This is a genomic window from Streptomyces sp. NPDC001700, assembly GCF_053596435.1.
In genome coordinates, this window is record NZ_JBSFGE010000002.1 from 1 (window position 1) to 55,483 (window position 55,483).

Annotated in this window: 55 protein-coding genes, 1 pseudogene and 2 CRISPR repeat arrays (1 of these 58 cut by a window edge); of the genes and pseudogenes, 37 read left to right on the top strand and 19 right to left on the bottom strand. The window is 71.2% G+C overall.

What is annotated here, in order from left to right; genetic code table 11:
- Together ACWC5C_RS03415 and ACWC5C_RS03420 are read left to right on the top strand one after the other, a co-directional pair.
- Window positions 1-423: pseudogene (locus ACWC5C_RS03415) on the top strand (ABC transporter); the annotation flags it as partial.
- Window positions 420-1,211 (top strand): ABC transporter permease, encoded by a 792-nt coding sequence (locus ACWC5C_RS03420; protein WP_450873271.1) that lies wholly within the window; start codon window positions 420-422, stop codon window positions 1,209-1,211. The pseudogene ACWC5C_RS03415 and the gene ACWC5C_RS03420, both read left to right, overlap by 4 nt.
- Here ACWC5C_RS03420 and ACWC5C_RS03425 read toward each other — a convergent pair.
- Window positions 1,192-4,332: an AfsR/SARP family transcriptional regulator gene (locus ACWC5C_RS03425; RefSeq protein ID WP_450873273.1), complete on the bottom strand. Its 3,141-nt coding sequence runs from the start codon at window positions 4,330-4,332 to the stop codon at window positions 1,192-1,194. The genes ACWC5C_RS03420 and ACWC5C_RS03425 overlap by 20 nt on opposite strands.
- A gap of 330 nt (window positions 4,333-4,662) precedes the next feature.
- On the opposite strand from ACWC5C_RS03425, the gene ACWC5C_RS03430 reads away from it, so the two are divergent.
- Window positions 4,663-5,643 (top strand): phosphotransferase family protein, encoded by a 981-nt coding sequence (locus ACWC5C_RS03430; protein WP_450873275.1) that lies wholly within the window; start codon window positions 4,663-4,665, stop codon window positions 5,641-5,643.
- Window positions 5,644-5,761: 118 nt separating this feature from the next.
- Here ACWC5C_RS03430 and ACWC5C_RS03435 read toward each other — a convergent pair whose 3' ends face one another.
- Together ACWC5C_RS03435 and ACWC5C_RS03440 are read right to left on the bottom strand one after the other, a co-directional pair.
- On the bottom strand, window positions 5,762-6,121 hold the full coding sequence (locus ACWC5C_RS03435; protein WP_450873276.1) for a hypothetical protein: 360 nt from the start codon (window positions 6,119-6,121) through the stop codon (window positions 5,762-5,764).
- The gene (locus ACWC5C_RS03440; RefSeq protein WP_450873278.1) at window positions 6,118-6,597 is read right to left on the bottom strand and encodes a hypothetical protein; all 480 of its coding nucleotides are present in this window, start codon (window positions 6,595-6,597) and stop codon (window positions 6,118-6,120) included. Before ACWC5C_RS03440 ends, ACWC5C_RS03435 begins: the two co-directional genes overlap by 4 nt.
- A 221-nt stretch (window positions 6,598-6,818) precedes the next feature.
- On the opposite strand from ACWC5C_RS03440, the gene ACWC5C_RS03445 reads away from it, so the two are divergent.
- Window positions 6,819-7,013 (top strand): hypothetical protein, encoded by a 195-nt coding sequence (locus ACWC5C_RS03445; RefSeq protein WP_450873280.1) that lies wholly within the window; start codon window positions 6,819-6,821, stop codon window positions 7,011-7,013.
- Between the two features lie 97 nt (window positions 7,014-7,110).
- On the opposite strand, the gene ACWC5C_RS03450 is transcribed toward ACWC5C_RS03445, so the two are convergent.
- A complete protein-coding gene (locus ACWC5C_RS03450) occupies window positions 7,111-8,295 on the bottom strand; it encodes a helix-turn-helix domain-containing protein (RefSeq protein WP_450873282.1) in 1,185 nt (394 codons plus the stop codon).
- Window positions 8,296-8,799: 504 nt separating this feature from the next.
- Between ACWC5C_RS03450 and ACWC5C_RS03455 the strand changes: the two genes are divergently transcribed.
- Window positions 8,800-8,988, top strand: coding sequence for a hypothetical protein (locus ACWC5C_RS03455; RefSeq protein ID WP_450873284.1), 189 nt, complete (start codon window positions 8,800-8,802; stop codon window positions 8,986-8,988).
- Window positions 8,985-9,845: a radical SAM protein gene (locus tag ACWC5C_RS03460; RefSeq protein WP_450873285.1), complete on the top strand. Its 861-nt coding sequence runs from the start codon at window positions 8,985-8,987 to the stop codon at window positions 9,843-9,845. The genes ACWC5C_RS03455 and ACWC5C_RS03460 overlap by 4 nt, the downstream gene beginning before the upstream one ends.
- Before the next feature lie 264 nt (window positions 9,846-10,109).
- On the opposite strand, the gene ACWC5C_RS03465 is transcribed toward ACWC5C_RS03460, so the two are convergent.
- Window positions 10,110-11,009 (bottom strand): alpha/beta hydrolase family protein, encoded by a 900-nt coding sequence (locus ACWC5C_RS03465; protein ID WP_450873287.1) that lies wholly within the window; start codon window positions 11,007-11,009, stop codon window positions 10,110-10,112.
- A gap of 36 nt (window positions 11,010-11,045) precedes the next feature.
- On the opposite strand from ACWC5C_RS03465, the gene ACWC5C_RS03470 reads away from it, so the two are divergent.
- Window positions 11,046-11,627: a helix-turn-helix domain-containing protein gene (locus ACWC5C_RS03470; protein ID WP_450873289.1), complete on the top strand. Its 582-nt coding sequence runs from the start codon at window positions 11,046-11,048 to the stop codon at window positions 11,625-11,627.
- A gap of 22 nt (window positions 11,628-11,649) precedes the next feature.
- Here the strand turns inward: ACWC5C_RS03470 and ACWC5C_RS03475 are convergent, their stop codons facing one another.
- From ACWC5C_RS03475 to ACWC5C_RS03495, 5 genes are all read right to left on the bottom strand, one after another.
- On the bottom strand, window positions 11,650-12,123 hold the full coding sequence (locus tag ACWC5C_RS03475; RefSeq protein WP_450873291.1) for a hypothetical protein: 474 nt from the start codon (window positions 12,121-12,123) through the stop codon (window positions 11,650-11,652).
- A gap of 90 nt (window positions 12,124-12,213) precedes the next feature.
- Entirely contained in the window at window positions 12,214-13,068 is an 855-nt protein-coding gene (locus ACWC5C_RS03480) for an SMP-30/gluconolactonase/LRE family protein (RefSeq protein ID WP_450873293.1), read from the bottom strand.
- Entirely contained in the window at window positions 13,065-13,844 is a 780-nt protein-coding gene (locus ACWC5C_RS03485) for an IclR family transcriptional regulator (protein WP_450873295.1), read from the bottom strand. Before ACWC5C_RS03485 ends, ACWC5C_RS03480 begins: the two co-directional genes overlap by 4 nt.
- Window positions 13,845-14,009: 165 nt before the next feature.
- A complete protein-coding gene (locus ACWC5C_RS03490; protein WP_450873297.1) occupies window positions 14,010-15,248 on the bottom strand; it encodes a PucR family transcriptional regulator in 1,239 nt (412 codons plus the stop codon).
- A 7-nt stretch (window positions 15,249-15,255) separates the two neighbouring features.
- The gene (locus ACWC5C_RS03495) at window positions 15,256-15,441 is read right to left on the bottom strand and encodes a hypothetical protein (RefSeq protein WP_450873299.1); all 186 of its coding nucleotides are present in this window, start codon (window positions 15,439-15,441) and stop codon (window positions 15,256-15,258) included.
- 156 nt (window positions 15,442-15,597) lie between these two features.
- Between ACWC5C_RS03495 and ACWC5C_RS03500 the strand changes: the two genes are divergently transcribed.
- The 9 genes from ACWC5C_RS03500 (at window position 15,598) to ACWC5C_RS03540 (ending at window position 27,451) form a co-directional block, all read left to right on the top strand.
- Window positions 15,598-16,611 (top strand): DUF3068 domain-containing protein, encoded by a 1,014-nt coding sequence (locus ACWC5C_RS03500; protein ID WP_450873301.1) that lies wholly within the window; start codon window positions 15,598-15,600, stop codon window positions 16,609-16,611.
- 221 nt (window positions 16,612-16,832) lie between these two features.
- Entirely contained in the window at window positions 16,833-18,038 is a 1,206-nt protein-coding gene (locus ACWC5C_RS03505; protein ID WP_450873303.1) for a glycosyltransferase family 4 protein, read from the top strand.
- 5 nt (window positions 18,039-18,043) lie between these two features.
- Complete coding sequence (locus ACWC5C_RS03510) at window positions 18,044-18,772, top strand: class I SAM-dependent methyltransferase (RefSeq protein ID WP_450873978.1); 729 nt, start codon at window positions 18,044-18,046, stop codon at window positions 18,770-18,772.
- Complete coding sequence (locus ACWC5C_RS03515; protein WP_450873305.1) at window positions 18,769-23,607, top strand: alpha-(1->3)-arabinofuranosyltransferase domain-containing protein; 4,839 nt, start codon at window positions 18,769-18,771, stop codon at window positions 23,605-23,607. The genes ACWC5C_RS03510 and ACWC5C_RS03515 overlap by 4 nt, the downstream gene beginning before the upstream one ends.
- Complete coding sequence (locus ACWC5C_RS03520; protein ID WP_450873307.1) at window positions 23,604-24,980, top strand: condensation protein; 1,377 nt, start codon at window positions 23,604-23,606, stop codon at window positions 24,978-24,980. The genes ACWC5C_RS03515 and ACWC5C_RS03520 overlap by 4 nt, the downstream gene beginning before the upstream one ends.
- Window positions 24,977-25,720 carry a class I SAM-dependent methyltransferase gene (locus ACWC5C_RS03525; RefSeq protein WP_450873309.1) on the top strand — a complete coding sequence of 248 codons (744 nt, stop codon included), beginning with the start codon at window positions 24,977-24,979 and terminating at the stop codon, window positions 25,718-25,720. Before ACWC5C_RS03520 ends, ACWC5C_RS03525 begins: the two co-directional genes overlap by 4 nt.
- Complete coding sequence (locus tag ACWC5C_RS03530; protein WP_450873311.1) at window positions 25,705-26,616, top strand: DMT family transporter; 912 nt, start codon at window positions 25,705-25,707, stop codon at window positions 26,614-26,616. Before ACWC5C_RS03525 ends, ACWC5C_RS03530 begins: the two co-directional genes overlap by 16 nt.
- Window positions 26,613-26,822, top strand: a complete 210-nt coding sequence (locus ACWC5C_RS03535; RefSeq protein ID WP_385435793.1) for a Trm112 family protein — start codon at window positions 26,613-26,615, stop codon at window positions 26,820-26,822. Before ACWC5C_RS03530 ends, ACWC5C_RS03535 begins: the two co-directional genes overlap by 4 nt.
- 26 nt (window positions 26,823-26,848) lie before the next feature.
- A complete protein-coding gene (locus ACWC5C_RS03540; RefSeq protein ID WP_450873312.1) occupies window positions 26,849-27,451 on the top strand; it encodes a hypothetical protein in 603 nt (200 codons plus the stop codon).
- Here the strand turns inward: ACWC5C_RS03540 and ACWC5C_RS03545 are convergent.
- The 4 genes from ACWC5C_RS03545 to ACWC5C_RS03560 form a co-directional block, all read right to left on the bottom strand.
- Window positions 27,426-27,851, bottom strand: a complete 426-nt coding sequence (locus tag ACWC5C_RS03545; RefSeq protein WP_450873314.1) for an OsmC family protein — start codon at window positions 27,849-27,851, stop codon at window positions 27,426-27,428. The two genes, ACWC5C_RS03540 and ACWC5C_RS03545, sit on opposite strands and share 26 nt — an antisense overlap.
- 60 nt (window positions 27,852-27,911) lie before the next feature.
- Complete coding sequence (locus ACWC5C_RS03550; protein WP_450873315.1) at window positions 27,912-28,514, bottom strand: histidine phosphatase family protein; 603 nt, start codon at window positions 28,512-28,514, stop codon at window positions 27,912-27,914.
- The gene (gene trxA / locus ACWC5C_RS03555; RefSeq protein WP_450873316.1) at window positions 28,507-28,881 is read right to left on the bottom strand and encodes a thioredoxin; all 375 of its coding nucleotides are present in this window, start codon (window positions 28,879-28,881) and stop codon (window positions 28,507-28,509) included. Before trxA ends, ACWC5C_RS03550 begins: the two co-directional genes overlap by 8 nt.
- An 83-nt stretch (window positions 28,882-28,964) precedes the next feature.
- On the bottom strand, window positions 28,965-29,636 hold the full coding sequence (locus tag ACWC5C_RS03560; RefSeq protein ID WP_450873318.1) for an HAD family hydrolase: 672 nt from the start codon (window positions 29,634-29,636) through the stop codon (window positions 28,965-28,967).
- A gap of 162 nt (window positions 29,637-29,798) precedes the next feature.
- On the opposite strand from ACWC5C_RS03560, the gene ACWC5C_RS03565 reads away from it, so the two are divergent.
- The 3 genes from ACWC5C_RS03565 (at window position 29,799) to ACWC5C_RS03575 (ending at window position 31,707) form a co-directional block, all read left to right on the top strand.
- On the top strand, window positions 29,799-30,983 hold the full coding sequence (locus ACWC5C_RS03565; protein WP_450873320.1) for a helix-turn-helix domain-containing protein: 1,185 nt from the start codon (window positions 29,799-29,801) through the stop codon (window positions 30,981-30,983).
- A gap of 164 nt (window positions 30,984-31,147) precedes the next feature.
- A complete protein-coding gene (locus ACWC5C_RS03570) occupies window positions 31,148-31,510 on the top strand; it encodes a hypothetical protein (protein ID WP_450873322.1) in 363 nt (120 codons plus the stop codon).
- Window positions 31,510-31,707 carry a hypothetical protein gene (locus ACWC5C_RS03575; RefSeq protein WP_450873324.1) on the top strand — a complete coding sequence of 66 codons (198 nt, stop codon included), beginning with the start codon at window positions 31,510-31,512 and terminating at the stop codon, window positions 31,705-31,707. The genes ACWC5C_RS03570 and ACWC5C_RS03575 overlap by 1 nt, the downstream gene beginning before the upstream one ends.
- 213 nt (window positions 31,708-31,920) lie before the next feature.
- Here ACWC5C_RS03575 and ACWC5C_RS03580 read toward each other — a convergent pair whose 3' ends face one another.
- The gene (locus ACWC5C_RS03580) at window positions 31,921-32,286 is read right to left on the bottom strand and encodes a hypothetical protein (RefSeq protein ID WP_450873326.1); all 366 of its coding nucleotides are present in this window, start codon (window positions 32,284-32,286) and stop codon (window positions 31,921-31,923) included.
- A gap of 240 nt (window positions 32,287-32,526) precedes the next feature.
- Here ACWC5C_RS03580 and ACWC5C_RS03585 point away from each other — a divergent pair, with 240 nt between their 5' ends.
- From ACWC5C_RS03585 to ACWC5C_RS03610, 6 genes are all read left to right on the top strand, one after another.
- Window positions 32,527-33,654, top strand: coding sequence for a methyltransferase domain-containing protein (locus ACWC5C_RS03585; protein WP_450873327.1), 1,128 nt, complete (start codon window positions 32,527-32,529; stop codon window positions 33,652-33,654).
- Window positions 33,655-34,220: 566 nt separating this feature from the next.
- Complete coding sequence (locus ACWC5C_RS03590) at window positions 34,221-34,685, top strand: DinB family protein (RefSeq protein ID WP_450873329.1); 465 nt, start codon at window positions 34,221-34,223, stop codon at window positions 34,683-34,685.
- A 96-nt stretch (window positions 34,686-34,781) separates the two neighbouring features.
- Window positions 34,782-35,183 carry an SseB family protein gene (locus ACWC5C_RS03595; protein WP_450873331.1) on the top strand — a complete coding sequence of 134 codons (402 nt, stop codon included), beginning with the start codon at window positions 34,782-34,784 and terminating at the stop codon, window positions 35,181-35,183.
- A complete protein-coding gene (locus ACWC5C_RS03600) occupies window positions 35,180-35,845 on the top strand; it encodes a hypothetical protein (RefSeq protein ID WP_450873333.1) in 666 nt (221 codons plus the stop codon). The genes ACWC5C_RS03595 and ACWC5C_RS03600 overlap by 4 nt, the downstream gene beginning before the upstream one ends.
- Entirely contained in the window at window positions 35,845-40,626 is a 4,782-nt protein-coding gene (locus ACWC5C_RS03605) for a putative T7SS-secreted protein (RefSeq protein ID WP_450873335.1), read from the top strand. The genes ACWC5C_RS03600 and ACWC5C_RS03605 overlap by 1 nt, the downstream gene beginning before the upstream one ends.
- A 23-nt stretch (window positions 40,627-40,649) precedes the next feature.
- The gene (locus ACWC5C_RS03610) at window positions 40,650-41,066 is read left to right on the top strand and encodes a DUF7919 family protein (protein ID WP_450873337.1); all 417 of its coding nucleotides are present in this window, start codon (window positions 40,650-40,652) and stop codon (window positions 41,064-41,066) included.
- Here ACWC5C_RS03610 and ACWC5C_RS03615 read toward each other — a convergent pair.
- On the bottom strand, window positions 40,990-41,901 hold the full coding sequence (locus ACWC5C_RS03615) for a helix-turn-helix transcriptional regulator (protein WP_450873339.1): 912 nt from the start codon (window positions 41,899-41,901) through the stop codon (window positions 40,990-40,992). The two genes, ACWC5C_RS03610 and ACWC5C_RS03615, sit on opposite strands and share 77 nt — an antisense overlap.
- Before the next feature lie 116 nt (window positions 41,902-42,017).
- Between ACWC5C_RS03615 and ACWC5C_RS03620 the strand changes: the two genes are divergently transcribed.
- From ACWC5C_RS03620 to ACWC5C_RS03630, 3 genes are all read left to right on the top strand, one after another.
- On the top strand, window positions 42,018-42,791 hold the full coding sequence (locus tag ACWC5C_RS03620) for an SDR family oxidoreductase (RefSeq protein WP_450873341.1): 774 nt from the start codon (window positions 42,018-42,020) through the stop codon (window positions 42,789-42,791).
- A 42-nt stretch (window positions 42,792-42,833) separates the two neighbouring features.
- Window positions 42,834-43,289, top strand: coding sequence for a hypothetical protein (locus tag ACWC5C_RS03625; RefSeq protein WP_450873343.1), 456 nt, complete (start codon window positions 42,834-42,836; stop codon window positions 43,287-43,289).
- 69 nt (window positions 43,290-43,358) lie between these two features.
- Window positions 43,359-43,715, top strand: coding sequence for a hypothetical protein (locus ACWC5C_RS03630; RefSeq protein WP_450873344.1), 357 nt, complete (start codon window positions 43,359-43,361; stop codon window positions 43,713-43,715).
- 260 nt (window positions 43,716-43,975) lie between these two features.
- Window positions 43,976-44,616: a CRISPR direct-repeat array (repeat unit 29 nt; unit sequence GTGGTCCCCGCACACGCGGGGTTGGCCCC).
- Between the two features lie 112 nt (window positions 44,617-44,728).
- Here ACWC5C_RS03630 and ACWC5C_RS03635 read toward each other — a convergent pair.
- Window positions 44,729-45,394 carry a hypothetical protein gene (locus ACWC5C_RS03635; protein ID WP_450873346.1) on the bottom strand — a complete coding sequence of 222 codons (666 nt, stop codon included), beginning with the start codon at window positions 45,392-45,394 and terminating at the stop codon, window positions 44,729-44,731.
- A 550-nt stretch (window positions 45,395-45,944) separates the two neighbouring features.
- Window positions 45,945-46,461: a CRISPR direct-repeat array (repeat unit 29 nt).
- A gap of 437 nt (window positions 46,462-46,898) precedes the next feature.
- Between ACWC5C_RS03635 and ACWC5C_RS03640 the strand changes: the two genes are divergently transcribed.
- On the top strand, window positions 46,899-48,095 hold the full coding sequence (locus ACWC5C_RS03640) for a helix-turn-helix domain-containing protein (protein ID WP_450873348.1): 1,197 nt from the start codon (window positions 46,899-46,901) through the stop codon (window positions 48,093-48,095).
- 227 nt (window positions 48,096-48,322) lie between these two features.
- On the opposite strand, the gene ACWC5C_RS03645 is transcribed toward ACWC5C_RS03640, so the two are convergent.
- Window positions 48,323-49,102 (bottom strand): class I SAM-dependent methyltransferase, encoded by a 780-nt coding sequence (locus ACWC5C_RS03645; RefSeq protein WP_450873350.1) that lies wholly within the window; start codon window positions 49,100-49,102, stop codon window positions 48,323-48,325.
- A gap of 115 nt (window positions 49,103-49,217) precedes the next feature.
- Between ACWC5C_RS03645 and ACWC5C_RS03650 the strand changes: the two genes are divergently transcribed.
- The 8 genes from ACWC5C_RS03650 (at window position 49,218) to ACWC5C_RS03685 (ending at window position 54,747) form a co-directional block, all read left to right on the top strand.
- The gene (locus ACWC5C_RS03650; protein ID WP_450873352.1) at window positions 49,218-49,937 is read left to right on the top strand and encodes a GntR family transcriptional regulator; all 720 of its coding nucleotides are present in this window, start codon (window positions 49,218-49,220) and stop codon (window positions 49,935-49,937) included.
- A gap of 127 nt (window positions 49,938-50,064) precedes the next feature.
- Window positions 50,065-50,433: a hypothetical protein gene (locus ACWC5C_RS03655; protein ID WP_450873354.1), complete on the top strand. Its 369-nt coding sequence runs from the start codon at window positions 50,065-50,067 to the stop codon at window positions 50,431-50,433.
- On the top strand, window positions 50,430-50,618 hold the full coding sequence (locus ACWC5C_RS03660; RefSeq protein ID WP_450873356.1) for a hypothetical protein: 189 nt from the start codon (window positions 50,430-50,432) through the stop codon (window positions 50,616-50,618). Before ACWC5C_RS03655 ends, ACWC5C_RS03660 begins: the two co-directional genes overlap by 4 nt.
- A 1,053-nt stretch (window positions 50,619-51,671) precedes the next feature.
- Entirely contained in the window at window positions 51,672-52,880 is a 1,209-nt protein-coding gene (locus ACWC5C_RS03665) for a helix-turn-helix domain-containing protein (protein ID WP_450873358.1), read from the top strand.
- A 94-nt stretch (window positions 52,881-52,974) separates the two neighbouring features.
- Complete coding sequence (locus ACWC5C_RS03670; protein ID WP_450873360.1) at window positions 52,975-53,394, top strand: hypothetical protein; 420 nt, start codon at window positions 52,975-52,977, stop codon at window positions 53,392-53,394.
- On the top strand, window positions 53,394-53,591 hold the full coding sequence (locus ACWC5C_RS03675; RefSeq protein ID WP_450873324.1) for a hypothetical protein: 198 nt from the start codon (window positions 53,394-53,396) through the stop codon (window positions 53,589-53,591). Before ACWC5C_RS03670 ends, ACWC5C_RS03675 begins: the two co-directional genes overlap by 1 nt.
- Before the next feature lie 421 nt (window positions 53,592-54,012).
- On the top strand, window positions 54,013-54,489 hold the full coding sequence (locus tag ACWC5C_RS03680; RefSeq protein WP_450873362.1) for a glycine-rich domain-containing protein: 477 nt from the start codon (window positions 54,013-54,015) through the stop codon (window positions 54,487-54,489).
- Window positions 54,490-54,546: 57 nt separating this feature from the next.
- On the top strand, window positions 54,547-54,747 hold the full coding sequence (locus ACWC5C_RS03685) for a hypothetical protein (RefSeq protein ID WP_450873364.1): 201 nt from the start codon (window positions 54,547-54,549) through the stop codon (window positions 54,745-54,747).
- A gap of 377 nt (window positions 54,748-55,124) precedes the next feature.
- Here ACWC5C_RS03685 and ACWC5C_RS03690 read toward each other — a convergent pair whose 3' ends face one another.
- Window positions 55,125-55,483 carry the 3' portion of a hypothetical protein gene (locus ACWC5C_RS03690; RefSeq protein WP_450873366.1) on the bottom strand. 307 nt of this gene lie beyond the right edge of the window, so the window shows 359 of its 666 coding nt (coding positions 308-666); the start codon falls outside the window, past its right edge; the stop codon is at window positions 55,125-55,127.

Genomic DNA, 55,483 nt, shown 5'->3' on the forward strand with positions numbered 1-55,483 from the left:
CTCGTCACCGGCGGCGTCACCGTCTTCCTCACCACCCAATACCTCGAAGAAGCCGACCAACTCGCCGACCGCATCGCCGTACTCAACGACGGCAAGATCGCCGCCCACGGCACCGCCGACGAACTGAAACGGCTCATCCCCGGCGGACACATCCGCCTCCGCTTCACCGACCCGGCCACCTACCAGAGCGCCGCCGCAGCTCTGCGCGAGGCCACCCGGGACGACGAAGCCCTCGCCCTGCAGATCCCGAGCGACGGCAGCCAGCGCGAACTGCGCTCCCTCCTCGACTGGCTGGACTCCGCCGGAATCGAGGCCGACGAGCTGACCGTGCACACCCCCGACCTCGACGACGTCTTCTTCGCCCTCACCGGCGACAACACCATCCCCCACCAGCCCAACCAGCCCAAGGAGACCGTCCGATGAGCACTCTCCCCCTCGCCGTCCGCGACTCCGCCACCATGCTGCGCCGCAACCTCCTCCACGCCCGGCGCTACCCCTCCCTCACGCTGAACATCCTCCTGACGCCGATCGTCCTGCTGCTCCTCTTCGTCTACGTCTTCGGCGACGTGATGAGCGCGGGTATCGGGGGCGGCGGTGCCGATCGCTCCCAGTACATCGCCTACCTCGTCCCGGGCATCCTGGTGATGACCATCGGCGCCACCCCGGCGGGGACCGCGGTATCCGTCTCCATGGATATGACGGAGGGCATCATCGCCCGCTTCCGCACGATGGCGATCCACCGCGGCTCCGTGCTCATCGGACACGTCGTCGGCAGCGTGCTGCAGGCGGTCATCAGCGTGGTGCTCGTCGGCGCCGTCGCCGTGGCCATCGGCTTCCGGTCCACGGACGCCACCGCCCTGGAGTGGCTGGCGGCGTTTGGGCTGCTCGTCCTCTTCGCCACGGGGCTCACCTGGATGGCCGTCGGAATGGGCATGGCCAGCCCGAACGCCGAGGCCGCCAGCAACAACGCGATGCCGCTGATCATGCTCCCGTTCATCTCCAGCGCCTTCGTGCCCGTAGACGCGATGCCGGACTGGTTCCAGCCGGTCGCCGAGTACCAGCCGTTCACCCCCGCCATCGAGACCCTGCGCGGACTGCTGCTCGGCAGCGAGATCGGCCACAACGGGTGGATCACGATCGGCTGGTCCCTGGGTCTGACCGTGCTCGGCTACTTCTGGTCGAAGTCGCTGTTCAGGCGCGACCCGAAATGAGCGCGCGGGCGGCCTCCCGCAACGCGTCCCGCCCGAGGGCGGCGTACTCCGACACCGCGTCGGCGTACGCCGCCCCGGCAGCGTTCCCGTCGGCCTCCTCGACCGCCCGCCGGGCGCGGGCCGCCGACATCGTCGGCTGGAACTCGCGTAGCACCCGCAGCCGTTCGGCCAGCGCGATCATCCGTACGCCACGGGCGTCCCCGGACGCGATCCCCGCCATGCCGAGCGCGTGCAGCACCGTCCCGAGGACAGGCAGCTCCATGGGTGGGCAGGACGGACCGGACAGCAGCGTCCGCAGCCGTTCGGTCTGCTCCGCGACCAGCTCCGGGCGACCGGCGTGGGCGTGCGCCGTCACCGCCGCCGAGTGGATCTGCAGCGCCCACTGGTCGACCCAGGGGTCGCCGCCGTACGGCGAACCCGCCTCGAACATCCGCTCCACGGCGCCGCGCCACAGGCCGAGCCCGGCCTCCGTCAGCCCACGCGCGAGCGCGATCTCGGCGCGCACGCCGAGGTCGGGGCTGTAGAAGGCGTCCTGCTGCCGCGCGCTGTCCCCCTCCGCCTGCGACAGCCAGTACTCGGCCTCGTCGGGATCGCCGCGCTGCAGACAGGCGAGCGCGAGACCCCAGCGGATGCCGATGTAGTCGTGCTCGCCGCCGAGCCGCCGCAGCGTCTCCAGCGCGGTCCTGAGGTACCCGTACGCGGCCTCGCCCTCCCCCACCTTCAAGCACAGCTCGCTCAGCCGGGAGTGGGCCATGACCCCCAGGGACGGGTTGTCGCTCGCCGCCAGCGCGGCGATCATCCGCCGCGCCGAGGCCAGCGCGCCGTCGATGTCGTGCTCGTACTCCCAGACGTACGTGGCGACGCACTCGGCGATGCCGACGACCAGCGGCCGGTCGCTGTCGCAGAGCTTCCGCAGCACGTCGTAGCGGGGAGGCAGCATCTCCGGGACCGCGCTCAGCACCACCGCCGTGGCGCGCAGCAGCGTGTCCGGCGGGGCCGGGGGCAGCCGCCGGAGGGTGACGAGGTGGCGTACGACGTGCGGGCCGAAGTTCATGAACAGACCCGCCGTGCACAACACCGCCGCGGTGCGGGCGACTTCGACGTACCCGGGCTCGGGGTGGTAGTGCGACAGCGGCGGGCCGGTGTCCGCGGCGAGGGTGGCGAGGCGGGGGTAGTCGGAGTCGGTGGACCACAGGGCGGCGAGGACGGCGGTGAGGGCGGCGGTGGTGGGGCCGTCCGTACGGGCCAGGGCGTACCGCAGGGCCAGTACGAGGTTGTCCTGCTCGGGTCTGATCCGCTCCCCGGCCGCCAGGGGTTCCGGGCCGAAGAGCCAGTCGTGGTGCGCGACCCCGAAGTCCCGCGCCCAGGCGACGAACCGGCCGATGGCCGCCTCTTCCTCGCCCGCCTCCGCGCGCCGGGCCGCGCTGAACTCCCGTACGGTCTCCAGCATCCGGAACCGAACCCCGACCGGAGTGTCGGCGACGGTCAGCAGCGACTGACCGGCCAACTGCTCCAGCAGGGACAGCGCGTCCTCCCCCAGCACCTCTTCGCCCGCCTCGCCGGAGAAGCCACCAGGAAAGACGGACAGCGTGCGCAGCGCCGCCCTGGCGTCCTCCGCGAGCAGGTTCCAGCTCCACTCCACGACCGCGTGCAGCGTGCGGTGGCGCTCCGGGGTGTCCCGCGCGCCGCCGCGCAGCAGCGCGAACCGGTCGCCGAGGCGGCGGGCGATCTCCGGCACCGACAGCACCCGCACCCGCGCGGCGGCCAGCTCCACGGCCAGCGGCAGCCCGTCGAGGTGGCGGCACAGCTCGGCCACCGTGTCCGGCGGCAGCGCCACGCCGGGGCGCGCGGCCCGGGCCCGCTGCGTGAACAGCTCGGCCGAGGTGTCGGGCCCCAGCTCCGGCAGCGCGTACACCGCCTCCGACGTGAGGCCCAGCGGGGCCCGGCTGGTGGCGAGCACCCGCAGGTCCTTCGAGGCGGAGACGAGGGCCCGTACGAGGTCGGCGGCGCCCCGGATGACCTGCTCGCAGTTGTCCAGCACCAGCAGCGCGGGCCCGGAGCCGAGCACACCGAGGATGCCGGACACCGGGTCGGCCGGATCGGCCGCGGCATGGCCGCTCAGCGCGCCGTGCCGCCGCTCCCCCGCCCCGAGCGCGGAGGCCACCTCGGCGGCCACGTCCTCGTCCACGGTGACACCCGCGAGCGGCACGCAGTACACCACCCGCTGCTCTGCCCCCCGGCTGACGGCGTGCGCCAGCCGGGTCTTGCCGAGGCCACCTGGCCCAACGACGGTGACGGCACGGGAGGTGCGCAGCAACCGCTCCACGGCCGCGATGTCCCCGTCCCGCCCCAGCAGCGGGTTCGGCTCGTGCGGCACACCGTGCCGGACCACCGGCGCCTCGCCGCCGCGCAGCAGCTCCCGCTGTACGTCCCGGAGCCTGGCGCCCGGATCGGTGCCCAGCGTCTCGCGCAGCTCACGGCGGTACGCCTCGTACCGCGTCAGCGCGGCGGACGGGCCCGCCGTCGCCGCCTCACAGCGCAGCAGCTCGGCCAGCACCTCCTCGTCGCGCGGACGCTCCGCGGCGGCCTCGGCCAGCGGCCCGGCCGCCTCCGCGTACCGCCCCAGCCGGGCGAGCGCCAGCGCCCGCGCCCGTACGAGCGCGCCCCGGACGGGCGCGCGCTCGGCGCGCAACGCGGCCACGGGATCCTCCGCCTCCCCGCCCGCGTCAGGGCTCCCCTCCCACAACCCAAGCCCGGCCTCGGCCGCCGCCAGCGCCCCCGCGTGATCCCCGGCCCTGGCCCGCTCCGCGCTCGCGGCGGCGTGCAGCAGCAGCGCGGAGCTGTCGACCTGCGCCTCGGCGAGGGCGAGCCGATACCCGGTCGGCGTACCGACGATGACGTCGGCCCCCAGCCGCGCCCGCGCCCTGGACACGAGCACCTGCACCGCCTTGCCCGGCCGCTCCGGCAATGCGTCCGGCCACAGCCCTGCCACCAGCCGTTCGATGCCACAGCCCGTCCGCACATCGCCCGCGAGCAACGCGAGGAGGGCGCGAACCCGGGGCGCGGTGACCTCCTGCCCGCGATAGGCGACACGCGGCAGCAGAGTCAGATCGGTGGTCACCCGTGCAGACTAAGGCGCACACCTCAGCCACGCGGCCCGGCGGCACCCCGGTCAGGCGCACCGCCATCGGAAACGGGCGCACGTCGGCGACGGGATGGGCATCATGGCGGTCGGCCGGTCATAGCCTGATCCCCGCCTTCTTGGCGATCCTGTTGAGCTTCGGGTTGCTGCGCTTGTGCAGATGCGTAAGGACGCGGCTGAGTTCCTGGCTCGTGGGATGAACCTTGGCCATCTGGGGGGCCACTTCCCAAGCATCGACCAATGAGTCGAGCGCTCCGTCCCGATCCTTGAGTGGTGCTACCGTCCGATCATCCTTGGGGCGGAGGGTTGATGGAGAGCATCACCAAGAACCGGCAGTCCGTTGAGACGCTTCGCGCGATGGTCGCCCGCGCCTACGGCTCGGAAGAGCTGTGCGACGCGGGCGAGAACTGGGTCAGCGAACTGAGCGACGGCTGGTTCAACGTGGCCTATCGGATCCGGCTGCGATCCGGCGCGCAAGTCGTCCTCAAGATCGCGCCGCCGCCGGATATCGAGGTCATGACCTACGAGCGCGGCGCCATGGCCACCGAACTGGCGGCGCTGGGGCTGATCCGGAAGCACACGAAGGTTCCAGTGCCGGCGGTTGACTTCGCCGATCAGAGCCATGAGGTGTGCGACGCCGACTACTTCTTCATGACGTATGTAGATGCGGACAACCTCAACGTCATCAGGGACACCATGGCCGGAGCGGAGATCAACGCGTACGACGAGGCGCTCGGCGCGATCACCCGCGAGCTCAACACCATCCCCGGCACCGCCTTCGGCCCGCTGGCCGGGCCGGGCGAAAGCACGTGGCGCGCGGCCTTCCTGCGGATGGTCGAGGAGCTGCTGGGCGACGGCGAGCGACGCGGCGTCGACCTGCGCCACGGCTACGACGTGATCCGCGAAGTCGTGACCGCCCACGCCGGCTCGCTGGACGAGGTGACCGAGCCCCGGTTCGTCGAGTGGGACCTGTGGCCCGGCAACTGCATGGTGCGCGACGGCCGGATCGTGGCAATACTCGACCATGAGCGGGCGTTCTACGGCGATCCGCTGATGGAGTTCGGCTTCACCGGGAGTGAGGCGAGCGCTTACGGGGACGCCACGGCTTTCATCCGCGGCTACGGCCACCGGCCGTTCACCACCGCCGAGCGGACCCGTCGGCGGCTGTACAACCTCCACCTCGCTCTGATCCAGATCATCGAGACGAACTTCCGGGCATTCACCGGCACCGAGCGGTACGACTGGGCGTGCGAGCGGCTGCGGGAGACCGTGGCTCTGCTTGGCGAGTAAGCACACTGACGGTCTCCTCGACATCGTTGCTGAGGACATCGCGGCCGGCCCTGACGCCCAAGGCCGGCGGAAAAGGGCGGTCGATTCTCGCCGTCCTGTTCCGCTGTCCACCTGGTTGTCAGCGCCGGTCTGTGGCTCGCGGGTGCCCCGTGCCCGCGAAGGTGATCCAGCAAGTCTCCCGGGCAGGGTCGAGGAGGTACCAGATGCGGCCGCCGCCGGTCACCTCGATCTGCCACTGCTCGCAGATGTGCCCACGGTGGGTTCCATGTGCCAGACCGCCCTTGAGGCGGTGGTGCCGGGATGTCTCGGTGGCCGGTCTGGGGGTGGTGCGCATGGTGATCCAGGCGCGGTAGGTGTTCTCACGGGCCTGCTGGGCGAGGCTCTCCCAGCCTTTGGCCGAGGCGGCGTCAGCGAAGCGGACTTCCCAGTGGCCATCCGGTGCCGGGGGCGCGGCGCGGTCGCCGCGGCCTGCGGTCACGCGACGTTCCGCGGGTCCGGTACCGGGCCGTAGTCTTCGCCGTGGTCCCGTGTCAGCGCGGCCAGCAGTTCGGGGTCGGAGTAGACCTCGGCGGTGTGCTGCCAGGCGATGAGCAGCTGGGCGACGGATGCGCTGTTGCCGAGCGAGTCGGCGGCCCGCATGGTGTCGACCAGTTCGACGGCGAAGGCGTGGAGATCGGGCTCGGGCAGGAAACGGACCCAAGGGAAGGCGTCCGGCAGTATGTCGAGCAGTAGTTCCATGCTGCCGGGCTCCCGGCGGGCCATCGCGGTCAGCATCCGGGTGGCGGCTGACACCACAGTCTGGTCCTGCTCGGCCCGGGCCGCGGTGGTGAGGACCAGATCCTCGCCGTCTCTGCGGTGCAGGAGGAGTCTCGGCGATTCCTGGAGCCGGGCAAGCGTCTGCTTGTTCTTGTTCACCAGCTCGGAGAAGTTCACGGCTGCACTCTCGGCGCTCATGACTTTGAAACTACTTCGAAACCCGCCCGAGTGTCATCACCCAAAAGAGGGACGCAGAGCAATGCGCTGGTCACGCCCACTCGCGAGCGGCCGATCACCGGTAACCGGTTCCGTTCTCCTCGTTGTCGGGTAACGATCTGCGCCTCAGGATCCCGTCGATCACCCGTCGATGATCTCGCGAACGCCGCAGCGCCTGCCTCGACCGCGACGGAGCCGACCAGGTGGGTTACCGGCAGTATGCGCTCCGGCTCAGTCCGGCGGCACTGGAGGAACTGATCGCCGAGTTGCGCGCGGCCATCGCGCCGAAACTTGCCAACCAGCCGAGTCCCGAGCGAGCGCAATACCTGCTCACTCCTATCCACTTCCCGATGGAAGCCCCTCAGGTGGGAGCAGCCGAGCAGGAGACAGACACATGATCGGCCGGACAGCTCCCAGCCGTGGTTGAGCCCCGGTGGCGCTCCGGTCAGGCGCACCACCACAGGAAGCGGGTGCAGGTCGGCGACGGGATGGGCATCATGGCGGTCGGCCGGTCATAGCCTGATCCCCGCCTTCTTGGCGATCCTGTTGAGCTTCGGGTTGCTGCGCTTGTGCAGATGCGTAAGGACGCGGCTGAGTTCCTGGCTCGTGGGATGAACCTTGGCCATCTGAGGGGACGACATCCCAGGCATCGGCCAACGAGTCGAGTGCTCCATCCCGATCTTTGAGGGCCAGCTTCGCTCTCGATACGTTCATGTGCGTCGGGCCGATTCGGGTCGGCGGCAGCGCAGTGCCCTCCCGGAACAGGTCGGCGGCCGTTGCCACCGCCTCCCGGTACTGCTCGGTGTCGGTCTCGGTCGCGATCACGTGCGTGGCCGTGTTGTCAGGGCCAAAAAGCATCCCCCGCACGTTCAGGTCTGTTCCAACGAGTTCGGCAGCATGCCAGGCTGCCTCGATGTGACGCTGAGCCGTCGCCACGTCCCTGAGGCGACCAGCGAGAGTCATTCCCCGGAGATGGAGGATTCCCAGGCCGATATGACGGTCCCGGCCTCTCAGGGTCGTCTCAGCCATGACCACCGCACGGTCGATGACGGCCAGCCCTCCGGCGAAGTCTCCGCCATTGAGGAATGTACCGGCCTCATCTCGTGCGGCAATGGCGAGGGATAGAGCGTCAGCTCGTTCCGAGGCTTGCTTCTGCCTCGCTACAGCCAGTTCCGCCAAAGTCATCCAGCGGTGCCGGGCGGCCAGCCAATAAACCGTGCTGTAGACGTCGGCAACCCTGCCCCAGTCCTGCGGTTGGCCGGTCGCGTGAGCCGATTCCTGCGCTCGTGACAGGACATCGGGGAGCTTGTGTGTCACGCGCTTGAGGTCTGCGGCGTCTCGCAGTTGAAGTAGCTCGGCCACCTCATGTTCGAGAGCCGCTTGCTCGTCCGGCGGGCCTTGAGGAAGGTCAAAACGTCGAATGGTGGCGCGAAGCGAGTTAAGGCTGTCCTCGTCCCCGGCCGGGACGGGAGCGGGTTTGAGGAGTTCGTCCAGCGTGATGCCGAACACGGTGGCGAGTGCGGCCCCCATCACCTGGCTGAGGGCACATTCGCCGCGCTCGATCTTGCCGAGCTGCGACTTGGACATACCAGCTCGCCGTGCCAGATAGTCCTGGCCCCAACCTCGGTCCTTGCGAAGGCGCGCGACATTCGCGCCCGGGCTAACGATGTCTGTCTCCATGAACTGCGCTCTTCCCGCCGAGAGTGCTTTGGTCGCCAGTCTCTCAGGGCCGACTACCCGCACCCCGGTGCTTGTGCACTTTCGACTCAGCGATCCGTTGTTGACTGACTACTGAGAGCGAAGGGCATCCGGGCGCTCTGCAACCTGTCGAGGCCCTGGCAATACTGGAGGGGAGCGCAACGTGAGAAAGAGGATCGCTCGACTGGCGGAACGGCTACTGCGGGCGTTACCGCGCCTGGTTGGCCGACAGCCAGGACGGCACAGCGCTGCCTACCTCGCTACCGGCGCCCCACGCATGGGGCCCCTGCCTGCACGGCCCGTCATGCCTGAGCCGAGCCAACCGGCCCCGGATCACGCGACTCTCGAACTTCCTCGCATTCACGCCCACCTTCGGGCCCCGATCTTCTGGGACACCGATCCGGCACCGCCGTATGTCCCGGCCTTTGCCCGCACGGGCGTGCCGTGCCCGGAGACGCAGCAGCGCCAGGGCCAACGGAGGCTGCGATGACGGCCGATACCGCGCCCGACGAAACGCCGGAGACCACGGAGCAGGCAGTCCAGTCGGCCGACCAGACGGAGCGCGCATTGCCCTCGCTGGACGAACTGGATGCCGTGGCCGACATGCTCGGCAAAGGCATTCAGGCGCACCTGGCCGACCTTCGCAACCTCAACAAGGGAGTGACATCAGCATGACCGCCATCGATGACCGTCCGATCCAGACACCCGTAGGGCTCATCAATCTTCTGGAACTGGAGATCACCGGTGGGTGCCAACTCACCTGCACTCACTGCCTGGCATCGTCCAGCCCGCAAGGCACCCACGGCACCATGACCCTCCAGGACTGGCGGACGGTCATCCACGACGCCGCCGCCCTGGACATCACGACGGTCCAACTGATCGGCGGCGAGCCGACGCTGTACCCACACTGGACCGAACTCGTGGACCTCGCCCTGATCCTGGGACGCAAGGTCGAGGTCTACAGCAACCTCTTCCACGTCCGGCCACAGTGGTGGGAGGTGTTCACCCGCGAAGGCGTATCCCTGGGCACCAGCTACTACAGCGATCGCCCCGAGGAACACGACGAGATCACCCAGCGGAGGGGCAGCTACCACCGCACCCGCGCCAACATCGCCGAGGCCGTACAACGCGGCATCCCCCTACGGGCTGGCATCGTGCACATCAACGAAGGCCAGCGCGTGGCGGAGGCGCGGGCCGAACTGGTCTCCTTCGGCGTTACCCGGATCGGCACCGACCGCGTACGCACTGTCGGACGGGCCGCGACCGCCATCCCCAGCGTCAGCGAGCTGTGCGGCCGGTGCGGGGACGGCCGGGCGGCGGTGCTGCCGGATGGCAGTCTCTCCCTGTGCGTGCTCTCCCGGTTCATGCCGTGCGCCAACGTCCGGGAAAAGCGGCTCGCGGACATCTTCAGCAGTCCCGAGTGGAAGGCTGCCGTGGACAGCATCCCCAGGCCCCGTCTGGGCGCGTGCGGGCCTGACGACTCCGACGCGTGCGACCCGTCCAACAACGCGTGCGAGCCCACAGACGACTAGGGAGACGAGATATGGACTGGGAACAACACGCCGCCCAGCTCGCCGACCAGGTGACCGACTCGGTGTCACGATGGCGAGCGCCCATCGCGGACATCCCCCGGCACGAGCTGGTACCTCGCTGGTGGGAGCGCGACGGCGAAGGGAAGTGGGTCCTCCGCGACGGCGCCGCCGACCCCGGGGCATGGATGCGTACGGCGTACAGCGATACGTCCGTGATCACCCGCGTGGGCGCCTTACACGCCGACCACGCGGACCCGGGCGACCTCACGGAAGTGACGCCACCGCCTCGTCCGCGCTCGCGCCGGGGGCGAGCGCCGCGAGGTGGCGGGCCACCCGGACGGCCGCCTCGTGCATGGGCTGCGTATCGGCGGCAAGCAGCACCAGGCCTGCGATGGACGTGGACGGGTCGGCGGCGGCGATCCGGGGCGCCACCTTGCCGCCCATGCTGTGGCCGAGCAGGTATACCCGGTCCGGGGCCACCTCGGGCTGCTGCTGGAGCAGTCGGACGGCTGCGAGCGCATGGGGCAGGTACTCGTCGGCCATGGTGAAGGCGGATGGCAGACGGTCCGGGTGCGCGAAGGTCACCTTGTCGAAGCGCAGCACCGCCACCTCTCGGGCCGCAAGCCCCCAGGCAAGATCCTTGAGCGGTTTGTTCGGGCCGCTGCTCCCGTCCCGGTCGAACGCACCGCCGCCGCTGAGCAACACCGCGGCGGGCCATGGTCCGGGGCCCACGGGCAGGCTCAGCGTGCCGGACACGGTGAGTGGCCCGGTGCCGAGCGAGACGTCCCGCTCGGTGAAGCGGGCCGAATCCGCGTAGTGCGGCGGCTGCCACTCGACGTCGCTGTCCGGGGCCATCCGCAGGCCGTGCAGCAGGCCATCGCCGCCCACTGACGTGACCATCATGAAGCTGCCGTTCACGCAGGTCACCGGAGTGCGTACGTGCACAGGGTCGCCGTCACCGGCCACAACGGCCGACGGTTCGATCTCCCTGACCCCACCCCGCCCCGTGGCCTCGGTCAGCCAGGCGAGCCGCAGCGCTTCGGCGGAAACGACGGCGCGCAGTGGCGGCGCGAACAGCTCCACGGCCTCGGTGAAACGGTCCTCCCGCAGCAGCACGACCAAGCTCCGCGCCGTCTCCAGGGCCCCTCCCGCATCCATTCGCATAGTTGCGAACGGTAGCAGCTATGAGAAAGTTCGAACATGGACTCCCTGGAACTGCTGGCCCACCCCATCCGGCTGCGGATCGTGCACGCGATGGGCGGCGGGAGGCTGCAGACCACCGCTCAGCTCTGCGCACGCATCCCCGACGCCCACAAGGCCACCGTCTACCGGCACATCGATCTGCTCGTGGGCGGCGGAATCCTGGAGGTGGCCGAGGAACACCGGGTGCGGGGCGCGGTACAGCGGCACTACCGGCTGTGCCAGGACCGGTCCGTGATCGGTTCCGAGGTGGCCCGCTCGCTTACCCACGAGGACCATCGGCAGGTGTTCGCCACCGCGATGGCCGCCTTGCTGGCCGAGTTCAACACCTACCTCGACCGCGAACAGGCCGACCCGGTGGCCGACCGAGTGGGCTATCGACAGCATGCCGTCTGGCTCAGCCCAGCGGAACGGGACGAACTGATCGGTGAGTTGCGCGCGGTCATCGCACCGAGGCTGGCGAACCGGCCGACCCACGAGCGGGCGCAGTACCTGCTCAGTCCGATCCACTTCCCGGTGGAAGTACCGCAGCCGGAAGCCACGCGGCGGACAACCGAAGCCGATCACGAGACGGGAATGTGACCGCCTGGACAGTTCCTCCCGCTCAGGCGCACCACCACAGGAAACGGGTGCAGGTCGGCGACGGGCCGGGGGTCGGGGCCGATGAGGAGGGCGGGGCCGGGTGTGTGGAGTCGGGGTCCGGGTCGTCCCCGGGCGAGGGGGCGCGGGGTGCGTCCGGGGACGGCGGGGCGTTGCCGTCGGACGGGGCCGCGTCGTCGGGGGTGGGCGAGGCCTCGGGCTCGCTGCTGGCCTCCTCGGTGGGGGCAGCCGTACTCGCGGCACGCGACGCGGCAGGCTCCGTACGGTCCGACACCGGACGCTCCGGGGACTCCGGGGACGGCTTCGGGGCGGGTGTGCGCCAGTAGCCCTCGGTGGCCAGCTCCGCCACGAACACCGCGGCCAGTACGGGGCCCAGTACCGCGGCCATGATCAGCACCCGGCGGCCGCGCCCCCGGCGGGCGCGGCGGCCTCGGCGGCGGGGCTTCGGCTTTCGGCGGGAGGTGTGCGCGTCGTTCATTTCGCCGGGCAGGCTATGTGACCTGCGGAGTGCGTGGGGCCTACCCGGTGTGAGGATCTTGTGCGGAGGGCCGGTGGGTCCGCCGGTGGTTCAGCCCGCGAACGACGGCTGCGCCAGGCCCCGGCCCGCGTCCGGGATGACCAGCACCGAGCCTGCCAGCGGCGGGGCGGCGGCGCCCAGGCCTACGCGGGCCGAGGAGACGTACAGGTCGCTGAGACCGGCGCCGCCGAAGGCGCATGCGGTGGGGCGGGGGAAGGGCAGCGGGATCACCCGATCGAGTGTGCCGTCCGGGGTGTAGCGGCGGATCGCGGCGCCGTCCCAGAGGGCGACCCAGACGCAGCCGTCGGCGTCGACGCACAGCCCGTCCGGGAAGCCCGCGCCGTCCTCGATGTGGGCGAGGGGGCGGCGGCCGGTGACGGCCTCGCCCGTGACGTCGAAGACGTCGATACGGCGGGTCGGGGAGTCGACGTAGTACATGAGGCGGCCGTCCGGGCTCCAGCCGGTGCCGTTGCTGACCGCCACGTCCGGCAGGATCTCCGCCACGGCGCCGTCCGAGCCGATACGGGAGAGGGTGCCGCCGCCCGCCCGCTCGTCGTAGCGCATGGTGCCCGCCCACAGGGAGCCGTCCGGGGCGACGGCCGCGTCGTTGCCCCGGCGGCCGGGGACGGGGTCCCGGACCAGCCAGTGGAAGCCCCCAACAGCGTCGTACAGGCCCACGCCGTCGCGCAGATTGACCACCAGCCCGCCGCCCGCGCGCGGCTTCGCCGCGCCGACGTGCTGCTCGGTGGCCAGGGTGGTGTGCCGCCCGGTGGCCGGGTCGTAGGTGTGGACGCGGGCGGAGAGGATGTCCACCCAGATCAGCCGCGCGGCCACCGCGTCCCAGGTGGGGCCCTCGCCCAGTTCGGCGGTCGCCCGGACCGCCACGTCCCATACCCGCCCGCTCATATGCCGCGTCCCCTCCGGTGTCCCAGGCGGACGGACAGCTCGCCCGCGCCCTTGGCCGCCAGCTCCTCCAGCTCCGTCTGGCGCTCCTCGCTCCAGCGGATCGTCGGCACCGAGATGGACAGCGCCGCCACCACCTTGCCCGCCGAATCCCGCACCGGCGCGGCCACGCAGCTCACATCGGGGTTGGACTCCTGCCGCTCGACCGCGACGCCGCGCTCCCGCACGGCGGCCAGGTGGCGGTGCAGCTCGGCCGGGGAGGTGATGCTGTTGTCCGTCATGGCGGCCAGCGGCCGGTCCTCGGGGAACCGGGCCAGCAGATCGTCCTCCGGGAGGGAGGCGAGCAGCATCTTGCCGACCGACGTGCAGTGGGCGGGCAGCTTGCGGCCCGCGGCGGACACCATGCGCACGGCGTGGGTGGAGTCGACCTTGGCGATGTAGATGACGTCCGTGCCCTCCAGAATGGCCACATGGACGGTCTCGTCGCAGGTCTCGGCGACGCTCTGGGCGACCTGCCTGCCCTCGGCGGCCAGGTCGAGCTGTTCCGCGTACCGGCTGCCGAGCTGGTACGGGCGCACACCGAGCCGGTAGCGGCCGGGCTGCTCCGGCACCTGGACCAGATAGGAGCGGGCGGCCAGAGTGGTCACCAGCTCATGGACGGTGGTCCGGGGCAGCCCGAGGCGGCGGGTGATCTCGGGGGCGGAGAGTGTGCCGTCGCCGTCGAGGAACAGCTCGAGAATGTCCAGAGCCCGGGTCACCGCGGGCACGAGGCGTCCCATGTGGTTCGCCCACCCCTTCTGGTCCAGATAACAAGTGTTCGAGATCCCGGCTATTGACCGGTATCGCGAACATAGGTTACGCATAGGCCACTTCTCACGGCAACGGTTGCGCAAAGACCTTGGCAGTCGCTGACAAGACCGCTGACAAGACTGCTGAACAAAAAGCTACGGCAGTGGCGGCAGCAGGTCGCCGCGCAGCCGCTGCGCCCGCAGCACCAGCTCCAGCTCGAAGCGGCGGTCCGGATCCTCCACCTCGTCGCCCCACAGCTCCCTGATCTGGCGGAGCCGGTAGCGCACGGTCTGCGGATGCACCCCCAGCCGGTCCGCGATCTCCGGCGCGCCGCCCCGCGTCTCCAGCCACGCCAGCAGCGTCTCGGCGAGGCGGCGCCCCTGGGCGGGGCCGCATCCGGCGAGCGGGGCGAGACGGCGGCGGGCCAGGGCGTCGATCAGCTCCTCCGGGGGCAGCAGCACCAGCGCCTCGGTGTGCTCGGTGCAGTGCAGCAACTCCCCGGCGGGCAGCAGCCCGCGCTCCATCAGCCGGACCGCGGCCGCCGCCCAGCGCAGCGACTTGGCGGCCTCGGCGAGCGGTACGGGCGGGCCGACCGCGCCCGACCACCCGGCGGTGGCGCGGCGCAGCAGCTCGGGGCGGCCCGCCTCCTCGGGGTCGGGGAGCACCATGCGCGGCTGTTCGCACTCCATGTCGAGGAGGACGTCCCGGCCGACGGCGGGGGCCAGCGCCTCGCGCGCGGGGCGCAGCAGTACGGCGACGGCGACCCGCTCGGGCAGCGGCCAGCCGATGCGGGCCGCCCGCTCGGCGAGGACGTCGGCGAGGGCGTCGGCGTCGGCGGGGCTCTTGCGGGGGCGTTCGGTGAGGAGGAGGTCGAGCAGCCGCCGCTGGAGCCGCAGCCGCTCCCCCGCCTGGCGGGCGGCGGCCTCGGCGTAGCCGCGCATGGACTCGGCGACCAGCCCGTCCAGGTACTCGAAGCCGGACTCGGCGAGTTCGTACATGGCGGGCGCCGGGATCTCGACCTGCTGGCCGATCTCGGCGAGGCGGCGCCACGCGAGCCGTACGCCGAGCCGGTACATGGCCTGGAGCGAGTCGAGGCTGCGGCCGTGCTGCACCTGGCCACGGCCGAACTCCTGGAACACCTCGGGGTGTTCGCCGGGGCCGCCGGAGCCGTCCGACACGTACTGGACGAAGTGTTCGAGGGCGCGCCGGATGCCCACCAGCGCCACCGGTTCGCCGTTCTCGTCCGGGACGATGACCAGGTTCGGGTATTCGCGGCGGATCTCGCGGAAGATGTCCTCGGCGAGGACCGGCACCTCGTCCAGGGCGAGCCGGGCGAAGTGGCGCACCCGTGAGCGGGGCACCTCGCGCCAGGCGGAACGTAAGGGCGACGCCATGACCGGATTACCGGTCGCCCGCCGGAGTCGCGGTCGCGGTGGCGCCGGGATCGGACGAGGTCGGGAAGGTGACGAGGGGGACGTTCGGCTGGTCGGGTGTGACGCCCAGGAGGGCGACGATGCCGAGCGCCGCGCCGACCGCGAGGGCGGCGGACAGGACGCAGGTCACAGCGGCGGCGAGGAGTCTGGGCATGGCGCGGCGAGCCCCTTCCGTATGGCGTGCGCACCGGCCCGGCCCGGCAACTCACCAGCATGGGAGGAGGATTGACACTCCGTCAACCCTGCGCTTACGGTCCCGGCCTTAAGACTCGCCGGTAATATCCGGCCGCATCGAGACGGAGTGCCTGTCATGCGCCGCTCGGTATCACCCAGATCATCCGCTTTCTGGCCACTCTCGCTGATCCCGCTCGGGCTCGGCGTCTTCCTCCTCGTCCTCGCACCCCTGCTGGCCTGGTACGTCGAGCCGCGGGCGAAACGCACACCGATCGACACCGACGTGACCACGGTGTTCACCGGCCCGGGCAGCTACTTCGACACCAACGCCGTCAAGGAGCGGCGGGACCAGCGGCTGACCATCACCCGCCGGGTGCTGGGCGACGTCCACGACAGCGACCGCACGGGCCGCGCCGTCTGGGACGTGTCCACGACGGTCGACACCCCGCGCACCCTGCCGCTGAAGGACCCGCGCCGGGCGTTCCAATGGAAGACCGAACGCTGGGTCACCGACCGCCGCACCAACGAGCCGGTGCACTGCTGCGGCGAGTCGCCGGGGCCGTTCCAGGGGGACGCGTACCTGAAGTTCCCGTTCGACGTGAAGAAGCAGACGTACCGCTGGTGGGACAGCACGCTGGGCGCCACCGTCCCGCTCCGTTTCGACGGGACCGCGAAGGTCCAGGGGTACGAGGGCTACCGCTTCACCGGCACCGTACGGCCCACCCGCACCGGCACCCGGCAGGTGCCCGGGCGGCTGGTCGGGCGGGGCAAGCAGGGGCAGGTGCAGGCCGAGGAGTGGTACGCGAACACCGGCATCGAGCTGGTGGCCGACCGCCGCACCGGGCGCATCATCTTCGCCGGGATCTCGCCCAAGGTCACCCTGCGCGCCCCCGGTGGCGACCGGGACCGGGTGACGCTGCTGCGCGGCGAGGGGCTGGAGTTCACCCCGGCCACCCAGCGCAGCCAGGTGAAGCTGGCCAGGGCCGACAGCCGCAAGCTGGAGCTGGTCGGCGAGACGGCGCCACTGGTCGCGGGGATCGCCGGGGCGGTGCTGGCGGGTGCGGGAGCGGTGCTGGTGGTGCGGGGGAGGCGGGCACGCGTGAGTGACACTGCGCGAAGTGATGAAGCGTCAGGTGTCCGGGGACCCTAATTTGTCACGCCGGTGAGTAGCCGGGGCGAACAAGGAAGCGAAAACTGACCACCCCACGAGCATCACCCCATCGCACACTTCATCGCACACTTCATCGCACTCCTCGTCGCACACGTCGTCGCACACCCCCGGTTCGGCACGTTCGTTCTCTCCGCAGGTTTTCTCTCCGTACGTCTTCCTACGAAGTCTCCGCACCCTGAGGCGAGTTGGAGCACCACGCCATGCCCCAGCACGTACGACCGTCCCCCGCCGCACCCCCCGATGCCACGCCCGAGGCCACCGCCCCGCTGCCGCACCGGATCGTCTTCCTCGCCCGCCGCGACCTCGGCAATCCGGCGGCCGGTGGCTCCGAGCTGCTGGTGGACCGGATCGCCGAGGGGCTGACCGCCCATGGCCACCAGGTCACCCTGGTGTGCGGCGGGCCCGCCGACGCCCGTGGCTACCAGGTGGTGTCCGCGGGCGGCCACGGGCGCGCCCTCGGCGAGCTGGGCCACTTCCTGCGCACCCCGCACACCCTCGCCCACCGGGTCGGCCCCTGCGATCTGCTGGTCGAGGTGTGCAACGGACTGCCCTACCTGGCCCCGCTGTGGCACCGGGGACCCACCCTGTGCCTGGTCAACCACGTCCACACCGACCTGTGGAAGCTGCGTTTCCGGGGACCGGCGGCCCGGCTCGGCAGGCGCCTCGAACACTGGGCGCTGGCCGGTACCCACCGTGGCAACCTGATGGTGGCCGTCTCCGACTCGACCGCCGCCGCGCTGCGTTCCCTCGGCGTCGACCGGACCCGGATCCGGGTGGTGCACAACGGCGTCGAGGAGCCGGGGCCACTGCTGCCCGCGTCCCGTGAGCCGGTGTTCCTGGCGATGGGTCGGCTGGTCGAGTACAAGCGCGTCGACCTGCTGCTGCGGCTGTGGGAACGGGTGCGCCCGGTCACCGGCGGACGGCTCGTCATCGTCGGCGACGGCCCGGAACGGGCCCGGCTGGAGGCGATGGCCGGTCCCGGGGTCACCTTCACCGGCCATGTCACCGAGGAGGAGAAACACCGGCTGCTGTGCCAGGCGTGGCTGCTGCTGCACCCCTCCCTGATCGAGGGATGGGGCCTGGTGGTGATGGAGGCGGCCACCCGTGGCACACCCACGCTCGGCTTCGACATCCCCGGGCTGCGCGACTCCGTCGACGACGGGGTGACGGGTGTGCTGGCGCGTGGCGAGAGTTCGTTCGCCGCCGCGTGGTGCGCGCTCGCGCTCGGTACGGAGCGGCGCGAGGCGCTGGGCCGGGCGGCGCGGCTGCGCGCGGAGCGGTTCCGGTGGAGCGCGACCGTACGGGGCTTCCGGGCCGTCGCCGCGGAGGCGTATCTGTCGGCGCCACCACCGCTCCCCGCCGTCCCGCCCGTCCCCCTGTCGTCGTCCCTCAGACCCTGGCGGTGAGTGGCTTGCGGGACCCGTCGATCCGTCGCTCCGTCGCCCTCTTCCGCGCCTTCATGGCGGAGCAGACCGACCCCGAACACTGCTACCGGCTCCTCGCCCGCGACGCCGCGCAGCAGGTGGCGCGGTACGGCGGGCCGCTGCGCGGGCGGGTGGTGGTCGACGTGGGCGGTGGCAGCGGCCACTTCACCGAGGAGTTCCGCCGCCACGGCGCCCACGCCTATCTCTTCGAACCGGACACCGGCGAGCTGACCTCCCGGGGCCAGCCGCCCGCCGGGGCCGTCCTCGCCGACGGGTATCTGCTGCCGCTCGCGGACGGCGTGGCGGACGTCGCGTTCTCCTCCAACGTGCTGGAACACGTGGCCGATCCATACACCTTCCTCAGCGAGCTGGCGCGGGTCACCCGCCCCGGCGGGCTGATCTACGTCTCGTACACCAACTGGCTCTCCCCCTGGGGCGGCCACGAGTGGGCGCCCTGGCACTATCTCGGCGCCGAGCGGGCCCGCGCCCGCTACCGGCGCCGCACCGGCCGGGCCGCCAAGCACACGCTCGGCGAAAACCTCTTCCCCCTCCACATCGGCCCCGTCCTGCGCCACGTCCGCAGCCGCGCGGACGTGTCCGTGGTCTCGGCACGCTCCCGCTACTGGCCGTTCCTCACCGGGGCGGTCACGCGGGTGCCGGGACTGCGGGAGGTCGCGACGTGGAACCTTCTCCTGATCCTTAGGCGGTCGCCATGACCCAGGTCGTCCCGTCCCCGCCCCAGGTGCGCACCCCGCCCGCACCGCCGCCGCCCGCGCCCGGTGAACGGCCGCGCGGGCGGCGCTGGCTGGTCGGGTTCTGGGCCGCCGTCCTGGTGGCGTTCCTCGCGCCCTCGCCCGGCAAGATGTCCTTCGACACCAAACTGCCGGTCGTCCTCGACCCGTTCGGGTTCCTCGCCGACCTCGGCTCGCTGTGGCACGACCGGGCGGGGTTCGGCGGGATCGCGGACCAGTACGTCGGCTACGCGTTCCCGATGCTGCCGTACTACGCGCTGACCCATCTCCTCCACATCCCGGTGTGGTTCGCCGAGCGGCTGTGGATGTCCCTCATCGTCGCGGTGGCGTTCTGGGGCGCGCTGCGGCTCGCGGAACGGCTGCGCGTCGGGAGCCCCGCGACCCGGCTGCTGGGCGCGGCCGGGTACGCGCTGTGGCCGGTGTTCACCATCGTCGTCGGCTCCACCTCGGCCGCCGCGCTCCCCGGGGCGCTGCTGCCGTGGGTCGTGCTGCCGCTCACCAACCCGGCGAGCCTCCCCCGTATCGCCGCCGCCCGCTCGGCGCTGCTCGTGCCCTGCATGGGCGGTGTCAACGCCGCCTCCACGCTCGCCTCGCTGCTGCCGGTGGCGCTGTATCTGCTCAGCCGCCCCGCCGGGCGGCGGCAGCGGGCGCTGCTGGGGTGGTGGATCCCGGGGGTGCTGCTGGCCACGGCGTGGTGGGTCGTACCGCTGCTGCTGCTCGGGGTGTACGGGGAGAACTTCCTGCCGTACATCGAGCAGGCCGACACCACCACCGCCACCATGGCCGCCACCGAGACGCTGCGCGGCGCGGGCAACTGGGTGGCGTATCTGCACTTCGGCGAGGCGTGGCTGCCCGGCGGCTGGACCGTGGCCGCCTCCGTCGTGGCCGTCCTCGGCTCGGGGCTCGCCGCCGCGCTGGGGCTCGCCGGGCTGGCGCGGCGCGATCTGCCGGAGCGGCGGTGGCTGCTGCTGATCGTGCTCTCCGTCGCGCTGATCACCCTCGCCGGGTACGGGGGGACGCTCGGCGGGCCGTTCCACGAGACGGTGCAGGGGTGGCTGGACGGGTGGCTGCGGCCGTTCCGCAACATCTACAAGTTCCAGACCGGGCTGGCGCTGGCGCTCGCGCTCGGGCTGATGCATGTGCTCACGGTCGGACGGCGGATTCCCGGCCGCCGCTTCCTCCCCGGTGTGCTGGCGCTGCTGCTGCTCCCGGCGCTCGCGTGGCCGTATCTCAACGGGTCCGTGCTCCAGCCGGGCCGCTTCAGCGCGCTGCCCGCCTACTGGGAGAAGACCGCCGACTGGCTCGACGACCACGCCGAGCGGAGCCGCGCCCTCGTCGTCCCCGCCACCGCGCACGGCCTCTACACCTGGGGCAGCCCCATCGACCAGCCGCTCGATGTCCTCGCCCAATCCCGTTGGGCGCAACGGGACTTCGTGCCCTTCGGCACCGCCGGATCGCGGCGCGCGATGGACGCGGTCGAGCAGGCGCTGCTGAGTGGCGGCGAGGTGCCGGGGCTGCGGGACTTCCTCGCCCGCGCCGGGCTGCACGAGGTGGTCGTACGCAACGACCTCGACCCGGACCAGATCGGCTACGTACCGCCGCAGACCGTCGCCCGCACCCTGGAGGCCTCCGGCTACCGCAAGGTGACCGGGTTCGGGCCGCTGATGACGGGTGGCCGGATCGCGGCGAACACCCCGGTGCAGGTGCAGGGGCTGTTCCCGCGCCGCCAGGCCGTCGAGATCTACCGGCCGGAGGGCGTGGCGCGGCCGGGGGTGGTGGGCGCCAAGCCGGTGTCCGCCACGGCCGCCGTCAGCGGTGGCCCCGAGTCGCTGCTGCAACTCTCCGCCGACCCCTCGATGGCCGACCGCCCCACCGTCCTCACCGGCGACCGCCACCCCGGGACCGGCACCCCCGCCCTGCAGGCCGTCGGCGACGGTTTGCGGCGCGCCGACACCCGCTTCGGGCTCGTCAACTCCAACACCTCGTACACGTACACCGCCGACGAACGGAACCCGTCCGGCAGCCTGACGGATCCGGGAGACCCACCGCGCCAGATCCTGCCCACGACGGGCACCCGCCACCAGACGACCGCCACGCTGCGCGGCGCGCTCTCGGTGTCCGCCTCCAGCAGCGGCAACTGGCTGTTCCACCTGCCGCAGTACGACCCCGTCGGCGCCTTCGACGGCAACCCGGACACGGCGTGGGCCGAGGGCAGCGCGGGCAAGCCGGTGGGGCAGTGGCTGCGCGTCGAGTTCGCGCAGACGCTGCGGCTGCCGGACTCCATCCAGCTGACCCCGCTGCCCGGCGACGGCATGCGCGCCGCGCCCACCTCCGTACGGATCCAGACCGACACCGGCTCTGCGGACAGCCCGCTCCAGCCGAACGGCACCGCGCAGTCCGTCAAGGTGCCGTCCGGTCCGGCGAAGTGGCTGAAGATCACGATCACCGGCTCGCAGGCGCCCAAGCCGGGTCTGTCGGGGGCCGGTTTCTCGGAGGTGACAGTACCCGGCGTACAGGTCACCCGGCTGCTGTCGCTCCCGAACGACACCGGACGGAGTGATGCCCCCGAGGTCGTCTCGCTGCACCGCTCCGCCGACCCTGGCGGCCTCTCCCCCGCGTCGGCGGAGGTCGGGCTGCACCGCCAGTTCCGTAGTGGCGGCGGCGGTACGTACACCATCGCGGGCCAGGCCGTCGCCGTCCCCGGTGGCGCGCTCGACGCCCTGCTGGCCCAGGTGGCGCCCGGCCAGTCGCCCCGGGTCACCATCACCGCGGACTCCACCAGCCGCACCGGCACCTCGCTCGGCGCGCGCAACCTCATCGACGGCGACATCACGACGGCGTGGATCGCGGGCGACTCGCCCGTGCTGCATCTGCGCTGGCCGGAGAAGAAACGCGTCAGTGAGATCGTCCTCGCGGCGGCGGGCGGGCTCTCCACCCGCCCCGAGGAAATCCTCATCAACTCCCCCGACGGCGCCGCCACCGCCGGTGTCGACGCCAACGGCTGGGCCCGTTTCCCCGCCATCACCACCGACCGGCTCGACATCACCATCAGCAAGACCGCGCCGCTGACCCTGCACAACCCGGTCGCCGGGCAGGAGTTGCAGCTCCCGGTGGGGCTGAGCGAGGTGTTCATCCCCGAACTGGGCAGCATGCTGCGCACCACCCCGCCCTCGGCGAAGGCCCGTTTCTCCCTGCCGTGTGGCCAGGGCCCGGCGCTGGCCGTGGACGGCACGCTGCACGCCACGTCGGCGTCCGGCCTGGTCAGGGACCTGGTCGAACGCCGCCCGGTGGCGGTCGAGTTGTGCGGCAAGGAGGCCAAGGGCAGCAAGCTCCGGCTCGGCGCGGGCCGCCACACGGTGGAGACGGGTGACGCCGGTCCGCTGGCGCTGACCGACGTCACCCTGACCCGCGGCAAGCCCGCCACCGCCGCGTCTGCTGCCCGTACCGTCCAGGCGAAGGACTGGTCGGGCGACCGCAGAACGGTCAAGGTCGCCCCCGGCCAGGCCGTCTACCTGCAGACGTACGAGAACCGCAACGACGGCTGGAAAGCCACGCTGAACGGCCGCTCGCTGACTTCGCTGCGGGTCGACGGCTGGCAGCAGGCCTTCCTCGTCCCGGCGGGCGAGGGCGGCACGGTCACGCTCACGTACGAACCGTCGACCACGTACGACGCGGGCCTCATCGGGGGCGCGGCGGCGGTCCTGATCCTGGCCGGTCTGGCGTTCGCCCGCCGCCGCGAGGTCTCGGCTCCGGAAACCGATGTGCCTCCGTCACCGGGCTGGATCCTCGGTACGGTGGCCGTCACGGTGGTCATGGTCGCCGTGGCGGGCTGGCTGGCCCTGGCCGTCCCCGCCCTGGCCCTCGTCGCCTGGTACCGCCCCGCCTGGCTGGCCCCCACGGCCCTCGCGGCGATGGCGGCCGCGGCGGTGGTGGCGGCCACGGGCGCGGGCGAACCGGCGGCGGCGAACGAGGGCGCGTTCAGCGGGGCCGCTCAGGCGCTGGCGATCGTGGCCCTGACGGCGGCGCTGGTGACCGTACCGCCCCGCAGTGGCGCCCCGGCCGGTGCTCCCCCGAGCCCCGGCGGGCCACCCCGCCACCTGGCCGATGACGACGCCCCGACCCTGGTCACCCCACCCCTCGGGCCCACACCGCCCGCGAGCGGCGATGGCGGGGTGGCGAAGCCACTGCACGACGCGCCCCCGCACAGCGGCACGACGGCGCCCCCGGGCCCAAGCACGTTCCGGGCCGACGCGGCGGCGGGCGATCCGGCACCGCCCACGTCCGGTGCCCCCGAAGCCACGCCCGCAGGCGGCAGCGAGGCCGAGCGGACGCACGACCGCGCGACGAAGAGCGCCGGTCAGACCGCACACGCGGACGACAGCGCCCGCGCGCCACGTACGCCCGCGCGGGCAACGCCACCGGGCCCCGACGCGGCGGCGGGTGGCAGCGACGAAGCGGCGCGGACGCCGCACGACGCGGCAACGGGCAGCGGCACGGCGGCGGCGCACCGCACCGGGCAGACTGCACACCCGGACGACGCCACCCGCGCGCCACGCACCCCTGGCCGGGCCACGCCACCGGGCTCCGGCACGCCCCGGGCCGACGCGGGGGCGGGCACACCGACACCACCCGCGGCCGATCCGGCACCGCCCACGGCCGGTGCCACCAAAGCCACGCCCACGAGCGGCAGCGAGGCCGTGCTGACGCACCACGACACCGCACCGGACGACCGCGCCCGCGCGCCGCGCACACCCGGCGAGCGGGGCACCCGGCAGGCCGGGGAAGGTGGCGGCCGATGACCGCGCTTGAGCAAGGGGCCGGTGGCGTAGCCCTGCCCGGGCAGGGCGATCCGCGCCGCGCGCGGCGGATTCCCTTTCCCACCGTCGACGAGATCTCCCGGCACTGTCTGCAGGACGACGAGCCCGAGACCGTGCACATCGAGGTGCATCTGCCGGGGCGGCCCGAGCCCGGGCGGTTGCGGGATGCCTTCCGCCAAGCGCTGCGGACGCATCCGCGGATTCTGGTGCGGGAGGCGCCGGGGCCATGGTGGCGGCGGCGGTACGAGTGGGAGGTCACCGACGGGCCGGACGTCGAGCCGGTGAGCTTCTCCCCGTGCGCCACCGACGCCCTCGCCCGGGCCCGGGAACGGGCGCTCGCGGTGTGTCCGCCGCTCACCGCGTCGCCTCCGGTGCGGCTGGAGGTGGTGACCGAGCCGGACCGTACCGGCTGTGTGCTGGTCCTCACCGTCAACCACACCGCGCTCGACGGGCCGTCCTGTCTGCGGGTGCTCGCCACCGCCGCCACCCTGTACGGCGGCGGTGGCGACACCGAGGCCACCCCGGCCCCCGTGGCCGCGCCCGCGCCCGAGCGGGGTGGTGGCGCGCGGGGGCTCGCCCGGCCCGTACGGATCGCCAAGGACACCCACGCGCCCCGCACCGGCAACGCCATGCTGCTCTCCGAGCTGCCCGTACCGCCCCGAACACCCGGCGGCCCCACCGTCAACGACCAACTCCTCGTCGCCACCCGCCTGATGGCCGCCCGCTGGAACGAGTTGCACGGCCGCCCGCCCGCCCCCGTACGGATCACCATGCCCGTGGACGACCGGCCGCGCGGCGCGCCCGAGATGGCCATCGGCAACGGCACCCGGCTCGTGGAGGTCGGCTTCGGAGCCGAGGAACGGGCGGACGTACGGCTCCTCACCCAGGAAACGCCCGATCCAGCGGCGGTGGCGCGGCTACTGCACCGCACAGCCGCCCGCACCCGGGCGCTGAAAGCCGCGCCGGGGGCGCAGCTGGGGGTGGCGGGGACGCTGCTCACGTTGCCCGCCGTACCGGTCGGCCTGCGGGCGGCGGTGACGCGCACGCTACGGCAGGCGGCCGGGCCGTGGACCTCGACCACGCTGCTGAGCAACATCGGCCGGATTCCGTACGCGCTCGACTTCGGCGAGGCGGGCCGGGCCACCGCCGTATGGTTCTCGGCCCCGGCCCGGATGCCCCGTGGGCTGACGGTGACGACGGCCTCGACCGGCGGGCGGCTGCATGTGACGCTGCGCTGGTCGCGGGCGTTGCTGGACGACGCGGCGGGGGCGGGGCTCGCGGGCCTCTTCCAGCGCGCGCTGGCCGCCACCGCCCACGCGCACACGAGGGACGCGCACACGAGGGGTACGGCATGAGCCCGGCGCTCCGGGACTTCTACGAGAACCCCGCCGTCCCCGTCGCGTCCGGCCCGGACCGCAGCCGCCGCCAGGCGCGGATGCTCGCCCACGCGCTCGCCACCGAGGGAGACGCATCCGCCACCATCCTCGACATCGGCTGTGGCGACGGCACCGCGGCCGCCACCGCACTCCCCCTCCTGCGCGGCCACCGCCTCATCGGCGTCGACTGGTCGCAGGACGCCCTGCGCCGCGCCGCGCGGCGGCTGCCCGCCGTCGTACGGGGCGAACTCACCGACGGCGGGCTGCCGTTCGCCGACGGGAGCGCCGACGCGTGCGTGTTCAGCGAGGTGGTCGAGCATCTGGTCGACCCGGACGCGGCGCTGGACGAAATACACCGCGTCCTGCGCCCCGGCGGCCATCTGCTCCTCTCCACACCCAACCTGGCGGCCTGGTACAACCGTGGACTTCTGCTGGCCGGGGTGCAGCCAGTGTTCTCCGAGGTCAGCCTGCGTGGCATTCACGGCCGCCCGGGCCGTGAGGTCGTCGGCCACTTGCGGCTGTACACGGCGCGGGCGCTGCGCGGCTTCCTCACCGCGTCCGGTTTCGAGGTGGTACGGCTCGCGGGGGCGCCGTTCCACGGTGTCCCGCGCGTGGCGCGGCCACTGGACCGGGCCGTGTGCCGGGTGCCGTCGCTGGCCTCGATCCTGCTGGTGCACGCGCGGCGACGGGAGGGCGCGGGCGCATGGGCTGGGGCGTAGGCGTGGTGGCGGCGCTGCTCGCGAACGTCGCGTACAGCACCGGTTTCGTACTGGAGAAGCGCGCCCTGTCCGCGCTGCCACCCCTGAGCATCACCCGCCCCGCCCGGCTGCTGCGGCTGCTGCTGGGGAGCCCGCTGTGGCTGGCCGGTTCGGCGGCGCTCGCGGCGGGGTTCGCGGCCCAGCTGGTGGTGTACCGGACGTTGCCGATCGCGGCCGCGCAGGGCCTGTTCGTGTCGGGTCTGGTGCTGCTCCTGCTGCTCTCCTCCCGGGTGCTCGGCGAGCGGACCAGTGGCCGCGAACGGGCCGGGATCGGGCTGATCCTGTGCGCCCTGGTGATGGTGGTGGCATCGCTACGGGGCGATGGCGACGTCGGCCACACCGCCGCCACCGGCACGCTGCTCGCCATCTGCGTCCCGACGCTGGTGGCGGGGGTGCTGCTGTACGGCGCGACGGAGCGTCGCGCCCGCCGCCCGGACGCGTCGGTCACGGGTGTGGAGTACGGGGTGGCGGTCGGGCTGCTGTACGGGGTCAGCTCGCTCGCCATCAAGGGCGTATCGGGCCTGCTGAGGACGGACGACCTCGGCTCCCTGGCGCTCACGCTGCTGCGCGGCCCGTACCCGTATCTGCTGCTGTTCACCGGCGCGGCGGGCCTGGTGCTGTCGCAGACCGCGCTGCAGCGCTGCCGCGCGTCGCTCATCGTGCCGGTGTGCACGACGGTGACCTGCGTGTTCACGGTGGTGTGCGGGACGGTGGCGTTCGGCGAGCCACTCCCGCACGAGCCGTGGCGGCTCGCGCTGCGGCTCGGCGGGACGGCGCTGGCGGTGTGCGTGCTGCTGACCCTGCCGCGCCACGACGCCGCCCACCCCGATCCGGTACGCGAAGGAAGTGACCGATGACCCCCGACGACCCGATCCTGAAGATCCTGGCCTGCCCGCTCGACAAGGGCCCGCTGACCCTGCTGCTGCCCGAGGACGTCCTGTACAACCCCCGGCTGCGCCGCCGCTACCCGATCCTGGACGGCGTCCCGCAGCTGCTGCCGTCGTCAGGGGAACGGGTCCCGGACGAGGAACACGAACGGCTGGCGAAACGGCTCACTCCTTGAGACTGCTCGTACGCCACGATGTCCGTATGGACACCACGCCCGCCCCCTTCCCCGACCCGTTCCCCTTCGTCCTCGTGCTGCTGCGCCGCATGGCCGACTACCAGCCGGGCATGGTCGAGGAGGCGCTGCGCGAACTGGGCCACGAGCGTGCCGTGATGCGCGAGGCCAACCGCCGCTGGCAGGCGATGCAGCGCTCGCCACGGCGGCGCTCGGCCGTCGCCCGCTACCGCTCGGTGCTGGGCCCGCCGGAGACCACCGCGCGGCGCCGGATCGGCGATCTGACGTGCGACGCGCTGAGCTGGCCGGTGCCGCTCTGGCCCGACCTGCGGTTCGAGGTGCTGACGGCGCCGGGCGGGGCGGTGTGGAACGAGTGGCTCGTACGCGCCCCCGGCGCACCCGCACCCACCCTGCGCACGGCCGCCGACCTCGCCCCCTGGTCCTGCACGGTGGACGACGTGGCGCGCGCGTTCCCGCCCGCGCGCCCGATGGAGGGCTCGGCGCCGACCCGCTCAAGGCTGGCCTTCGACGCCCCTTCCGAAACAGGTGAACTCCGCCACCACGTAGCGGAGTTCACCTGGGGACTGCTGCAGCGGGTGGAGGACGTCAGGCCAGCTTCGCCGTCAGCGTGATCTCCGTACCGGTGAGCGCCTGGCTCACCGGGCAGTTCTTCTTCGCGTCCTCGGCGGCCGCGGTGAACCCGGCCTCGTCCAGCCCCTCGACCGTGCCCTCCACGGTGAGGTGGATACCGGTGATGCCGGTGCCCGGCTGGAAGGTGACGTCGGCCTGGGTGGTGAGCTGGGTGGGCGGGTTACCGGCCTGGGTCAGGCCGTGCGACAGCGCCATGGAGAAGCAGCTGGAGTGGGCGGCGGCGATCAGCTCCTCGGGGCTGGTCTTGCCGTTCGCCTGCTCGGCCCGCGACGGCCAGGAAACCGGCTGCTCGCCGATCCCGGACGAGTCGAAGGTGACCGTCCCCTGGCCCTCGGCCAGATTGCCCTGCCAGACGGTGTGCGCGGTACGCGTCGTAGCCATGCTCGCTGTTCCCTGCTTTCCTCTTCGATGACGTATCGGAACGTACGGAACCTACGGGACCTACATCTCCGACCCTACGTTCCAGGCCAGCAGCGCCGGACGCCCGTGCTCGGTTCCGAGTCGACTGACGGTCGCGGTCTCCAGCCGGAAGAGCGCCCCGGCGGACGGTGGCAGCCCCAGCCGACGGGCGGTGAGCACCCGCAGCACATGCCCGTGCGCCACCAGTACGACGTCCCCGCCGTCCTCGTCGCGCAGCTCGGGCTCGATCCTGGCGAGCACCCGGTCGACCCGCGCCCCGATCTGCTCCGGCGACTCCCCCGGATGGGCGACATCACCCGGCGCCACCCCATCCGTCCACAGCTCCCACCCGGGCCGCGTCTCATGGATCTCGGCGGTGGTCACGCCCTCGTACCCGCCGTAGTCCCATTCCCGCAGCTCAGCCTCGGTGTGCACATCGGTGAGCCCGGCGAGGCTCGCGGTCTGGGCAGCCCGCCCCAACGGGCTGACCAACGCCAACCCGACCTTCCGCCCGGCCAGCAACGGCCGCAGCGCCCGGGCCTGCTCCTCGCCGCGCGCCGTCAGCGGCAGGTCGGTCCAGCTGGTGTGCTTTCCGGTACGGCTCCACTCGGTCTCGCCGTGCCGGATCAGCACCAGCTCAGCCATCGCCCGCAGGCGTGGCGACGGAGGCCCGGACCGCGTCCATGTCGAGATCCCGGGCCTGCCCGATGACCTCCTCCAGACCCTGCTCCGGCAACGCGCCGGGCTGCGCGAAGACGGCGATGTTGTCGCGCACGATCATCAGCGTGGGGATCGACTGAATGTCGAACGCCGCCGCCAGCTCGGGCTGCGCCTCGGTGTCGACCTTCGCGAAGATCAGATCCGAGTGCCGCTCAGCGGCCTTCTCGTACACCGGCGCGAACATCCGGCAGGGGCCGCACCAGGAGGCCCAGAAGTCGATCAGCACGAAATCGGCGCCCGAGACGATCTCGTCGAAGTTGTCCTTGGTGAGTTCCACAGTGCTCGTGCCCATGCGTCCGTAACCCCGCCCCGGCCCCCGATATTCCGCCCCCACCCCTCCCCCAGGTCAGCGGCGGCCCCGGGCCTTCGTCGCGCTCAGCCCGCGAGGAGCTTCAGCATCCGCTCCGTATCGGAAAGATCTTCGACTGCTACGGCAGCCCCAGCGGCCCGCAGCTCCTCAGCGCTGGTGCGCCCCGTGGCGACGCCGACCACGCGGACGCCCGCACCCAGCCCGCCCCGCACATCGGACGGCGTGTCCCCGACCAACACGGCGAACTCCGCACCTACCCGGGCGCGCCCGAGGGCGGTACGCACCAGCTCCGGTCGCCCGTCCGCGTCCTCGCCGAAGGCGCCGATGGTGAGGTCGACGTACGGGTCGAGGCCGAACGCCTCCAGCTTGACCCGAGCTGCGGCGCGGATGTTGCCCGTCACCGCCGTTTGCGCGATGCCGTCGCGCGCTGCCAGCGCAGAGAGCAACGCCGCCGCCCCGGGGAGCGCGTGCCCCCGCTTACGCAGCTCGGCCGCGCGCCGTATGTGGGCGCCTCCGAGCGCCTGGGCGAAGCGTTCGAACAGCCCCCGACTACCCTCCAGCCCGTGCAACGCCAGCGTCTCCCGGAGAATCACCGGCTCGGTCGACCCGTCGATCCTCGCCTGCTCCCGCATCGGCTGGCCGGTGACCTCCTCGAATGCCTCGGCCCAGAGCTCCCGGCCGACGCCACGGGTATCCACGAGCGTGTGGTCGATGTCCCACAGCACGAGCAGCGACACTGTCCCGCCTTCCGATCGTCGTCTGGCCTCCGGGCCGGGCGAGGGGGCGTTTCGTCGTGTCAAGGAAGCGCGACGGCCCCCACCGGAATGGGGGCCGTTTAGCCGTACCTGCGGAGTCGACCGCGGGTACCGTTCTGATGTCAACGCAGAACGGAGTTCAGCATGCCACAGAGCATCGAAGAGCACACCGGTAAGCGGATCGCGCGGGCGCGCAAAACCCGACAGCTGAACCAGCGCGAGCTGGCCAACAAGAGCCACGTCTCGTACAGCACCCTCACCAAAGTCGAGCAGGGCGCCATGCCCGCCAGCCCGTCCGTCATCGGTGCCCTGGCCCGCGCCCTGTCCGTCCCTGTCTCCGAACTCACAGGTCAGCCCTATCTGGACGAGCTGCGCCACGACCAACTCGACGGCCTGATCCAGCCCATCCGCGAGGCACTGGACGTGTACGACCTCGGCCCCGACCCCGAAGTCGCCCCGCGCGGGCTGGACGAGCTGCACGCCGACGCCGAGCGCCTGTGCACGCTGGTGCGCGCCACGGACCTGAAGACCGCCGCGGCCGAGCTGCCGACGCTCATTCACGAGGCGACCGCCACGGCGTACGAAGCGGGCAGCGACCAGGCGTGGAAGATCCTGGCCAGCACGTACCGCACGGCGTACGACGTCACGACGAAACTCGGCTACGCGGACTTGTGCACAGTCGCACTGGACCGGGTGGAGTGGGCGGCTCAGCGCGGCTCCGACGCGGTACTCAGCGGGATGCGCCAGTACATGCGCGCCCTGGTCTACCTGCGGGCCGCCCAGTACGGGACCGGGCAGCGACTGATCCGTATGGGGATGTCGACCATGGAGCAGGCCGAGGCCAGCCGGGAACGGGACGTCGTAACCGGCCAGCTCCACCTGGGCGCCGCCGTCCTGTCCGCTCGTAGCAAGGACGGGGACGCCGCCGACAACCACCTGGCCGAGGCCGAGCGGATCGCGAAGCGCACGGGCGAGGCGATCGAAACGCATTGGCTCGCCTTCGGCCCGGCCAACGTGGGCGTCCACAAGGTCAGCACGCTCGCCGAGCGGGACTTGTACCCCGAAGCGGTAGCGGCCGCGCAGGACCTGACGCTGCCGGAGGACTGGCCCCCGTCCCGGCTGGCCCATCACCACGCTGAAGTCGCTCGGGCGCAGCTGTGGATGGGCCGGACGAAGGACAGCTTCGGCAGCCTGCAGAAGGCGCGGAAGGTGGCGCCGCAGCAGACGCGGTACCACCCGATGGTGCGGGAGACGTACGCCGGACTAGCTCATGTACGCAGGAGCATGCCGGAGACGTTCACCGGATTCGGGTCCTGGCTGGGCGTGTAACGCTCCGTCAATTTCTGGCCGGGGCTATCAATCAGCTCTGATAGTTCCGGCCCTTCGCGTCGGCACGATGTAACGGTCAGCACACCGTCCGTACACGGAGCCGAACCATGACGACCCGAGCCCGAGCCGACCAATGGGCACCGCCAGCAGGCACCGAAGTTGAGATGATCAAAGTCGGGCCGCACTGGGACATCGTCCGAGCCCCCGCAGACTTAGGCGAACGCGCCCTCGAACTGCTCGGCGACACGTCCGGCGCCGTCATCGCGGACTACGGCCTCATGTACTGGCTCATCCCCTCGGGCCACGCCCAACACTGGGAGCGTCTCCACCACGGCATCCACGCCCTCGGCCCACACGGCGCCGAGGTCACCTACGTCGGCGTACCGCCCGCGACCTGGACGGAAGGCCCGCGCCTGCACTGGCGGACCCCGGCGAGCGACGGCCAGTACCTGACCGACCCGCACCGACTGCGCCTGGCACTGGCCCGAGCGCTCGCCGAGCCCGCCGAGGAGGCGACGGCCCGGTGATGCCCCAGATCTGCGCCCGCTGCCAGAAGACCACCAGCCAACCAGTCGTCGTCGCGACCAGGTACGGCGCGAGCGGTGGCGGCGGCACCATCCACGCCTGCCCCGACTGCGCGCCCACGTTCCCGAAGCAACGCGACCCGTTCGACTGCAGCCGCCGCCTCCTCGACCGCAACGAGCCCGTCAGGCGCCAGCAATGACGACACCCGAGCAGCCGCCCACACCCACCTGCGGCGCCGAACCCGCCGCTCCGGAGCCCGAGCCTACGGCCTGGAGCCAGTTCCTCAACCACGCCATCGGCTGCGCTGACTGCCGGGACGGCCACCGGTGCACCGCCGGGAATGAGCTGCACGACGCGGTGCGGGCGCGGCCTCGCCCCTGCGGCCCGATAAACCGGGCGGGCCAGTCCTCGCTTAGTTGAGCGCGGCCCGCAGCACCGCCGTGACGTCCATCGCCGGATCGGAGGCCCGGAGGATGCTCATCGCCTGGTCGATCACTCCGCCGCAGGCGTCCGGCGGTGCTGCGGTCAGCGCATCCCGCACCCACACCACCACGTCGTCCGGGTCGACCGGCGGGGGCACCTCCCACGGCAGCGGCCGCCTCTCAGTGGCGTACGCGGCAGCGGGAAGCCCAACCCGCTCGGGATGCACGCACACCGGCACACCAGCCGACGTGAAGCGGTTGCCCGTCTCGGGGTCGAAGGCAGAGTCGCGGGACGGCCGCTCGTGGACGTCGAATCCACCACCGGGGAGCCGCAGACTCGGGCAGATCCCACACACGGGCCGCTCTCCATCGTTCGAGAAGGGGCTCGCCTCGCGGTCCTGTGGCATCTGCGGCCTCCGCCCGTCGCAGCCGACTGACGCCCCGAAGCCTAGCGAGACCGGGTGGAAGCCCCACGCCGATCCGGCCGAGGCCCGCGCCCCGCGCCCGCATCGAGTTCCGGGGCGACGACGACAGCCTGACGTACAAGCCGTGCCAGGTGCCCGAGCACTCGCTGACCTACTGGAAAGGCCCACCCCATGACGATCACCGACGCACCGTCCGCTGACGAGTTGCGCCGCCACATGGCCGACCACTTGGTGAGCACCGGCTGCATCCGGTCCAAGCCGTGGCGCGCCGCCTTCCTCAGCGTCCCCCGCCACGAGTTCGTCCCCCACTTCACCGTCCGGTCGCAAGGCGCCCTCCACGAGTACAGCCAGGGCGACCCCGCGTGGCTGACCGCTGCGTACCAGGACACCTCCCTCCTGACACAGTTCGACCAAGACGGCACCGCGACCAGCTCCTCCACACAGCCGTCCCTCATGGCGCAGATGCTCGAAGCCCTGGACGTGCGCGACGGGGACACCGTGCTGGAGGTGGGCGCGGGCACCGGATACAACGCCGCGCTGCTCTCCCAGCGCCTCGGGGCCGACCACATCGTGACGATCGACGTCGACCCCGAACTCGTGGCCGCCGCCAAGGGCCGCCTGCGGCAGGCCGGGTACGAGCCCACGCTCGTCGCCGGGAACGGGATGGCCGGTCACCCGGGACGTGCGCCGTACGATCGGCTGCTGGCGACGTGCGGAGTGCCCCGGATCCCGGCACCCTGGCTGGAGCAAGTGCGGCCCGGCGGCGTGATCGTGGCCAACGTCGGCTGCGCCATCGCGCGCCTGTCCATCGCGGCCGACCACTCCGCCGACGGCCGGTTCCTCCCCGGCCTGGCGACCTTCATGGCCGCCCGGCCCACCCCTGATGCCATGGGCACCACCGCACAGCGGCTCGTGAAGCCGCTGCTGGCCTGGACAGGCCAGACCCGGGAGATCACCACCCCCGCGAGCCTGGACGCAACGGGACCACAGTTCCTCGCCTCACTGCTGCATCCGCAGGTCGACGACTTCGTCCTGACGAACGACGGCCAACAGACGCGTTGCCTCTTCGAACCGAGGACCTCCTCGTGGGCACGCATCACCATGACCGGGGCCCGCACCGCTCGGCTCGACCACGGCGGCCCCCGAGATCTGTGGGCCGAGCGGGAGCCACTGCTAACCCATTGGCAGGAGGCCGGGCGTCCGGGCCACGAACGCTACGGCCTCACCGTGGCCCCCGACGGGGCGCACACACTATGGCTGGACGGGCCGAAGAACATGCGCTGGCAACTACCGGACTGAGCAGCCCGGCTCGGCAGAGGCTCTGGGCCCGTCCGCGCGTCGCTTCCGCAGCGCACGGACGGGCTCCCAAGCCGGTCCCGCCGCTGGCCTACACCTACGCCAGCCACTGAGTGCTCACACCCGGACCAACCTCGCATGCGCGGGGACTACCGGGCCAGTGGGTAGATCGTGGGGACGCGGCCGGGGCCAACCCCGCGTGCGCGGGGACTACCTCGCCTCCGACCGTCTGGAGGTGGGCGAGGAGGGGCCAACCCCGCGTGCGCGGGGACTACAGGAGCTGACCTGGGGCTCTATGCGGCCGAGTGGTCGTTTTCAATCACTTTCGCGAAATCCGGCAAATCCAACCTTCCTCGCCTAAGGGGCGGAACACCCGAACTCCACGCCCAAGTCCGTCATGGGGACGTGAGCTGTTCCGATTATCTCGGATGCGGCCTCGATGGCGTGGCGCTTCGCCACTTCACTCGCCTCCAGCGCAGGGCGCAGCCCCCCGGCGCGAAATCGGTTGTGCCAGGGGTCCCGACGGCTGATCGCTGCGCCCACCAAACGCCCCGGGATGACCCACCGCCATGGCCACCGATCGCCCAGCCCCACCCCTCCTCACAGGGGAACGCGAAACCCTCCGCGGCTTCCTCGACTTCCACCGCGCCACCCTCGCCATGAAATGCGACGGCCTCTCCGACAAAGAGCTACGGCGCCACTCGATACCACCCTCGACACTCTCGCTCCTCGACCTCGTCCGCCACATGACCGAAGTAGAACGCACCTGGTTCCGCATCACCGCGAGCCGCGAAAACATCCCACTCGTCTGGTCCGACCAGCGCGACTACCAGGTGGCGTACGACGCGACGACGTCCACCAGAACCGAGGCGTCCGGCGCCTGGCAGCGCGAGGTGGCGCACGTACACAGCGAGCGCTGGGGCAAGGACACGACCCTGCGGCTGGTCATGACCCACGTACTCCTGGAGTACGCCCGCCACAACGGCCACGCCGACTTCCTGCGCGAGGGAATCGACGGCACGGTGGGCCCGTAAACCACACGCCACTGTGAGATAGCCCCACCACCGTTCCGGCGCCCAGCCCCCTGGGTTACCGTAACCGCGATCGGAAACAGAGCACGGGGGTCCACAGTGGAGCTGGTGGAGCATATAGCGGCAGTACGGGGCGGATCGGGCGATCCCGCCGCGATGGTGGGCGAGTTCCGCCGCACCGCGGTACTGGTACCGCTGGTCGACGACGACTTCATGACGGCGACATACGGCGGAATCCACTGGATCTACGCCTTTACGGACGAATTCGCCCTGGCCCGCTTCGCCGAGGCCCGCGGCGCGGCCCGCCAGGAGTGGGAGTTCGCGACCGTACTGGGCGCCCGGCTGCTGGACGTGTTGGTCCCCGCGATGGACGGCCCGGCAGGGGTCGCGCTGGACGTGGCGGACGAGGACGGCTCGATGATGTTCCCGCCGGTACAGGGGATCGTCCCGGACGAGGTCGCGGTCGACCTCCCTGAAAACGAAACCGCGGCCCACCGATGAGCGGCGGCGCCGACTTCAAAGTCACCCAAGAGTCCGTCGCCCTCATCACCAAGGGCCTCCGCGGCGCCATCGGCGAGCTGAAGGACGTGGGCAGCTCCACCGGCGCCCTCCAGGGCAGCGGCTTCACCGACATGACGCTGTCGAAGATGGAGGCCGGTGGCGGCGGCCTGGCCGACGCCTTCGAGGGGTTCTGCGACCGCTGGGAGTGGGGCGTCCGCGCCCTGATCCAGGACGCCAACGAGATCGCCAACCGGCTGGGCATCTCGGCGGGCGCGTCCTGGGAGGAGGACCAGTACTGGGGCGGCACGTTCAAGGTGGCCGTCAACGCCCTCTCCCCCACCGGCAATCCACACGCCACCGAGGACGAGATCGCCAAGCAGAGCTGGGGCGACGTCCTGCGGCCCGACGCGCCCGACTACAGCGCCGAGTCCTGGGACAAGGCGGGCGCCGAGATGGGCCAGACCTGGAAGGACACCGGCCGCAGCCTGATGACCGAGGGGGCAGGCGGCTTCCAGACCGGAATGGCGAACGACATCGCGGGAGTCGACGACCAGCAGTTCGCCCAGTCCCTGGACGACACCTTCGGCCCCTCCCCCGAGGCACGCGCACAAGCTCAAGCACAAGCACAAGCACAACAGCAGCCGACCGGAGGCGAGCACTGATGGGCCTCGGCGACTTCATACCCGATCCGGTCGAGAACTTCGTCGAGGACCGCGTCGAGGACGTGGGCGACGGCATCGAGAGCGCGGGCAGCTGGACCGCGGACCGGCTGGACGACGCGGGCTGGGAGGGCGGCGCGGACTGGGTCCGCGACAAGAGCACCTCCGCCGCCAACGCGCTCGGCGCCGACGTCGACGAGTGGCAGCTCGACCAGACCGACGACCCCAAGAAACTGGTCCACGGCAGCCCCAGCAAGCTGCGTTCCACGGCCGAGCACCTGGCCGACTTCCAGAAGGCTTTCAACAACGTCGGCCGCGGCCTCAAGGGCGTCGACCCCGACCAGCTCATGAAGGGCGTGTTCGCGAACGCCTTCTACAGCCGGGTCTCGGTCGAGCCGAAGAAGTGGTACAAGGCCGCCGACGCCTGCGAGAAGGCGGGCGGCGCGCTGAGCCACTTCGCCGGGACGGTCGAGTGGGCGCAGCAGCAGGCGCAGCTGGCCATCGACAAGTACAAGGCGGCGAAGAAGGCGTCCGACGACGCCCGCTCCGCGCACAACGGCAAGGTGGACGCGTACAACACGGCCGCCACGAAGTACAACCTCCTGCCCGCCGAGGACCGCGATCCGAGCACGCTGCCGGACAAGCCCGGCGCGTTCCACGACCCGGGCGCCGAGGGCATCAAGGCGGCGGAGGACATCCTCAAAGAGGCCCGGCGGCAGCGCAACGAGGCGCACGACGCGGCCAAGAAGGCGGTGGAGAAGGCCCGGGACGAGGCGCCCGCGAAGCCGTCGTACAGCGAGCAGGTGTCGGACGGCTTCGAGGGGCTGAAGCTGGACGCCTCGCACCTCGCGGGCGGTGTCATCAAGGGCACGGCGGGCGTCGTGAACTTCGCCCGCCAGGTGAACGCGCTGGACCCGTACAACCTCACCCACCCCGCCGAGTACGTCACCAACCTCAACAACACCGCCGCCGGTCTGGTCCAAATGGCCAACAACCCGGGCGGCGCGCTGAAGGGGATGTACGACTCCTTCACCAAGGACCCGGCGGAGGGCATCGGACGGCTCCTGCCCGAGCTGATCGGCACCAAGGGGCTCGGCGCGGCCAAGGGCGCCGCCACCGCCGCCAAGACCGCCACCACCGCGAACAAGGTGGAGTCCGGGCTCGCGCACCTCGCCAAGGACGGCCACTCGCCGCACTCCATCCCGAACGGCACCAAGACCCCAGGCCCCACCGACCCGGTGGACCTGGCCACCGGCCGGATGTATCTGCCGCAGACGGATGTGTCGCTGCCGGGTCTGCTGCCGCTGAACTTCACCCGGCAGGGGATGTCCGGCTACCGGGCGGGCCGCTGGTTCGGCCCGTCGTGGGCGTGCACCGCCGATCAGCGGCTGGAGATCGGCGCCACGGGCGTCGTCTTCGTCCAGCAGGACGGGATGCTGCTGGAGTATCCGCATCCCGCGCCCGGCGTCCCGACGCTGCCGAAGGCGGGCCCGCGCTGGCCGCTGGAGCGTAACCCCGAGGGCGACTTCACCATCACCGACCCGGACACCGGCCACATCCGGTACTTCACCGGCCCGGCGGACGGCGGCGACGGCGAGGCGCCGATCGCGGAGATCGGCGACCGCAACGGCCACCGGTTGACGTTCGAGTACGGCGCGGACGGCGCCCCGTCCGCCATCGTCCACGACGGCGGCTACCACCTGAAGCTGACCACCCGGGACGGCCGGATCACCGCCCTCCACCTGGCGGGCGCCGCCGCCCCAGACGCCCCGGACGGCTCGGACCGGGAGCTGAAGCGGTACGGCTACACGGATGGCGATCTCACCGAGGTCGTCAACTCCTCCGGCCGCCCGATGAGGTTCGCGTACGACGACGAGCGCCGGATCATCGCGTGGACCGACACCAACGGCCACACCTACGACTACGTCTACGACAACCGCGACCGGGTGATCGCCGAGGGCGGCACCGAGGGCCACCTCGCGGCCCGCCTCCACTACGGCGCGCCCGACCCGCACACCGGCCACCGGGTCACCACGGTCACCTCCGCCGAGGGGAACACCAGCCGCTACGTGGTGAACGAGCGGTCCCAGATCGTGGCCGTGACGGATGGTGCGGGCCGTACGGTCCGCACCGAGCAGGATCGTTTCGGCAAGGTGTTGTCCCGTACCGACCCGCTCGGCCGGACCGTCCGGTTCGCCTACGACGACCAGGGCCGTTGCACCCGGGTCACCGACGCCGCCGGGTACGTGTCGACCTCCACGTACAACGACCTCGGCCTCCCGCTGGAGATCGCCGAGGCGGACGGCGCGATCTGGCGCCACGCGTACGACGAACGCGGCAACCCCACCGCCCTCACCGACCCCACCGGGCACACCACCCACCACAGCTACGACGAGCGCGGCCATCTCTCCGCGATCACCAACGCGCTCGGCGCCACCACCCGGGTGCGCTGTGACGCGGCCGGGCTGCCGGTCGAGATCACCGATCCGCTGGGCGCCGTCACCGTCTACCACCGGGACGCCTTTGGGCGGCCCACCACCCTGGTCGACCCGCTCGGCGCGACCACCCGCCTGGAGTGGACGACCGAGGGCAAGCTGGCCCGGCACACCGCCCCGGACGGCGCCGAACAGCGCTGGACCTACGACGGCGAGGGCAACTGCACGGCCCATGTGAACGCGAACGGCGGCGTGACCTCCTTCGAGTACGCCCAATTCGACCAGCTGGCCGCCCAGACCGGCCCGGACGGCGCCCGCTACGCGTTCACCCACGACAAGGAACTGCGCCTCACCCAGGTCACCAACCCGCAGGGCCTCACCTGGAGTTACACCTACGACCCGGCGGGCCGCCCGCTCTCCGAGTCGGACTTCGACGGCCGGGTCCTCACGTACGCGTACGACGCCTCCGGCAAGCTGGCGTCCCGTACCAACCCGCTCGGCGAGACGGTCTCCTTCGAACGCGACGCCACCGGCCGGATCGTCCGCAAGGACGCCGCAGGCCAGGTCACCACGTACTCCTACGACCCGGTCGGCCGACTGGCCACGGCCTTCGGCCCGGACGGCGAGGCCGTGTTCCGGCGGGACGGCGCGGGCCGCCTCACCTCCGAGCTGGTCGGCGGCCGCACCCTCACCCACACGTACGACGCGCTCGGGCGGCGCACCGGGCGGACCACCCCCTCCGGCGCCACGTCCACGTTCCGTTACGACGCGGCGGGCCACCGCACCGAGCTGACCACCTGCGGCCATACCCTCGCCTTCGACCGCGACGCCCTCGGCCGGGAGACCGGCCGCCGCGTCGGGGTCGGCGTCGGCGATGGCGATGGCGTCGGCGATGGCGTCGGCAATGGCAATGGCGACGGCCTCACCATCGCCCAGGTCTGGGACCCGGCGGGCCGACTGGCCGAGCAGACCGTCACCGGCCCCGCCGCCCGGCCCCTCCAGCACCGCGCCTACACCTACCGCGCCGACGGCCACCTGGTCGGCCTCGACGACCAGCTCGGCGGCTCCCGCCACTTCGACGTGGACGCCGCCGGGCGCGTCACCGCCGTCCACGCCAAGAACTGGACCGAGACCTACGCCTACGACGAGGCGGGCAACCAGACCCACGCCTCCTGGCCCGACCAGCTCCCCGGCGCCGACGCCACGGGCCCGCGCGAATACCGGGGCACCCGCATCGCCCGCGCGGGCCGGGTCCGCTACGAGCACGACGCGGCGGGCCGCGTCACCCTCCGCCAGAAGAACCGGCTGTCCAAGAAGCCCGCCACCTGGCGCTACACCTGGAACGCCGAGGACCGGCTGACCTCCGTCACCACCCCCGACGGCACCGTCTGGCGCTACCTCTACGACCCCCTCGGCCGCCGCCTCGCCAAGCTGCGCCTCGGCGACGACGGCGCCTCCGCCGTGGAGCGGGTGGACTTCACCTGGGACGGCGACACCCTCGTGGAGCAGACCGCCACCGCCCCCGGACTGCCCGACCCGGTCACGCTCACCTGGGACCACGAGGGCCTGCGCCCGGTGGCACAGACCGAGCGCATCACCGACGCCACCACCCAGGACGAGATCGACCAGCGCTTCTTCGGCATCGTCACCGACCTGGTGGGCACCCCCAGCGAACTCGTCGACGAATCCGGCGAGATCGCCTGGCGCACCCGCGCCACCCTCTGGGGTACTACCACCTGGTCCCGGAACAGCACCGCGTACACCCCGCTGCGCTTCCCCGGCCAGTACTACGACCCGGAGACCGGCCTCCACTACAACCACCACCGGTACTACGACCCGGAGACGGCCCGCTACGCCACCCCGGACCCGCTGGGCCTGGAGGCCGCCCCCAACCCCGCCGCGTACGTCACCAACCCGCACGCGGCGGTCGACCCGCTGGGCCTGAACCCCAAGTTCCCCCACGAACAGACCCCACAGGGCAGCTTCGGCCCCAGCCCCGGCCCGTTCGGCCGCCCCGACAGCGAGGTGGTGCTCAGCGGCCACGGCGGCATCTCCGCCAAGGACGGCGTGCTGACCACCGTGCCCGAGGGAACCCATGTCGCCCTCTACAGCAGGCACGGGGAAACCATCTCGGACGCCCTGGGCAATAAGATCGAGACCGGAAATCCCACCCCGGTACGGGTCTACGGGCCCGGCGAACACCTACCGGATTACACCCTTTTCCCGCCCAAGGGCCTGAATATCGAGGGCGCCCCCGTCACCGTGGACAAAGCGACACCCCTTTCCCATCTGCTCCAGCCCAACATGGGCCGCGTACACTGGGCCGCTTGCCGATCCCTGATGGATTGACAATTGCTAAGGGAGGAATCGCTGTGACACGGTACGAGGACGGCTCCCCGTACGCCTACAGCCCCGGGACCGTCCCGTACGGGGTCGAGGCGGTCAACGTCGGCTGGCTGGAGAAGGATTCCGAATTCCCGCGCGGCGAGGCACCCGCGGAATTCGTCAAGGCGCTGGCGCTGCTGTGCCGGGACGATTCCCGTAACGCCATGCGCGGATTGTTCCCCTGCCAGCTTCCGCACCAGCAGGACCCCGGATATCCGGTGAGCATCGTGGTCGGCGCCCAGGAAGTCGTCCTCGGCAATGCCGAGGTGCGGGTCGTGGACGGGGGCGGCCGCTGGCTGATCGCCCCGAATCTCATCCACCACTACGTCACCGCGCACTCCTATCTGCCCCCGGCGGAGTTCGTGGAAGCGGTGACGTCCGGTCGGAGCGCCCCTCGGGGATAGGGGTTCGTGACACGGAGTCGGCGGCGAGACTCCCGAGCATCGACAACGCGTGCTCGGAGGGGCTTCCCAGGGCGGCCTGGTAGACGACCAGCTGCTGCCCCGGGGCGCCGTTCACCGTCAGCGACTCGTAGTCCAGCGTCAGCTCGCCGACCACGGGGTGCCGGAAACGCTTGGTCGCGTGTGCCTTCCGACGGATGTCGTGGCGGGCCCACAACCGCCGGAACTCCTCGCTGCGCAACGACAGTTCGCCGACCGCCTCGACCAGCTGGGGGTCGTCGTAGTCGGTCCCGACGGCCGCCCGCAGCCCGGCCACCGTACTGACGGCCACCTGCTCCCACTCCGGGTAGAACTCCTTCGCGTCCGGATCGAGGAACACCAGCCGCAGCAGATCCCCGCTGTAGGTGTGCCCCTCGAACAGGGCCCGGCCCAGGGCGTTGTGCGCGAGTACGGTCAGACAGCGCCCCAGCACCACGGCCGGGGTCCCGTGCCAGCCCTCCATCATCCGCGCCAGCACCGGGCTGACCCGCTCCCCGCGCGCCCCCTTCCGGCGCCGCGCGGGTACGGGAAGCGCCAGCTGATGCAGATGGGCCACCGCGTCCTCCTCCAGCCCGAGCACCCGGGCCAGCGCGTCGACCACCTGCGCCGACGGATGCCGCTCCCGGCCCTGCTCCAGCCGTACGTAGTAGTCGGTGCTCACCCCGGCGAGCATCGCCACCTCTTCCCGCCGCAACCCGGCCACCCGGCGCCGCACACCGGGCGGCAGGCCGACGTCCTCGGGCCGCAGCAGGGCACGGCGGGCCCGCAGGAACTGCCCGAGCAGATTCTCGCTGTCCATGCCTTCGACGCTACGCCGCCAGGGACACCGGAAGGTGGCCCCAATACTCCTACGATGCCCCCACCCAGACGGATCACAACCTGGAGCGGCCCCCAACCCCCGGCAACGCTGACCCCATGACCACTCACCACCACACCCCCTTGTCCGACCGCACCGCGGTGATCACGGGCGCCACCAGCGGAATCGGCGCCGCCACCGCCCGCCGCCTGGTGGCCGACGGAGCACAGGTCGCCATCCTGGGCCGCCGCGAGGACCGCCTGAAGGCCCTGGCCGACGAACTGCGCCCCACGGCCACCGGTACGGTCCTCCCCCTGGCGGTGGACCTGACCGTCCCCGAGGCCCTCGCCACCGCCGCCGACACCATCCGCGCCACCCTCGGCCGCGTCGACCTCGTCGTGGCCAACGCGGGCGTGATGCTCGGCGCCCCCTTCGAGACGGCGGCCACCGAGGAATGGGACCGCATGCTCGACACCAACCTGCGCGCCCTGCTCCACACCGCCCGCACCTTCACCGACGACCTCATAGCCACTGCCGCCGAGGGCCACCCCGCGGACCTGGTCCACGTGGGCTCCGTAGCCGGACACCTCCTGTACCCCAACTGGTCCGTCTACTCGGCCACCAAGGCCGCCGTGGCCCACCTGACCCGCAACCTGCGCGCGGAACTCGGGCCGCGCGATGTGCGCGTGAAGAACGTAGAGCCAGGCGTCACCCTCACAGAACTGGGCGAGGACATGCGCGATCCGCAGATGCAAGCCGCTCTCGCCGGGATGCGCACCACCCTCCACCCCCTAACCCCCGAGGACATAGCGGAAGCGATCGCCTTCGGCGTGGCAGCCCCACCCCATGTGAACATCGCGGACTTGGTGGTCGTCCCGACCCAACAGGGCTGAACCGAAGAACCACCGTCCCGCCACCGGGAATACCCTTCCCAGGTGAGCGACCTCTTCGAACTCCAGCTATCCCTGGACCTCCCCAACTCCCTCCCCACCTCCGACCTCGCCGTGATCCGCCGACACCTGGGCGAGCCCGGAGACCAGGCCCCGGAGACGTCCGACCCTCTGCCCGACCCCCTGGAGGAGTACCCCCTCCTCTCCTCCAGGGGCCCGGCCCACCGCATCGGCGGCGCCCTGGTCGGCGCACTGCTCCCCGGGCCGCGCGGCTGGGCGCTGACCGTACGCCAGGAAGTGCACCCGGACGAGTTCGACGCCCTGCGCACCCTCCTCACCTGGCTGGCCACCAGGACGACGACCATCGGCACCATCGGCTACATCCGCTTCCTGGAATCCGAAGTCCCCGACGCCCTGATCGCCACCCCGAACGGCATCCACCGCCTCCCCCTACGCCCCGACTCCCCCGCCCGACACCTGCTCCCGGACGGCGAGGAGTAGGCCCAAGCGCGAGCAGCAGGAGAACGTACGATCGCTCCCCGACACCCCACCCCACCGGAAGTGACCCGCATGCCCAGCCGCCACCCCGCGACCACAACCCTCTGGCGCCCCACCGGCCCCAAGGAGCTGGACCTGGTCCGCGACCTGAACTGGCGCGCCTGGCCACCCCGCCTCCCCGAGCAGCCGATCTTCTACCCGGTACTCAACGAGGACTACGCGATCAAGATCGCGAGGGACTGGAACGTCAAGCACGACGGAGCGGGCTACGTCACCCGCTTCGAGGTCGACTCCGACTTCCTGATCCGCTACCCCGTCCAACAGGCGGGCGGCAAGACCATCCTCGAACTCTGGGTCCCGGCCGAAGACCTGGACGACTTCAACGCCCACATAGTCGGCGAGATCCAGGTAGTCCAAGAGTTCCACTAACCGCCCCCGCGCCCAGCCCCCCCCCTCCACAGCTCCCTTCGCCCCAACCACCACCTGATACACCACCACCCGGCCCCCTCTCCACACACCACTCCACAACACATCGGCCGAGACGATCCGGGATACTCAGAACGAGGCCGAGCCCTACACCGAGCGGGGTCACCGAAATGACCAACATGCGAGAAGAGTGCACTTTGCCGGACTCAGCAGAAGTAAGCAAAACCAAGTCACCGCCCGCATAAAGCCCCAGCTCAACTCCTGTGGTCCCCGCACACGCGGGGTTGGCCCCGAGCCACCGGCTTGTAGGCCCCAAATCGACACGTGGTCCCCGCACACGCGGGGTTGGCCCCACGAGGCTGACGCTGCTGCCGGGCGCCGAGTTGTGGTCCCCGCACACGCGGGGTTGGCCCCGACCCCACCGCCGGACCCCACCTCGACCAAGCGTGGTCCCCGCACACGCGGGGTTGGCCCCGGTAAAATGAAATGGTTGTAGCCCGTCTGGGTGTGGTCCCCGCACACGCGGGGTTGGCCCCCACCAGTTCGTCGGCGTCGCCATCGCCGTGCCGTGGTCCCCGCACACGCAGGGTTGGCCCCGTGGTACTCGGCGGCAAGATCGGCTCGCGAAGGTGGTCCCCGCACACGCGGGGTTGGCCCCCGCCCGGTCGTGAAGGTCCTCGGCGCCTACGAGTGGTCCCCGCACACGCGGGGCTGGTCCCACGCTGCTGGTGACCCTGGCCCGGTACCCGGGGTGGTCCCCGCACACGCGGGGCTGGTCCCACCTCGTCGATCAAGTCGAGGTGTCGGGCCTGGTGGTCCCCGCACACGCGGGGCTGGTCCCGACGTGGCCCCGGCGGGCCCGATCTTCATGGAGTGGTTCCCCGCGCACGCGGGGTTGCCCCCGCGCGAATCCGCGGCTGACGCACGAGAGCGCCATCACGACCGCTCCCAGCCCACACGCGCCTGTTGCAGTGCCCGACCAAGAGGCGGGCACCGCAACTTCCTTCCGTCGTAGCTCAGTTCTGCAGCGTCGGCGATCCGGTCACAGCGAGGCGCGTGGCGCTGCGATAGGTGGAGATGCCCACGGCCAGCAGCCAATAGCTGAAGATCGCCCCCATCAGGGCAGTGGTGCCCCAGCCGTTCGCCGCGTAGAAGTTCGCGGGGGTGTTGCCGAAGAACAGAGACGGCACGAAAGCCAGGTTGACCCCCGCCAGGCCGTACGCCGACCGCCCGGCCCACCGCGGAAGCAGGTTCGTGCGCGAGATGGCGTAACCCACCGAGACCAGGAAGAACGCCAGCATGAGACGGGAGATCGACCCGTAGAGGATGTACGTACCGCTGACGGCGATGGTCGGATCGATCCGGTGGTCGACGGCGATGACCGCGCCCGCCTCCAAGCCGCTGGAGACCAGGGTGACCGTCGCGTAGACCAGTCCCGTGGCACAGGCCATCGAGCCCACCCACTCATACTCGGGGCTCACGCGCTTGACCAGTTCACGAAAGGCCGTCACGAACACGATCAGAAACGCGAGCGCGACAATCCCGATCAGGAGCCTGGCCAGGACGTTCCAATCCGGCGGAGGACCCGAATAGATGAAGTACAGGGGCACTTCGACGATGATGGCGGCAGCGGTGGAGATGCCCGCGATGCCAGTCACACGTCTGGCAAAGGTCTCGTTCATGAGTGCCCCCTGTTGTCTTCCTCGTCGGTTCGACTGCTGACGAGACGATCCTGCCGATCACGACGGTTGCCGTCAGTAGGCCTGGACACCGGATACGGGGTGGCCCTACCGACACCCTCTCCTCGCCGGGGACGTGAGCGGGCACTCTCAACTCCCTGACAGTGCAACCGCTGGCGCACCTCGCCATAACCCAGCTCCAACGACGGACTTGCCTCAGCAGACCCCTCGACCCAAACCCGCCCGAACTTCAGCGATCCCGAGGATTCATCATCCCCGAACCCCGGCCTCGGCTACGGCGTTCAGCTGGCCGACCTCTCACCCGCCGATGCTCCTCCAGCGCCGCAGCTCGAACAGACCGACGAGCCATTGAGGCAGAAGGGCAAAGCCAACGCGACCGCTTCCCTGATAATCAGAACGAGATCGTGGCGCCACGATGGCCGGGGCAGCGCCGAGCAGTTCACCCTTTTCGAGAGGAAAGATTGCTTTGACGGTTTCTAGAGAAGTGATTGAAATCAAGCACTCAGCGGGATAAAGCCCCAGGTCAGCTCCTGTGGTCCCCGCGCACGCGGGGTTGGTCCCCCGATCACCGTGCGGACCTGGGGCTGGGTGCGGTGGTCCCCGCGCACGCGGGGTTGGTCCCGCGCCGCCCTGTCCGCTAGTTCGCTATTCCCGGTGGTCCCCGCGCACGCGGGGTTGGTCCCCAGTCCTTCACCGCGACGGCGGCCGTCTTGATGTGGTCCCCGCGCACGCGGGGTTGGTCCCAGATCCTCGCCCGCGCCGGGGTGCTGGTGGTCGTGGTCCCCGCGCACGCGGGGCTGGTCCCAGCGCGTCCGTTTCGTACTCGGCGCCTTCCGCGTGGTCCCCGCGCACGCGGGGCTGGTCCCGGCTGGACCGTGGCCGGGAGCGCCGGTCCGGGGTGGTCCCCGCGCACGCGGGGCTGGTCCCTCATCGCGCCGCTCCTGGCCAGGACGCGCGAGGTGGTCCCCGCGCACGCGGGGCTGGCCCCAGCGGCATCTGGTCGGCCCTGGACGGCGGGACGTGGTCCCCGCACACGCAGGGCTGGCCCCCTGTCAGTGGCCAAGAACTTGGAGAGGTTGGCTGGTCCCCGCGCATGCGGGGATGGGCGGGACGGCCGGGACGGAGCCGATGGGGCGGACGGCCGGACCTGCCCGAGCGGGTACTCGTTGGAGCCGCCTGCTGCTGATCCGGATGCGCTGATGTGTCGGCGTGATGGCGCGACGCAGCCTCAGCCAGAGCCGCCCTCGGGGCCGGGGAGGCCTGCTATACGGACGCTGGACCGGCGGCGTCCCTGACCCTCTGGGCGTGAAGATTTCGCGGCCTTCGCTGACGCCGCCCCCTCGCCCAGCCTGCAGACCGGGCGAGGGGCAAGACGTCACGCCCCATACAGCACGAAGGCCCCTGACGGGCGGTCAGGGGCCGATCGCTGCAACCCCTGCACCGCCAGGAGTACCGTCTGAGTGTCGAGTTCAGAACGGAGTTCAGCATGCCCGGCGACACTCACATTGGCGCCCAGCTCCGCAAGATCCGCAAGCGCCGCGGCCTGAACCAGCGAGAGCTGGCTGCCGCCTCCGGCGTATCGCTCTCCCTCATCCGTAAGCTGGAGCAGGGCGAAATCACCGACACCCGCATGGAGACGGCGCACGATCTCGCCGTCGCACTGCGCGTCCCCACGAGCGCCCTCCTGGAACGCGACGACGAAGAGACCGACGGCGAGGCAGCGGAGGAGTGGCGCCCCCTGCGGGCCGCAGTCCAGGTCGCGGCCCGCCGTACGGGCGAGGCCCCCACAGTGGAGGGCGTCCGCGAGCTACTACCCGCCGTACGGAAGGCGTATTTCGCCAACCACCTCGCCGAGTTGACCGGTCTACTCACACCGCTGCTGCGGGATGCCGACGCGCTCGGCGACTCCGCCGACGCCCGGGACGTACGGTCCCACCTGCTCCAGATCGCGGGCAGCGTGCTCACCCAGGCACGCCAGTACAGCGCGGCGGAGACCGCTCTCCGCCGCGCACTGGACGACGCACCGGACCGGCTCCGCGCCGCCGGGATCATCGCCACGTGGAGCTGGCTCCTCGTCCGACAGGGGAAGCTCGCCGCGTCCCGAGAGCTGGCCACCAAGTGGGCGGACGACGTCGAGCCCAGGGTGAGCCGGGCGACGCCGGAGGAACTGGCGGCGTGGGGGTGGCTGCTGATGCAGGCGTCGGCCGCGAACCTCCGCGACAACAGGAGGGGCGAGGCGGACGACACGATGCGCCTGGCGCAGTCGGTCTCCGTACTGCTGGGGCGTGAGCTACCTCGCGGCACCGAGCGCCTGACGACATGGGGCCCGACGACCGTGCGGTACAAGGCATGCGAGCGGCACATCGTGCTGGACGAGCCGGACAAGGTGCTGCGCGCGGTGAAGCCGACACGGCTCGGCCGTGCCGCGCCGCCTCAGAGGCCCAGCGGCCTGTCGGTGAGTACGGAATTCCACCGGCATCGTCTGGACGTGGCCAAAGCTCACACCATGATGCGGCAGTACGGCGAGGCGGTTGGCGTGCTGACCGACGTACACACCAATGCGCCTGAGTGGCTGGCCAATCAGCGTTACGCGCGGGACATCCTCGGCGATGTGGTCGAGCGGCGGCGGACGCTGACGCCGGAGATGCGGATGCTGGCGGACGCGGTCGGTCTGCCCCTGTGAGGTAACCCCTGTTGGCACTTCCGCCGGGTCGCCGACGGAAGTGCCATTGAGCAGTGACCCGCCACACACCTAGCGTCACGACACGGATACAAACCGGCCACGAGGAGCCGTGTCGTGAGTTATTTGGCAAGAGGTCCGGCGCCGCCATCGTCGACTCCGGCCTCATGTACTGGCTCATCCCCAGCGGCCACGCCGACTGGTGGGGCAGCATGCCGAACATCCACGCTCTAACGACGCGCTACCGCCAAGAGGTGTGAACTCGCCGCCAGCAGTTCGGGATACGGCTCAGCCATACGCGCCGCAGCCAAGGCGGATTGAAAGAGCGGCGTACCGATGAGGGAGTCACCCGTGTACTGCTCTGTCGCCTTCAGCATCGCCCACGTCGGCCCCTCGATGCCGAAGACCTGGGCATCGAATCCCGCCGCCGTCACCTCTTCGATCAGTTGCTCCCCACTGTGGAAGTAGGCAGCAGTGAACGCCTTCTTCCCGTCGTGCACTTGAGTCCGCAAGATGCCACCGATGCTCTCCTGCATCCGCTCACCGTGCAGGTGGGCAAAGGCCGTGTGCTCAAAGAGACTGGCATAGCGATTGATCCCAGCGGCTGCCAGGAGCCCACTCGGCCGCAGCACGCGGTACGCCTCGGCTAGCGCCTGATCACGGTCGGCACGCTCCAAGAGGTGGTAGAGAGGGCCGAGCAAGAGCACGACGTCGTAGGACTCCTTCTCCGCCGTAAGCCCCCTCGCATCGCCCACTTCGGCAACACACCCGTCAATGCGCTCCGCCTGTTCGACGTGCCGAGGAATGGGATCCACGAGATGCACCTCGTAGCCATCCTCGATCAGCCACCGAGCATGCGTGCCCGGGCCACCACCAACATCAAGGATCCGGGCCGGGGCAGGCGGAAGATGGCGGCGCAGAAGTTCTTGCGTGCGCACCATCTCCAGCCTGCCGTCCGCCGTGGACGACAGCCGCGTCGACTCGTCGATGGTGGACGCGTAGAAGGTCATGACCTCGGGAGCTATCCGGTGAGCCGTCATGACTGCATTGTGGCGGGCCAGGGAGGTCCGTGTCCGCCCTGCGGGTAACGTGCCCGGTTAACCCGTCACCTACGTGGGAGCAGTCGTGACGCAACTGAAGTACGAGCAGATCGCGGATCACCTCCGGGCACGTATCACCGAGGGCGAGTTCGGACCGGGCGATCTCCTCCCCTCCGGACGGGAACTCACCGAGCAGTTCGGCGTGTCCCGAGCCACGGTCGTCAAGGCGATGGATGTCCTGCGGAACGACGGCGTAGTCGTCGCTCGCCAAGGCGCGGGCTTCACGGTGGTCGAGACCCCCGTGGCGCGCCCGGCCGGACGTCGGCACACAGCCGATCGAGTGACGGAAGGCCGTCCCTTCAGGCGCTTGAGCGCACCGACGAAGGAGGCACCGTCCCCTCAGATCGCCGACGCGATGGCACTCCCTGAGGACGCCCACGCCCTACGCCGGGCGCGACTCGTCCTGCTGGACGAGGGCGATCCGTACACGCTGGTCGTCGCCTGGTTCCCCATGGATATCGCCGACGCATGCCCGCGTCTCGGCATGAAGGGGCCGATCGCAGAGGGGACCACGAACTACGTTGCCCGCTGCACCGGGCGCTCGCCGGTGAAGGGAGTCGACGTCTACACGGTGCGGCTGGCAACGGACGAGGAAGCCGATCTGCTGGGGTTGTCGCAGCCCGCGGCGGTAGCCGTTGCCCGGCACACGGCGTACGACCGTGACGGGCGCGCCCTGGTCTGCGAGGAGGGTGTGACGCCGGGCGCGCTATGGGAGTTGACGGACCACTACACGATGGGGTCATAGGGTTACGAATGGCTTGACTGGACCGGTCAACCGGTCCACTGTGGGCTTACATACGCTCCCTCACACACTGGAGCCGACTATGACGATCAAAGCCAAACCGTGGAGCCCACCCACCGGGGCTGACCCCGTGGCGTTACCGACAGGCCGCTGGTGGGACGCCGTCCGGGTAGAGGAGAGCATCGGCGAACGGACCCTGGCACTCCTCGGCGACGAGTCCGGGGCCGTCATCCAGGACCGCTGCAACACCTTCTACTGGCTCATCCTCTGCGGCACGGCCAGCTCCTGGAAGCTTCGGCAGGCGTACGTCCTCACCGCAGCCGAGGGTGTGGCTACCTACCTGGGCGTACCACCCGCCGACCACCTGTCCCGACCCGGCACGCACTGGTGCGTCGCGTACAGCCGCGACGGATACCTCACGGACCCGTGGCTGCTGTACAAGGCCCTGGTCCACGCCGTGCTGACCAAGCCCGACACCAGCACGGAGCGCACCCGGTGACGCCCCAGGTCTGCGCCCGCTGCCAGCAGACGACCAGCGAACCGGTCGTCGTCGCCATCAAGTACAGCGCGAGCGCAGGCGGCCACACCCTCTATGCCTGCCCCGGCAAATGCGCCGCCGCGTTCCCCAAACAACACGACCCGTTCCACGGCACACACAATGACCGCCCCCACCCACGGCCGTAACACCGAGGCCGAAACGGCATGGCGCACGGCCCTCGACCACGCCGCGAACTGCCCCGACTGCCGCCCACCCAGCGAAGGCTGCGAGACGGGCCTCGCCCTCCTCCAGGCACATCACGAAGCGTGGACCAAGCTGCGCGAACAGCCCCACCCGAGGCCCCGGAAACACTCTGGCCCCCACACAGACCCGAACCAGCGCAGAACCAAGCCCCTCGGCGACATCGCGTACGGGATCGGCCTCGCGGCCCTCATCGCATTCCCGGCCTTGCTACTGATGTACACCTACACCCACCACTGAACTTCCACCGCCCGGCCAGGCCGAACCTGAGCGCCAGCCGGGCATGCCGACCACCTCGCACGGCGAAACCGGTCACCACCCACGGAGCACCTCGGAGGCCGGGACACAGACACCACTTGGAGCCCCGGCACCACAACTCAACGGTCGACGAGCTGCCAAGGTGAAGCGCCGCGCCAGCGAGCCTTCATCCGAGATAATCAGTACGACACAGACCAGCGAGCGATTTGCCCGCATTACGCAAAAGAGCCACTTTGCCGGATTCCGCGAAAGTGATTAAAACCGAGCCCCCAGCTACATAAAGCCCCAGGTCAGCTCCTGTGGTCCCCGCGCACGCGGGGTTGGTCCCTCACCGACGCCCAGCTCGACCAGCTCATCAAGGTGGTCCCCGCGCACGGGGGGGGCTGGTCCCCAGCCCGCACTCGTGATGGCCGCCGACTTTATGTGGTCCCCGCGCATTGTGCTGCTGTGTCGGCGTGTTGGTGCGCCGCAGCCTCACTGGAGCCGTCCCCGGGCCGGGGAAGCCTGCTGTTCTGGCGCCGGACCGGTCGGCGTCCCGACCCTCAATTCTGGGCGTGAGGACCTTACGGCCTTCCCTAAGGTCACCCCCTCGCCCGGCCTGCAGGCCTGCGGGCTGGGCGAGGGGGCTTTCGTCGTGTCAAGGAAGCGCGACGGCCCCCACCGAAATGAGGGCCGGGCGACGTACCCGCGGAGCCGACCGGGAGTACCGTTCCGAGTGTCGACGTCGGAACGGAGTCATCATGTCAGATGGCACTGAGGCACGCCCAGGAACCGTTGGAGCGCGGCTGAAAGAGCAGCGCCTTATCCGCGGATACACGCTACGAGAACTCGCCCAGCGGGCACACGCATCCCCCTCGATGCTGTGCCAGATCGAGAAGGGCGAACGGTCGCCCAGTGAACAGCTTCTCGGGTCGGTGGCGCGCGCACTCAGCGTCAGCGTCGCCGTGTTGCGCGGCCAGCCGTATATCAAGCAGCTCCAGCAGGACCAACTCGATGCGGTGATCGCGCCGCTGAGCAGCACACTCAGCCTATGGGATGCGCTGTCCGAGCCAGGAGACCCACCTCCCCGCGCCCTGTCGGTACTGGAGAGCGACGTCATGGCGGCGCGTCAGCGGAGGCTGGCCGCTGAGTTCCTGCCACTGGCCGATACCCTGCCGCCGCTCATCCGAGAACTGGCGCATGCCGCCGAGACCTTCGAGGTCCCCGGGGACCTCGCCCGCGTCCAATGGTTACAAGCCGAGGCAGCCCACACCGCCGAGGTGGTCGCCTACCGGCTCGGGTACATGGACCTCTCGCGGCTGGCTCTGACCCGCATGGAGAACGCCGCGATGCGCGGCGCGGATCCCCGCTGGGTCGCCGTGGAACGGGTGCTGCGCGGACAGCTCGCGCTGGACGGCGGTCTCGCTGACGCTGGGATGCGCCTGGCCGAGCTGGCGGTCCGCGACTTCCCCGGAGGGCAGGAGCGGCCCACCCGTGCGGTACTGGGCACGCTGCATTTGAAGGCGGCCATCTTGGCGTCCGGGCGTGGGGACGGCGACGGGTCGAATGCTTGCTTGGCGGAGGCCAAGGGAATTGCGGACGAACTCGGCGAGACCGACAGTTTCGGCTTGGGCTTCGGCCCGTTCTACGTGGGCCTGGTCGGGGTGTCGTCAGCGGCTGACCGTAACGAGCACGACCTGGCGATGCAGCGGGCCCGCGCGGTCAAGGTGCCCGAGTCGTATCCCATGGTGGCGCATGTGGCCCGGTACTGGGCGAATCGCGCGCGGGCGGCGGTGTGGACGGCGGACCACGACGATGCGATGAAGTCGCTACAGAAGGCTCGGGAGGTGGCGCCCCAGCAGGAGCGATACGACCCGTACGTGCATGAGACGGTGGCGACGATGCTGCGCTCGCAGTCGCGCCTGTCGGAGGAGCTGCGCGAGTACGCGCGCTGGTGCGGGGTGGGGTGACGCTGAGCCCGCGCGTGTTCACAAACTGTGAACGCGCGGCCCCTTCCCGGTCGACAAGATGTGACGGTCAACACGCTGCCACATGGAGCCGACCATGACGACCAAAGCCCGAGCCGACCAATGGGCACCGCCAGCAGGCACCGAAGTTGAGATGATCAAAGTCGGGCCGCACTGGGACATCGTCCGAGCCCCCGCGGATTTAGGGGAACGCGCCCTCGAACTGCTCGGCGACACCTCCGGCGCCGTCATCGCCGACTACGGCCTCATGTACTGGCTCATCCCCCCGGGCCACGCCCAACACTGGGAGCGTCTCCACCACGGCATCCACGCCCTCGGCCCACACGGCGCCGAGGTCACCTACGTCGGCGTACCACCCGCGACCTGGACGCAAGGCCCGCGCCTGCACTGGCGGACCCCGGCGAGCGACGGCCAGTACCTGACCGACCCGCACCGACTGCGCCTGGCCCTGGCCCGAGCACTCGCCGAGCCCGCCGAGGAGGCGACGGCCCGGTGATGCCCCAGATCTGCGCCCGCTGCCAGAAGACCACCAGCCAACCAGTCGTCGTCGCGACCAGGTACGGCGCGAGCGGTGGCGGCGGCACCATCCACGCCTGCCCCGACTGCGCGCCCACGTTCCCGAAGCAACGCGACCCGTTCGACTGCAGCCGCCGCCTCCTCGACCGCAACGAGCCCGTCAGGCGCCAGCAATGACGGCACCCGAGCAGCCACCCGCACCCACCTGCGGCGCCGAACCCACCGCTCCGGAGCCCGAGCCTACGGCCTGGAGCCAGTTCCTCGACCACGCCATGGACTGCACCGGCTGCCGGGACGGCCACCGGTGCACCGCCGGGAACCAGCTGCACGGCGCGGTCCGGGACGCCGCGGCCCCATGGACCGGGCGGGCTGCTGCCGATCCGGTTCCCCCGTACCGGGCACGTCGGCAGCGGTCCGCCCTCCCCGCCCCCTGCAGCCGGATGTTCGGCGGTCGGCCACAGGGCGACGGGGCTCCGGCCTCCGGCCAGGCATCCGAGCCGGAGCCCCGTCGAAGACAAGCCCCCGCCCCGATCGCGCGCTTGGACGGCCAGCGACCGGGACGGAGACCGCGCACCACCCCATCGAGAGAGGAAGGCACATGCGAGACGTTACTGCGTTACTGGACCAGCCACAGCGGGCCGAGGTCGTGGAGACCGTCCTGCGCAACAACCCCGGCATGGACGAGGCCACGGCGGGCCGGATCGTCGACGAGGCGGTGAAGTTCGTGGCGGCCGCAGCTGGTGCTTCGAGCCCGCTCGCCCCGTCCAGGGTCGTGGACGAGGGCTGGCATGCTCTGATCCTGCACACCCGAACGTACCGCCAACTGTGCGAGCGAGTCGGCACGTTCGTCCACCACGTGCCGCAGGCGCCGGACCCGGAGCGGCGTAACCCCGAAGCGCTGACGCGCACCCAGCAGCGCATCGTGCAGGCCGGGTTCCCCGTGGACGATGCTCTGTGGCTGGCGCCGACCGACTCCTCCATCCCGGTCGCGGCCAGCTGCCAGCACGGCCCTGGCGGCCCCGAGGGCAGCTGCACCGGCGACCCGGACGGCGACGGCCCGAGCGGTCCGAACTGACGAAGCGCTGAACTACCGGGCGCCGCGCCCGTACCATCGTCACAGGAGGTGGTCATCATGGAGCAGTGGGTGAACCCCGAGAGGGCCGGTCTCGTAGAACTCGTGGATCAGCTCCGGGCGCCTGCCCCGCAACCGGATGAGGCCTGCGGCTGCAAGAAGCGCCGCGGCGGCTTGCCCGCGACCGTCTTCGTGGAGCCGGACGGCAAGGTGCTCACCGTGGGGTGCAACCGGTGCGGCGGTACGGGCATCGCCCCATAGTTCAAAGGTCCGAAGAGCGCCCCCGTCCGCGCGTCGCCCCGTGGCGCGCGGACGGGGATGGTCCTGTGGGAAGCGTGCCCCCGATCGGGCTCAACAGCGCCCTCGGTGGCACCCGCGCACGCGAGGCTGGCCCCGGCCGTAGCAGGGAGGGATTCGCCGAGGCCGTCAACCTCGGGTGTGCAGGGCTGGCCCCCATCACGCGGGCGCTCAGTGGGACCTGACGCTATCCCCGCGCGTACGGGGTACACCTCGGGCACATCAGTGTGCTCCCGGTAGTCCCGCACGCGAGATCCGCCCCCATACATGCGCAAGCGCCAGCGCTCCATTCCCAGACCACATGCGCTTTTTGCGGTGCCACAACTACCTTCCGTGTGGCGTCAGCTCTGCAGCATCGGTGCCCCGGTCGCAGCGAGGCGCGTGGCGCTGCGATAGGTGGAGATGCCCACGGCCAGCAGCCAGTAGCTGAAGATCGCCCCCATCAGGGCGGTGGTGCCCCAGCCGTTCGCCGCGTAGAAGTTCGCGGGGGTATTGCCGAAGAACAGAGACGGCACGAACGCCAAGTTGACCCCCGCCAGGACGTACGCCGACCGACCCACCCACCGCGGGAGCAGATCCGTACGGGCGATGGCGTAACCCACCGAGGCCAGGAAGAACGCCAGCATGAGGCGGGAGATCGACCCGTAGAGGATGTACGTGCCGCTGACGGCGATGGTCGGATCGATACGGCGATCGGTGG

Excerpts from the sequence above, each read along its gene's own strand:
- ACWC5C_RS03420 (WP_450873271.1), top strand. The coding sequence starts at position 420 with ATGAGCACTCTCCCCCTCGCCGTCCGCGACTCCGCCACCATGCTGCGC.
- ACWC5C_RS03430 (WP_450873275.1), top strand. The coding sequence starts at position 4,663 with ATGGAGAGCATCACCAAGAACCGGCAGTCCGTTGAGACGCTTCGCGCG.
- ACWC5C_RS03440 (WP_450873278.1), bottom strand. The coding sequence starts at position 6,597 with ATGAGCGCCGAGAGTGCAGCCGTGAACTTCTCCGAGCTGGTGAACAAG.
- ACWC5C_RS03450 (WP_450873282.1), bottom strand. The coding sequence starts at position 8,295 with ATGGAGACAGACATCGTTAGCCCGGGCGCGAATGTCGCGCGCCTTCGC.
- ACWC5C_RS03455 (WP_450873284.1), top strand. The coding sequence starts at position 8,800 with ATGACGGCCGATACCGCGCCCGACGAAACGCCGGAGACCACGGAGCAG.
- ACWC5C_RS03460 (WP_450873285.1), top strand. The coding sequence starts at position 8,985 with ATGACCGCCATCGATGACCGTCCGATCCAGACACCCGTAGGGCTCATC.
- ACWC5C_RS03465 (WP_450873287.1), bottom strand. The coding sequence starts at position 11,009 with ATGCGAATGGATGCGGGAGGGGCCCTGGAGACGGCGCGGAGCTTGGTC.
- ACWC5C_RS03470 (WP_450873289.1), top strand. The coding sequence starts at position 11,046 with ATGGACTCCCTGGAACTGCTGGCCCACCCCATCCGGCTGCGGATCGTG.
- ACWC5C_RS03475 (WP_450873291.1), bottom strand. The coding sequence starts at position 12,123 with ATGAACGACGCGCACACCTCCCGCCGAAAGCCGAAGCCCCGCCGCCGA.
- ACWC5C_RS03480 (WP_450873293.1), bottom strand. The coding sequence starts at position 13,068 with ATGAGCGGGCGGGTATGGGACGTGGCGGTCCGGGCGACCGCCGAACTG.
- ACWC5C_RS03485 (WP_450873295.1), bottom strand. The coding sequence starts at position 13,844 with ATGGGACGCCTCGTGCCCGCGGTGACCCGGGCTCTGGACATTCTCGAG.
- ACWC5C_RS03490 (WP_450873297.1), bottom strand. The coding sequence starts at position 15,248 with ATGGCGTCGCCCTTACGTTCCGCCTGGCGCGAGGTGCCCCGCTCACGG.
- ACWC5C_RS03495 (WP_450873299.1), bottom strand. The coding sequence starts at position 15,441 with ATGCCCAGACTCCTCGCCGCCGCTGTGACCTGCGTCCTGTCCGCCGCC.
- ACWC5C_RS03500 (WP_450873301.1), top strand. The coding sequence starts at position 15,598 with ATGCGCCGCTCGGTATCACCCAGATCATCCGCTTTCTGGCCACTCTCG.
- ACWC5C_RS03505 (WP_450873303.1), top strand. The coding sequence starts at position 16,833 with ATGCCCCAGCACGTACGACCGTCCCCCGCCGCACCCCCCGATGCCACG.
- ACWC5C_RS03515 (WP_450873305.1), top strand. The coding sequence starts at position 18,769 with ATGACCCAGGTCGTCCCGTCCCCGCCCCAGGTGCGCACCCCGCCCGCA.
- ACWC5C_RS03520 (WP_450873307.1), top strand. The coding sequence starts at position 23,604 with ATGACCGCGCTTGAGCAAGGGGCCGGTGGCGTAGCCCTGCCCGGGCAG.
- ACWC5C_RS03525 (WP_450873309.1), top strand. The coding sequence starts at position 24,977 with ATGAGCCCGGCGCTCCGGGACTTCTACGAGAACCCCGCCGTCCCCGTC.
- ACWC5C_RS03530 (WP_450873311.1), top strand. The coding sequence starts at position 25,705 with ATGGGCTGGGGCGTAGGCGTGGTGGCGGCGCTGCTCGCGAACGTCGCG.
- ACWC5C_RS03535 (WP_385435793.1), top strand. The coding sequence starts at position 26,613 with ATGACCCCCGACGACCCGATCCTGAAGATCCTGGCCTGCCCGCTCGAC.
- ACWC5C_RS03540 (WP_450873312.1), top strand. The coding sequence starts at position 26,849 with ATGGACACCACGCCCGCCCCCTTCCCCGACCCGTTCCCCTTCGTCCTC.
- ACWC5C_RS03545 (WP_450873314.1), bottom strand. The coding sequence starts at position 27,851 with ATGGCTACGACGCGTACCGCGCACACCGTCTGGCAGGGCAATCTGGCC.
- ACWC5C_RS03550 (WP_450873315.1), bottom strand. The coding sequence starts at position 28,514 with ATGGCTGAGCTGGTGCTGATCCGGCACGGCGAGACCGAGTGGAGCCGT.
- trxA (WP_450873316.1), bottom strand. The coding sequence starts at position 28,881 with ATGGGCACGAGCACTGTGGAACTCACCAAGGACAACTTCGACGAGATC.
- ACWC5C_RS03565 (WP_450873320.1), top strand. The coding sequence starts at position 29,799 with ATGCCACAGAGCATCGAAGAGCACACCGGTAAGCGGATCGCGCGGGCG.
- ACWC5C_RS03570 (WP_450873322.1), top strand. The coding sequence starts at position 31,148 with ATGATCAAAGTCGGGCCGCACTGGGACATCGTCCGAGCCCCCGCAGAC.
- ACWC5C_RS03575 (WP_450873324.1), top strand. The coding sequence starts at position 31,510 with ATGCCCCAGATCTGCGCCCGCTGCCAGAAGACCACCAGCCAACCAGTC.
- ACWC5C_RS03585 (WP_450873327.1), top strand. The coding sequence starts at position 32,527 with ATGACGATCACCGACGCACCGTCCGCTGACGAGTTGCGCCGCCACATG.
- ACWC5C_RS03590 (WP_450873329.1), top strand. The coding sequence starts at position 34,221 with ATGGCCACCGATCGCCCAGCCCCACCCCTCCTCACAGGGGAACGCGAA.
- ACWC5C_RS03600 (WP_450873333.1), top strand. The coding sequence starts at position 35,180 with ATGAGCGGCGGCGCCGACTTCAAAGTCACCCAAGAGTCCGTCGCCCTC.
- ACWC5C_RS03605 (WP_450873335.1), top strand. The coding sequence starts at position 35,845 with ATGGGCCTCGGCGACTTCATACCCGATCCGGTCGAGAACTTCGTCGAG.
- ACWC5C_RS03615 (WP_450873339.1), bottom strand. The coding sequence starts at position 41,901 with ATGGACAGCGAGAATCTGCTCGGGCAGTTCCTGCGGGCCCGCCGTGCC.
- ACWC5C_RS03620 (WP_450873341.1), top strand. The coding sequence starts at position 42,018 with ATGACCACTCACCACCACACCCCCTTGTCCGACCGCACCGCGGTGATC.
- ACWC5C_RS03630 (WP_450873344.1), top strand. The coding sequence starts at position 43,359 with ATGCCCAGCCGCCACCCCGCGACCACAACCCTCTGGCGCCCCACCGGC.
- ACWC5C_RS03635 (WP_450873346.1), bottom strand. The coding sequence starts at position 45,394 with ATGAACGAGACCTTTGCCAGACGTGTGACTGGCATCGCGGGCATCTCC.
- ACWC5C_RS03640 (WP_450873348.1), top strand. The coding sequence starts at position 46,899 with ATGCCCGGCGACACTCACATTGGCGCCCAGCTCCGCAAGATCCGCAAG.
- ACWC5C_RS03645 (WP_450873350.1), bottom strand. The coding sequence starts at position 49,102 with ATGACCTTCTACGCGTCCACCATCGACGAGTCGACGCGGCTGTCGTCC.
- ACWC5C_RS03665 (WP_450873358.1), top strand. The coding sequence starts at position 51,672 with ATGTCAGATGGCACTGAGGCACGCCCAGGAACCGTTGGAGCGCGGCTG.
- ACWC5C_RS03670 (WP_450873360.1), top strand. The coding sequence starts at position 52,975 with ATGACGACCAAAGCCCGAGCCGACCAATGGGCACCGCCAGCAGGCACC.
- ACWC5C_RS03675 (WP_450873324.1), top strand. The coding sequence starts at position 53,394 with ATGCCCCAGATCTGCGCCCGCTGCCAGAAGACCACCAGCCAACCAGTC.
- ACWC5C_RS03680 (WP_450873362.1), top strand. The coding sequence starts at position 54,013 with ATGCGAGACGTTACTGCGTTACTGGACCAGCCACAGCGGGCCGAGGTC.
- ACWC5C_RS03685 (WP_450873364.1), top strand. The coding sequence starts at position 54,547 with ATGGAGCAGTGGGTGAACCCCGAGAGGGCCGGTCTCGTAGAACTCGTG.